The organism is Bacillus rugosus (genome assembly GCF_023238245.1).
GTDB classification, from domain to species: domain Bacteria; phylum Bacillota; class Bacilli; order Bacillales; family Bacillaceae; genus Bacillus; species Bacillus rugosus.
In genome coordinates this window covers 4,090,585-4,146,938 of record NZ_CP096590.1, presented here as the reverse complement: position 1 = coordinate 4,146,938, position 56,354 = coordinate 4,090,585, and the positions used below count along the sequence as shown (strand labels likewise).

At 41.2% G+C, this 56,354-nt stretch carries 61 protein-coding genes and 6 pseudogenes (1 of these 67 running past the window's edge); 38 read left to right on the top strand and 29 right to left on the bottom strand.

The features are described from left to right. The first annotated feature begins 625 nt into the window (after positions 1-625). The 8 genes from rpmH (at position 626) to noc (ending at position 8,119) form a co-directional block, all read left to right on the top strand. Complete coding sequence (rpmH, locus tag M0696_RS20995; protein WP_003178075.1) at positions 626-760, top strand: 50S ribosomal protein L34; 135 nt, start codon at positions 626-628, stop codon at positions 758-760. A gap of 151 nt (positions 761-911) precedes the next feature. Further along, complete coding sequence (gene rnpA, locus M0696_RS20990) at positions 912-1,262, top strand: ribonuclease P protein component (RefSeq protein ID WP_041521115.1); 351 nt, start codon at positions 912-914, stop codon at positions 1,260-1,262. A 144-nt stretch (positions 1,263-1,406) separates the two neighbouring features. Then, positions 1,407-2,192, top strand: a complete 786-nt coding sequence (spoIIIJ, locus tag M0696_RS20985; protein WP_044059167.1) for a YidC family membrane integrase SpoIIIJ — start codon at positions 1,407-1,409, stop codon at positions 2,190-2,192. Further along, entirely contained in the window at positions 2,189-2,815 is a 627-nt protein-coding gene (gene jag, locus M0696_RS20980; RefSeq protein WP_222142438.1) for an RNA-binding cell elongation regulator Jag/EloR, read from the top strand. The genes spoIIIJ and jag overlap by 4 nt, the downstream gene beginning before the upstream one ends. A gap of 311 nt (positions 2,816-3,126) precedes the next feature. After that, on the top strand, positions 3,127-4,506 hold the full coding sequence (gene mnmE, locus M0696_RS20975; RefSeq protein ID WP_014115897.1) for a tRNA uridine-5-carboxymethylaminomethyl(34) synthesis GTPase MnmE: 1,380 nt from the start codon (positions 3,127-3,129) through the stop codon (positions 4,504-4,506). Between the two features lie 20 nt (positions 4,507-4,526). After that, positions 4,527-6,413 (top strand): tRNA uridine-5-carboxymethylaminomethyl(34) synthesis enzyme MnmG, encoded by a 1,887-nt coding sequence (mnmG, locus tag M0696_RS20970; protein WP_222142437.1) that lies wholly within the window; start codon positions 4,527-4,529, stop codon positions 6,411-6,413. Between the two features lie 13 nt (positions 6,414-6,426). After that, the gene (rsmG, locus tag M0696_RS20965; protein ID WP_100275172.1) at positions 6,427-7,146 is read left to right on the top strand and encodes a 16S rRNA (guanine(527)-N(7))-methyltransferase RsmG; all 720 of its coding nucleotides are present in this window, start codon (positions 6,427-6,429) and stop codon (positions 7,144-7,146) included. A gap of 121 nt (positions 7,147-7,267) precedes the next feature. Then, positions 7,268-8,119 carry a nucleoid occlusion protein gene (gene noc, locus M0696_RS20960; RefSeq protein ID WP_003219249.1) on the top strand — a complete coding sequence of 284 codons (852 nt, stop codon included), beginning with the start codon at positions 7,268-7,270 and terminating at the stop codon, positions 8,117-8,119. Between the two features lie 49 nt (positions 8,120-8,168). Here the strand turns inward: noc and M0696_RS20955 are convergent, their stop codons facing one another. After that, positions 8,169-8,609, bottom strand: a complete 441-nt coding sequence (locus M0696_RS20955) for a PH domain-containing protein (RefSeq protein ID WP_248602361.1) — start codon at positions 8,607-8,609, stop codon at positions 8,169-8,171. A gap of 243 nt (positions 8,610-8,852) precedes the next feature. Here M0696_RS20955 and soj point away from each other — a divergent pair, with 243 nt between their 5' ends. Next, on the top strand, positions 8,853-9,614 hold the full coding sequence (soj, locus tag M0696_RS20950; protein ID WP_003219244.1) for a sporulation initiation inhibitor protein Soj: 762 nt from the start codon (positions 8,853-8,855) through the stop codon (positions 9,612-9,614). After that, entirely contained in the window at positions 9,607-10,452 is an 846-nt protein-coding gene (spo0J, locus tag M0696_RS20945) for a stage 0 sporulation protein Spo0J (protein WP_166846108.1), read from the top strand. The genes soj and spo0J overlap by 8 nt, the downstream gene beginning before the upstream one ends. Positions 10,453-10,489: 37 nt before the next feature. Here spo0J and yyaC read toward each other — a convergent pair whose 3' ends face one another. Continuing rightward, the gene (gene yyaC, locus M0696_RS20940; protein ID WP_166846111.1) at positions 10,490-11,107 is read right to left on the bottom strand and encodes a spore protease YyaC; all 618 of its coding nucleotides are present in this window, start codon (positions 11,105-11,107) and stop codon (positions 10,490-10,492) included. A gap of 561 nt (positions 11,108-11,668) precedes the next feature. On the opposite strand from yyaC, the gene M0696_RS20935 reads away from it, so the two are divergent. The 11 genes from M0696_RS20935 (at position 11,669) to M0696_RS20885 (ending at position 20,321) form a co-directional block, all read left to right on the top strand. Beyond that, complete coding sequence (locus M0696_RS20935; RefSeq protein WP_222142471.1) at positions 11,669-12,685, top strand: YkvI family membrane protein; 1,017 nt, start codon at positions 11,669-11,671, stop codon at positions 12,683-12,685. 93 nt (positions 12,686-12,778) lie between these two features. Continuing rightward, positions 12,779-12,985 carry a DUF951 domain-containing protein gene (locus M0696_RS20930; RefSeq protein WP_166846114.1) on the top strand — a complete coding sequence of 69 codons (207 nt, stop codon included), beginning with the start codon at positions 12,779-12,781 and terminating at the stop codon, positions 12,983-12,985. 49 nt (positions 12,986-13,034) lie between these two features. After that, complete coding sequence (locus tag M0696_RS20925) at positions 13,035-15,038, top strand: molybdopterin-dependent oxidoreductase (protein WP_222142436.1); 2,004 nt, start codon at positions 13,035-13,037, stop codon at positions 15,036-15,038. Positions 15,039-15,164: 126 nt separating this feature from the next. Beyond that, positions 15,165-16,265 (top strand): redox-regulated ATPase YchF, encoded by a 1,101-nt coding sequence (gene ychF / locus M0696_RS20920; RefSeq protein WP_166846122.1) that lies wholly within the window; start codon positions 15,165-15,167, stop codon positions 16,263-16,265. Between the two features lie 110 nt (positions 16,266-16,375). Beyond that, a complete protein-coding gene (rpsF, locus tag M0696_RS20915; protein WP_014115888.1) occupies positions 16,376-16,663 on the top strand; it encodes a 30S ribosomal protein S6 in 288 nt (95 codons plus the stop codon). A 40-nt stretch (positions 16,664-16,703) separates the two neighbouring features. Continuing rightward, entirely contained in the window at positions 16,704-17,222 is a 519-nt protein-coding gene (ssbA, locus tag M0696_RS20910; RefSeq protein WP_003219228.1) for a single-stranded DNA-binding protein SsbA, read from the top strand. A gap of 43 nt (positions 17,223-17,265) precedes the next feature. Further along, complete coding sequence (rpsR, locus tag M0696_RS20905; RefSeq protein ID WP_003219224.1) at positions 17,266-17,505, top strand: 30S ribosomal protein S18; 240 nt, start codon at positions 17,266-17,268, stop codon at positions 17,503-17,505. Between the two features lie 60 nt (positions 17,506-17,565). Further along, positions 17,566-18,324: an exodeoxyribonuclease III gene (xth, locus tag M0696_RS20900; protein ID WP_166846125.1), complete on the top strand. Its 759-nt coding sequence runs from the start codon at positions 17,566-17,568 to the stop codon at positions 18,322-18,324. 59 nt (positions 18,325-18,383) lie between these two features. Then, a complete protein-coding gene (gene ccpB, locus M0696_RS20895; protein WP_222142435.1) occupies positions 18,384-19,319 on the top strand; it encodes a transcriptional regulator CcpB in 936 nt (311 codons plus the stop codon). 55 nt (positions 19,320-19,374) lie between these two features. Next, on the top strand, positions 19,375-19,755 hold the full coding sequence (locus M0696_RS20890) for a VOC family protein (protein WP_166846131.1): 381 nt from the start codon (positions 19,375-19,377) through the stop codon (positions 19,753-19,755). 17 nt (positions 19,756-19,772) lie between these two features. Beyond that, complete coding sequence (locus M0696_RS20885; protein ID WP_222142434.1) at positions 19,773-20,321, top strand: sugar O-acetyltransferase; 549 nt, start codon at positions 19,773-19,775, stop codon at positions 20,319-20,321. Positions 20,322-20,355: 34 nt separating this feature from the next. On the opposite strand, the gene M0696_RS20880 is transcribed toward M0696_RS20885, so the two are convergent. Further along, positions 20,356-21,711 carry an MFS transporter gene (locus M0696_RS20880; protein ID WP_166846137.1) on the bottom strand — a complete coding sequence of 452 codons (1,356 nt, stop codon included), beginning with the start codon at positions 21,709-21,711 and terminating at the stop codon, positions 20,356-20,358. 216 nt (positions 21,712-21,927) lie between these two features. Here M0696_RS20880 and M0696_RS20875 point away from each other — a divergent pair, with 216 nt between their 5' ends. Beyond that, on the top strand, positions 21,928-22,827 hold the full coding sequence (locus M0696_RS20875; RefSeq protein WP_166846140.1) for a CPBP family intramembrane glutamic endopeptidase: 900 nt from the start codon (positions 21,928-21,930) through the stop codon (positions 22,825-22,827). Here the strand turns inward: M0696_RS20875 and M0696_RS20870 are convergent. The 5 genes and pseudogenes from M0696_RS20870 to M0696_RS20850 form a co-directional block, all read right to left on the bottom strand. After that, positions 22,824-24,740: pseudogene (locus tag M0696_RS20870) on the bottom strand (thioredoxin domain-containing protein); the annotation flags it as partial. The gene M0696_RS20875 and the pseudogene M0696_RS20870 sit on opposite strands and share 4 nt — an antisense overlap. 214 nt (positions 24,741-24,954) lie before the next feature. Continuing rightward, positions 24,955-26,088, bottom strand: a complete 1,134-nt coding sequence (locus tag M0696_RS20865; RefSeq protein ID WP_229148187.1) for an NADH-dependent flavin oxidoreductase — start codon at positions 26,086-26,088, stop codon at positions 24,955-24,957. A 419-nt stretch (positions 26,089-26,507) separates the two neighbouring features. Next, complete coding sequence (locus M0696_RS20860) at positions 26,508-27,080, bottom strand: TetR/AcrR family transcriptional regulator (RefSeq protein WP_161476532.1); 573 nt, start codon at positions 27,078-27,080, stop codon at positions 26,508-26,510. 329 nt (positions 27,081-27,409) lie between these two features. Continuing rightward, positions 27,410-28,348 carry an alpha/beta hydrolase gene (locus tag M0696_RS20855; protein WP_248602359.1) on the bottom strand — a complete coding sequence of 313 codons (939 nt, stop codon included), beginning with the start codon at positions 28,346-28,348 and terminating at the stop codon, positions 27,410-27,412. Between the two features lie 105 nt (positions 28,349-28,453). Next, a complete protein-coding gene (locus M0696_RS20850; RefSeq protein WP_229148189.1) occupies positions 28,454-28,789 on the bottom strand; it encodes a winged helix-turn-helix transcriptional regulator in 336 nt (111 codons plus the stop codon). A gap of 159 nt (positions 28,790-28,948) precedes the next feature. On the opposite strand from M0696_RS20850, the gene M0696_RS20845 reads away from it, so the two are divergent. Continuing rightward, positions 28,949-29,404, top strand: coding sequence for an ester cyclase (locus tag M0696_RS20845; protein ID WP_229148190.1), 456 nt, complete (start codon positions 28,949-28,951; stop codon positions 29,402-29,404). Between the two features lie 532 nt (positions 29,405-29,936). Next, positions 29,937-30,095, top strand: coding sequence for a hypothetical protein (locus tag M0696_RS20840; RefSeq protein WP_229148191.1), 159 nt, complete (start codon positions 29,937-29,939; stop codon positions 30,093-30,095). Positions 30,096-30,317: 222 nt separating this feature from the next. Here the strand turns inward: M0696_RS20840 and M0696_RS20835 are convergent. Continuing rightward, positions 30,318-30,497: pseudogene (locus M0696_RS20835) on the bottom strand (DUF255 domain-containing protein); the annotation flags it as partial. 453 nt (positions 30,498-30,950) lie between these two features. Here M0696_RS20835 and M0696_RS20830 point away from each other — a divergent pair. After that, positions 30,951-31,243: pseudogene (locus tag M0696_RS20830) on the top strand (hypothetical protein); the annotation flags it as partial. A gap of 22 nt (positions 31,244-31,265) precedes the next feature. On the opposite strand, the gene M0696_RS20825 reads toward M0696_RS20830, so the two are convergent. The 6 genes from M0696_RS20825 to M0696_RS20800 form a co-directional block, all read right to left on the bottom strand. Then, on the bottom strand, positions 31,266-31,772 hold the full coding sequence (locus M0696_RS20825; RefSeq protein WP_166846143.1) for a hypothetical protein: 507 nt from the start codon (positions 31,770-31,772) through the stop codon (positions 31,266-31,268). Next, the gene (locus tag M0696_RS20820; protein WP_166846145.1) at positions 31,765-32,436 is read right to left on the bottom strand and encodes an ATP-binding cassette domain-containing protein; all 672 of its coding nucleotides are present in this window, start codon (positions 32,434-32,436) and stop codon (positions 31,765-31,767) included. Before M0696_RS20820 ends, M0696_RS20825 begins: the two co-directional genes overlap by 8 nt. Before the next feature lie 14 nt (positions 32,437-32,450). Continuing rightward, entirely contained in the window at positions 32,451-33,263 is an 813-nt protein-coding gene (locus M0696_RS20815; protein WP_166846148.1) for a hypothetical protein, read from the bottom strand. Further along, on the bottom strand, positions 33,250-34,056 hold the full coding sequence (locus M0696_RS20810; protein ID WP_166846150.1) for a hypothetical protein: 807 nt from the start codon (positions 34,054-34,056) through the stop codon (positions 33,250-33,252). Before M0696_RS20810 ends, M0696_RS20815 begins: the two co-directional genes overlap by 14 nt. Positions 34,057-34,158: 102 nt before the next feature. Then, positions 34,159-34,596: a hypothetical protein gene (locus M0696_RS20805; protein WP_166846153.1), complete on the bottom strand. Its 438-nt coding sequence runs from the start codon at positions 34,594-34,596 to the stop codon at positions 34,159-34,161. 10 nt (positions 34,597-34,606) lie between these two features. Continuing rightward, positions 34,607-35,182, bottom strand: a complete 576-nt coding sequence (locus M0696_RS20800; protein WP_222142433.1) for a hypothetical protein — start codon at positions 35,180-35,182, stop codon at positions 34,607-34,609. Positions 35,183-35,328: 146 nt separating this feature from the next. On the opposite strand from M0696_RS20800, the gene M0696_RS20795 reads away from it, so the two are divergent. Next, complete coding sequence (locus M0696_RS20795; protein ID WP_166846159.1) at positions 35,329-36,162, top strand: hypothetical protein; 834 nt, start codon at positions 35,329-35,331, stop codon at positions 36,160-36,162. A 368-nt stretch (positions 36,163-36,530) separates the two neighbouring features. Here M0696_RS20795 and M0696_RS20790 read toward each other — a convergent pair whose 3' ends face one another. Further along, positions 36,531-36,887, bottom strand: a complete 357-nt coding sequence (locus M0696_RS20790) for an MmcQ/YjbR family DNA-binding protein (RefSeq protein WP_248602358.1) — start codon at positions 36,885-36,887, stop codon at positions 36,531-36,533. Between the two features lie 722 nt (positions 36,888-37,609). Here M0696_RS20790 and M0696_RS20785 point away from each other — a divergent pair. Then, positions 37,610-38,518, top strand: coding sequence for a Tat pathway signal protein (locus M0696_RS20785; protein WP_222142432.1), 909 nt, complete (start codon positions 37,610-37,612; stop codon positions 38,516-38,518). Positions 38,519-38,824: 306 nt separating this feature from the next. Here the strand turns inward: M0696_RS20785 and M0696_RS21190 are convergent. After that, a pseudogene (locus M0696_RS21190) lies at positions 38,825-38,959 on the bottom strand (DUF255 domain-containing protein); the annotation flags it as partial. A 56-nt stretch (positions 38,960-39,015) separates the two neighbouring features. Here M0696_RS21190 and M0696_RS20775 point away from each other — a divergent pair. After that, positions 39,016-39,324 carry a hypothetical protein gene (locus M0696_RS20775; RefSeq protein ID WP_222142431.1) on the top strand — a complete coding sequence of 103 codons (309 nt, stop codon included), beginning with the start codon at positions 39,016-39,018 and terminating at the stop codon, positions 39,322-39,324. 152 nt (positions 39,325-39,476) lie between these two features. On the opposite strand, the gene M0696_RS20770 is transcribed toward M0696_RS20775, so the two are convergent. Continuing rightward, the gene (locus M0696_RS20770) at positions 39,477-39,833 is read right to left on the bottom strand and encodes a winged helix-turn-helix transcriptional regulator (protein WP_248602357.1); all 357 of its coding nucleotides are present in this window, start codon (positions 39,831-39,833) and stop codon (positions 39,477-39,479) included. A gap of 108 nt (positions 39,834-39,941) precedes the next feature. On the opposite strand from M0696_RS20770, the gene M0696_RS20765 reads away from it, so the two are divergent. Further along, positions 39,942-40,604 carry an MBL fold metallo-hydrolase gene (locus M0696_RS20765; RefSeq protein ID WP_222142430.1) on the top strand — a complete coding sequence of 221 codons (663 nt, stop codon included), beginning with the start codon at positions 39,942-39,944 and terminating at the stop codon, positions 40,602-40,604. A 50-nt stretch (positions 40,605-40,654) separates the two neighbouring features. Here the strand turns inward: M0696_RS20765 and M0696_RS20760 are convergent, their stop codons facing one another. The 3 genes from M0696_RS20760 to M0696_RS20750 all read right to left on the bottom strand — a co-directional run bounded on the left by M0696_RS20760 (position 40,655) and on the right by M0696_RS20750 (position 43,053). Further along, on the bottom strand, positions 40,655-41,035 hold the full coding sequence (locus M0696_RS20760) for a VOC family protein (RefSeq protein WP_222142429.1): 381 nt from the start codon (positions 41,033-41,035) through the stop codon (positions 40,655-40,657). Between the two features lie 23 nt (positions 41,036-41,058). Then, entirely contained in the window at positions 41,059-42,312 is a 1,254-nt protein-coding gene (locus tag M0696_RS20755; protein ID WP_222142428.1) for a pyridoxal phosphate-dependent aminotransferase, read from the bottom strand. Positions 42,313-42,474: 162 nt separating this feature from the next. Continuing rightward, the gene (locus M0696_RS20750; RefSeq protein WP_222142427.1) at positions 42,475-43,053 is read right to left on the bottom strand and encodes a LysE family translocator; all 579 of its coding nucleotides are present in this window, start codon (positions 43,051-43,053) and stop codon (positions 42,475-42,477) included. A 128-nt stretch (positions 43,054-43,181) separates the two neighbouring features. Between M0696_RS20750 and M0696_RS20745 the strand changes: the two genes are divergently transcribed. Further along, positions 43,182-44,069, top strand: coding sequence for a LysR family transcriptional regulator (locus M0696_RS20745; protein WP_222142426.1), 888 nt, complete (start codon positions 43,182-43,184; stop codon positions 44,067-44,069). 46 nt (positions 44,070-44,115) lie between these two features. On the opposite strand, the gene M0696_RS20740 is transcribed toward M0696_RS20745, so the two are convergent. From M0696_RS20740 to M0696_RS20730, 3 genes are all read right to left on the bottom strand, one after another. Continuing rightward, on the bottom strand, positions 44,116-44,595 hold the full coding sequence (locus M0696_RS20740) for a DUF2798 domain-containing protein (RefSeq protein WP_166846189.1): 480 nt from the start codon (positions 44,593-44,595) through the stop codon (positions 44,116-44,118). 80 nt (positions 44,596-44,675) lie between these two features. Further along, positions 44,676-45,119: a GNAT family N-acetyltransferase gene (locus M0696_RS20735; protein WP_222142425.1), complete on the bottom strand. Its 444-nt coding sequence runs from the start codon at positions 45,117-45,119 to the stop codon at positions 44,676-44,678. A gap of 14 nt (positions 45,120-45,133) precedes the next feature. After that, positions 45,134-46,012, bottom strand: a complete 879-nt coding sequence (locus M0696_RS20730) for a LysR family transcriptional regulator (RefSeq protein WP_248602356.1) — start codon at positions 46,010-46,012, stop codon at positions 45,134-45,136. 187 nt (positions 46,013-46,199) lie between these two features. On the opposite strand from M0696_RS20730, the gene M0696_RS20725 reads away from it, so the two are divergent. Beyond that, positions 46,200-47,414 carry an MFS transporter gene (locus tag M0696_RS20725; RefSeq protein ID WP_248602355.1) on the top strand — a complete coding sequence of 405 codons (1,215 nt, stop codon included), beginning with the start codon at positions 46,200-46,202 and terminating at the stop codon, positions 47,412-47,414. Positions 47,415-47,448: 34 nt separating this feature from the next. Here M0696_RS20725 and M0696_RS21185 read toward each other — a convergent pair. Continuing rightward, positions 47,449-48,027, bottom strand: a pseudogene (locus M0696_RS21185) (pentapeptide repeat-containing protein); the annotation flags it as partial. Between M0696_RS21185 and M0696_RS20715 the strand changes: the two are divergent. Together M0696_RS20715 and M0696_RS20710 are read left to right on the top strand one after the other, a co-directional pair. Next, positions 48,005-48,124: pseudogene (locus M0696_RS20715) on the top strand (DUF4440 domain-containing protein); the annotation flags it as partial. The pseudogenes M0696_RS21185 and M0696_RS20715 overlap by 23 nt on opposite strands. 73 nt (positions 48,125-48,197) lie before the next feature. Further along, a complete protein-coding gene (locus M0696_RS20710) occupies positions 48,198-48,989 on the top strand; it encodes a hypothetical protein (protein WP_217501709.1) in 792 nt (263 codons plus the stop codon). A gap of 36 nt (positions 48,990-49,025) precedes the next feature. Here the strand turns inward: M0696_RS20710 and M0696_RS20705 are convergent, their stop codons facing one another. Together M0696_RS20705 and M0696_RS20700 are read right to left on the bottom strand one after the other, a co-directional pair. Further along, a complete protein-coding gene (locus M0696_RS20705; RefSeq protein ID WP_166854560.1) occupies positions 49,026-49,763 on the bottom strand; it encodes a MerR family transcriptional regulator in 738 nt (245 codons plus the stop codon). A gap of 205 nt (positions 49,764-49,968) precedes the next feature. Beyond that, positions 49,969-51,279, bottom strand: a complete 1,311-nt coding sequence (locus M0696_RS20700; protein ID WP_166846202.1) for an MFS transporter — start codon at positions 51,277-51,279, stop codon at positions 49,969-49,971. A 435-nt stretch (positions 51,280-51,714) separates the two neighbouring features. Between M0696_RS20700 and M0696_RS20695 the strand changes: the two genes are divergently transcribed. After that, positions 51,715-52,161 (top strand): DUF6376 family protein, encoded by a 447-nt coding sequence (locus M0696_RS20695; RefSeq protein WP_166846205.1) that lies wholly within the window; start codon positions 51,715-51,717, stop codon positions 52,159-52,161. Positions 52,162-52,193: 32 nt separating this feature from the next. Here the strand turns inward: M0696_RS20695 and M0696_RS20690 are convergent, their stop codons facing one another. After that, entirely contained in the window at positions 52,194-53,123 is a 930-nt protein-coding gene (locus tag M0696_RS20690) for a manganese-dependent inorganic pyrophosphatase (protein ID WP_222142423.1), read from the bottom strand. A gap of 206 nt (positions 53,124-53,329) precedes the next feature. Between M0696_RS20690 and hypR the strand changes: the two genes are divergently transcribed. Next, a complete protein-coding gene (gene hypR / locus M0696_RS20685; RefSeq protein WP_166846208.1) occupies positions 53,330-53,707 on the top strand; it encodes a transcriptional regulator HypR in 378 nt (125 codons plus the stop codon). A gap of 29 nt (positions 53,708-53,736) precedes the next feature. Here hypR and cotF read toward each other — a convergent pair whose 3' ends face one another. Then, positions 53,737-54,219 (bottom strand): spore coat protein CotF, encoded by a 483-nt coding sequence (gene cotF, locus M0696_RS20680; RefSeq protein WP_014115857.1) that lies wholly within the window; start codon positions 54,217-54,219, stop codon positions 53,737-53,739. A gap of 145 nt (positions 54,220-54,364) precedes the next feature. On the opposite strand from cotF, the gene M0696_RS20675 reads away from it, so the two are divergent. The 3 genes from M0696_RS20675 to gdpP all read left to right on the top strand — a co-directional run. Then, a complete protein-coding gene (locus M0696_RS20675) occupies positions 54,365-54,514 on the top strand; it encodes a hypothetical protein (RefSeq protein ID WP_014115856.1) in 150 nt (49 codons plus the stop codon). A 227-nt stretch (positions 54,515-54,741) separates the two neighbouring features. Next, positions 54,742-55,671 (top strand): YybS family protein, encoded by a 930-nt coding sequence (locus M0696_RS20670; protein ID WP_222142422.1) that lies wholly within the window; start codon positions 54,742-54,744, stop codon positions 55,669-55,671. 37 nt (positions 55,672-55,708) lie between these two features. Beyond that, a protein-coding gene (gene gdpP, locus M0696_RS20665; RefSeq protein WP_061187125.1) for a cyclic-di-AMP phosphodiesterase GdpP crosses the window boundary here: on the top strand, positions 55,709-56,354 show its start. Its footprint extends 1,334 nt past the window's final position; the window shows 646 of its 1,980 coding nt (coding positions 1-646); its start codon is at positions 55,709-55,711; the stop codon falls past the right edge of the window.

The window sequence follows — 56,354 nt, the reverse complement described above, 5'->3', positions numbered from 1 at the left end:
TTCCAGCACGTCCCTCCTTTTCATAGAAAATGGTGTCTTTCTCTGTTATAGAACACAAAAAAAGAGCAAATGGCGCTTGCCATTCGTACACATTAAATGTTGAAAACATATAATATAGTAGATAAATAGCTTTTCGACAAATTTCACAACTTGTGGACAACATTCTACACAAGCTGTGTGAAATCAATCCACAACTTATCCACACTTTGTGGATAAAAGGGAAAGGCAAGATTAGTAATCAAGAGTTAAAACACAAATATAATACCAAAATAAATGAGAGCTTGCAATGGTTGTCACAATCTTATCCACAAAGCGGACAACCTGTTGAAAAAATCTTGTCCACAGTGGTTGGTAATGTGAAAATGTTGTCGATAACCTCTGTGGATATTGAAAAAAGGCAAAAAAGATATCCACATACGTTATTTTAGAGGCAAATTGTTTGGATTTGTCTTTTTTTCGTTAAATTAAGGAATCTGAAAAATAAGGTTTCGAAAGTTGAAAAGGTATGGTATCCTATTATGGTTGCAAGAAATAAAAGCACTAGTGAAGTTGACAATGAATAGGTAACGCAAATATAATAATTAAGACTGTCTTTAGCAGCTATTCCTCGAGGGAGGTGTCATAAATGAAAAGAACATTCCAACCGAATAACCGTAAACGCAGTAAAGTTCATGGCTTCAGAAGCCGTATGAGTTCAAAAAACGGTCGTCTAGTTTTAGCACGCCGTCGCCGTAAAGGCAGAAAAGTATTATCAGCTTAGGCCACTGAATAATGTCAGTGGTCTTTTTTCACATTATGGGAAAAGATAGATGTGATGCGTGATGAACTGGGGGATGCCCCCTAGTTCTGATGCATCGCATTTTCATAATAAATTTTAAAAGTTTCTGCCAGCCAGTATCGGAGTGAGTCATTTGAAGAAGCGAAATCGTTTAAAGAAAAATGAAGATTTTCAAAAAGTGTTTAAGCATGGGACATCAATAGCGAACCGCCAGTTTGTCTTATATACGCTTGATCAGCCTGAAAACGATGAGCTGCGCGTCGGGCTTTCCGTCAGCAAAAAAATTGGCAACGCTGTGATGCGAAATCGGATCAAACGTTTGATTCGGCAGGCTTTTCTTGAAGAGAAAGAGAGACTGAAGGAAAAGGATTACATCATTATTGCCAGAAAACCGGCGAGCCAGCTGACATATGAGGAAACGAAAAAAAGCCTGCAGCATCTATTCAGGAAATCTTCATTATATAAGAAATCTTCGTCAAAGTAGGCATTGTCACTGCTTTCTTACAACTTTTAAAAGCGCTTCCTTTCTGGTTGATCAGAAAAAGACACCATTTAAAACTGAAAGATGCTAAAATACATACAAGTATGCTTTGCAATAAAAGAGTGTAAAGATTAATTATAGGAGGAAATGTTGTTGAAAAGGAGAATAGGGTTGCTATTAAGTATGGTTGGCGTATTCATGCTTTTGGCTGGGTGCTCGAGTGTGAAGGAGCCAATCACTGCAGATAGTCCGCATTTTTGGGACAAGTACGTAGTATATCCATTGTCTGAGCTCATTACGTATGTAGCGAAATTGACGGGAGATAACTATGGACTATCAATTATTCTTGTTACCATTTTAATTCGTTTATTAATTTTACCGCTGATGATTAAGCAGCTGAGAAGTTCGAAAGCGATGCAGGCTTTACAGCCGGAAATGCAAAAGCTTAAAGAAAAATACAGCTCAAAGGATCAAAAAACACAGCAAAAGCTTCAGCAGGAAACAATGGCTTTATTCCAAAAGCATGGTGTCAATCCGTTGGCGGGATGTTTCCCGATTTTAATCCAGATGCCGATTTTAATTGGATTCTATCATGCGATCATGAGAACACAGGCGATTTCAGAGCATAGTTTCTTATGGTTTGACTTAGGAGAAAAAGATCCTTTCTATATTCTTCCTATCGTTGCCGGTGTTGCTACATTTGTTCAGCAAAAACTGATGATGGCGGGAAATGCGCAGCAAAATCCGCAAATGGCGATGATGCTTTGGATTATGCCGATTATGATTATCGTATTTGCTATCAACTTCCCGGCGGCTCTTTCTCTTTATTGGGTAGTCGGTAACTTATTTATGATTGCACAAACTTTCCTCATTAAAGGACCAGATATTAAAAAAAATCCTGAGCCGGAAAAAGCCGGAGGAAAGAAAAAGTGAGGAGTGTGACTGCTGCAGGGCGAAATGTCGATGAAGCAGTACAGTCTGGATTGCAAGAGCTGGAATTAACGAAGGATAAGGTAGAAATTACCGTTATTGAAGAGGGAAACAAAGGGTTTCTCGGTATTTTCGGTAAAAAGCCGGTGGTCGTAAAGCTGGTTGAAAAGATTGATCCGATTCAGCAAGCGAAGTCTTATCTTCAAACAATTGCCGAAGCGATTGCCGGGAAGTCTGATGTGACTGTTCAAGAAAGCAAAAAGACAGTGAGTTTCCATATAACAGGTGAAAAAGCGGCCTTGTTGATTGGGAAAAGAGGACAAACCTTAAATGCCCTTGAAACTTTGACACAGCTTGTCCTTAATCGTTATCCAGGCCAATATAAAAATGTGACGGTGGATGCAGAAAACTATCGTTTGAAAAGAAAAGATACACTGAGTCAGCTGGCAATCAGGCTTGCAGACCAGGTCCTGAAAACGAAAAAAGCAGTTCATCTTGAACCTATGCCGTCCAGTGAAAGAAAAATCATTCATGATACTCTTTCTGGATATGCAAATCACCAGATCAAAACATATTCAATGGGTGAAGGCGAAAATCGCCATCTCGTTATTTCCCATAAAAGATAGCATAAAACCGAAGTCCGATAAAAAGCGGATTTCGGTTTTTTTGTATGAGAAAAATCTATTTTTCCTAGTCATATCAAGCTTTTGCCGTTTAAGTTTTTTCTTTTTAGGTGTATCCTGTTGATAAAAAGGAAGTTCAGGAAATAAAATTAATTGTTATTCACATGTGGATAAGTTAAAGTAATAGGAGGCGAATTCCTAATTCTGTGGATAACACATCTTCCACTTCGAACCAAACTATGTTATCTTTTAGTTTTGGCATAATAAAAATTTTTTTATATAGATGAAAGTATAAGTAAAGAGAGGTGAACAGCATGGATACAATTGCAGCAATTTCCACTCCGATGGGAGAAGGCGCGATTGCGATTGTACGGTTGAGCGGACCAGAAGCAATTCAAATCGCAGATAAAATTTATAAAGGGCCGAAGGGAAAAACACTCAGCTCGGTCGAATCACATACGATTCATTATGGTCATATCGTAGACAGACCTTCGGATCGTGTCGTAGAGGAAGTAATGGTATCAGTGTTAAAGGCACCGAGAACTTTTACACGTGAAGATGTCATCGAAATTAACTGTCACGGGGGAATTGTGACTGTGAACCAAGTGCTTCAGCTCGCATTGAGAGAGGGAGCGAGACTGGCAGAGCCTGGTGAATTTACGAAACGCGCGTTTTTAAACGGCCGAATTGATCTTTCACAGGCGGAAGCGGTTATGGACTTAATCAGAGCGAAAACGGACCGGGCAATGAACGTCGCCATGAATCAAATGGAAGGGCGTCTTTCTGCTTTGGTGCGCCGTTTACGCAGTGAGATTTTAGAAACGCTGGCTCACGTTGAGGTGAATATCGATTATCCGGAGTACGATGATGTAGAGGAAATGACGCATCAGCTTTTGGTTGAAAAGGCAACCGCCGTGAAAAAAGAAATTGAGGCGCTGCTGAGGACTTCTGAGCAAGGAAAAATCTTGCGGGAAGGTCTTTCTACTGTCATTATCGGCCGGCCGAATGTAGGAAAATCATCTCTTCTGAACAGCCTCGTTCATGAGGCAAAAGCCATTGTAACCGATATTCCAGGAACGACTCGGGATGTAATTGAGGAATACGTTAATGTAAGGGGCGTTCCACTTCGTCTGGTTGATACAGCAGGTATTCGTGAAACAGAGGATATTGTTGAACGAATCGGTGTTGAACGTTCTCGCCAGGTTCTAAAGGAAGCGGACCTGATTTTACTCGTGCTTAATTATAGTGAAGAGCTTTCTGAAGAAGACGTGAAGCTTTTTGAAGCCGTTGAGGGCATGGACGTTATCGTGATTATGAATAAGACTGACCTTGAGGCGAAGATTGACAGTGAGCGTGTCCGTGAGCTTGCCAATGGACGTCCTGTTGTCACGACATCTCTATTAAAAGAGGAAGGCGTCAATGATCTGGAAGAAGCGATTCAATCGCTGTTCTACACGGGTGCCATTGAAAGCGGAGATCTGACTTATGTCAGCAACACACGTCATATCTCTATTTTACAGCAAGCAAAACGTGCCATTGAAGATGCGCTTAGCGGCATCGAACAGGATGTCCCGATCGACATGGTGCAAATCGACCTTACAAGATGCTGGGAGCTTTTGGGCGAAATCATCGGAGATTCTGTCCACGAAAGCTTAATTGATCAGCTCTTTTCACAATTCTGTTTAGGAAAATAATAAAAGGAGGAACTAGAATCATGGGGTATGAAGCAGGCCAATACGATGTGATTGTGATTGGCGCCGGGCATGCCGGTGTTGAGGCTGCCCTCGCATCTGCACGCCAAGGCGCCAAAACGCTTGTCTTGACCATCAACTTAGATATGGTTGCATTTATGCCATGTAATCCGTCTGTCGGCGGCCCTGCAAAAGGGATTGTCGTCCGCGAAATTGACGCGCTCGGCGGAGAAATGGGCAGAAACATCGATAAAACGCACATTCAAATGAGAATGCTGAATACTGGAAAAGGTCCTGCGGTCCGTGCATTGCGTGCCCAAGCAGACAAATTCCAATATCAGCACGAAATGAAAAATACGCTTGAAAAAGAACCAAACTTAACATTGCTGCAAGGAATTGTGGAGCGGTTGATCGTTGAAGACGGCGAATGCCGCGGTGTTATTACACAAACCGGCGCGCATTATCGTGCGAAAGCAGTTGTCATGACGACAGGGACATATTTAAGAGGACGAATCATTCTTGGAGATCTGTCTTACTCAAGCGGTCCGAATAACCAGCAGCCTTCTATTAAGCTTTCTGAGCATTTGGAGGAACTGGGCTTTGACCTTGTTCGTTTTAAAACAGGTACGCCGCCTCGCGTCAAAAGCGACACGATTGATTACAGCAAAACGGAGATTCAGCCTGGTGACGATGTGCCTCGCGCTTTCTCATATGAAACAGTGGAATATATTACAGACCAGCTCCCTTGCTGGCTGACATATACAAGCCCTGAGACACATGAGATTATTGACAGCAACCTGCACCGTTCACCGATGTATTCCGGTATGATCAAAGGGACGGGTCCAAGATACTGCCCGTCTATTGAAGATAAAGTTGTCCGTTTTAATGATAAACCGCGTCACCAGATCTTCCTTGAGCCTGAAGGCAGAAATACGCAGGAAGTCTATGTCCAAGGGTTATCTACAAGTCTTCCAGAAGATGTACAGCAAAGAATGCTTGCGACGATTCCTGGTCTTGAAAACGTGCAAATGATGAGAGCCGGCTATGCGATCGAGTACGATGCGATCGTACCGACACAGCTATGGCCGACACTTGAAACGAAAAAAATCACAAACCTTTACACTGCAGGCCAAATTAACGGAACTTCCGGTTATGAAGAAGCTGCGGGACAAGGAATTATGGCGGGAATCAATGCAGGACGAAAAGCGCTTGGAAAAGAAGAAGTGATTCTGAGCCGTTCTGACGCCTACATTGGTGTTCTGATTGATGACCTTGTGACAAAAGGAACCAATGAACCATACCGTCTTTTGACATCACGTGCTGAATACAGATTGCTTCTTCGCCATGACAATGCTGATTTGCGTCTGACAGAAATCGGACACCGCATTGGATTGATTTCTGATGAGCGATATGCAGCTTTTGAGAAGAAAAAAGCGGCGATCGAAGCGGAGAAAAAACGTCTGCACTCTGTGATTATCAAGCCTTCTCCGGAGAATCAAGAATATATCCGTTCTCTTGGCGGAAGCGAACTGAAAGATGGAGTTCGCGGCACAGACTTGATGAAACGTCCTGAAATGAACTATGAAACAGTCACAAAACTGGCGCCGCCAGAAGTGCCGGTTTCGCAAGACGTGGCAGAACAAGTAGAAATCCAAGTAAAATATGAAGGATATATTGAAAAATCCCTTCAGCAAGTGGAAAAACTGAAGAAGATGGAAAACAAAAAAATTCCGGATCGAATTGATTATGATGCAATTAAAGGGATCGCGACTGAGGCGCGTCAAAAACTGAAACATGTGCGTCCTTTGTCTGTTGCCCAAGCTTCCCGCATTTCCGGTGTAAACCCGGCGGACATTTCAATTCTATTGGTGTATTTAGAGCAGGGACGCATTGCGAAGATAGCCGAATAGAAAGGATGACGGCATGAATATTGAAGAATTCACTTCTAGTTTGGCGGAAAAAGGGATCTCCCTTTCTCCCCGTCAGCTGGAGCAATTTGAGCTGTATTACGACATGCTGGTTGAATGGAACGAAAAAATCAATCTGACTTCAATTACAGAGAAAAAAGAAGTGTATCTTAAGCATTTTTATGATTCCATTACAGCTGCTTTTTATGTCGACTTCAATCAAGTGAACACGATTTGTGATGTTGGAGCGGGAGCGGGTTTTCCGAGTCTTCCGATTAAAATATGCTTTCCGCACCTCCATGTCACAATCGTGGATTCACTAAATAAACGGATTACGTTTTTAGAAAAGTTGTCTGAAGCATTGCAATTGGAGAATACGACATTCTGCCATGACAGAGCTGAAACATTCGGACAGCGGAAAGACGTACGGGAAAGCTATGATATTGTGACAGCGCGAGCAGTTGCAAGACTATCTGTTTTGAGCGAACTTTGCCTGCCTCTAGTGAAGAAAAACGGGTTATTTGTTGCTTTAAAAGCTGCATCAGCTGAAGAAGAACTGAATGCCGGCAAAAAAGCGATCACGACGCTTGGAGGAGAACTTGAGAATATCCATTCCTTTAAGCTGCCTATTGAAGAAAGCGATCGTAATATTATGGTGATACGCAAGAAAAAAAATACACCTAAGAAGTATCCAAGAAAACCGGGAACTCCTAATAAATCGCCAATCGAAGGGTAATTTAGACAGCCTGATATGACAATACCATCATATTTTCATCAAAATTGGTGGATGTACAGCAGGAAAAACCATGAGAAAATAGAATTATAAAAATGGCAGTTTTTAAAGGTGGTGTAGGTACATGAAGCATTCATTCTCTCGTTTCTTCGGGCTTGGTGAGAAGGAACAGGAACCGGAGATTGCTGAACATGAGACAAACAAAGAAGAGATTCTTGAAATACCGGTAAATGCTATCGTTCCCAACCGTTTTCAGCCACGCACCATTTTCTCAGATGAAAAAATCAAAGAGTTAGCAATGACCATTCATACACACGGCATTATTCAGCCGATTGTTGTCAGGCATACAGAAGAAGAAGGCCAATACGAACTCATTGCAGGTGAAAGACGCTGGAGAGCGGTACAATCGCTCGAGTGGGAAAAGATTCCGGCTATTATTAAGGATTTTTCCGACACGGAAACCGCTTCTGTGGCGTTAATTGAAAACTTGCAGCGGGAAGAACTGTCTTCTATTGAGGAAGCGCATGCCTATGCTCGGCTTCTTGAACTGCATGACTTAACACAGGAAGCACTCGCACAGCGTTTAGGAAAAGGGCAATCTACAATTGCGAATAAGCTGCGGTTATTAAAGCTGCCTCAGCCGGTTCAGGACGCGATTATGGAGAAGAAAATCACTGAGCGTCACGCCAGAGCGCTGATTCCGCTAAAGCAGCCTGAGCTCCAAGTCACACTGCTCACAGAGATTATTGAGAAAAGTTTAAATGTAAAGCAGACGGAAGACCGCGTGGTGAAAATGCTGGAGCAAGGCCAGAGAAAACCAAAGCCTAGACGCAAAGCGTTCAGCAGAGATACAAGAATTGCAATGAACACGATTCGCCAGTCACTATCAATGGTTGAAGACAGCGGTGTAAAATTGAATACGGAAGAAGAAGAATTTGAAGAATATATTCAATTAACGATTCGCATACCAAAATAAAAGCTCTCCTGAAAAGCAGGAGAGCTTTTATTTTTATGGTAAAAGGAAATCAATTACTTTTAGTGAATAATGTTATATTAGAATTTTTTTCTTCAAGCTTGTGGATAAATTCTTCAGTATCTTGCGGAGAAATCACCGCATGTCCCCAGCCTCCCTGATAATATATCGTGATGGCATGACGAGAGCCAATCAGACGAAAACCTGACCACAGCTTCTTTTTTTGAACCACTTTGTCAATTTTTTCGTAAGGAATTTGGTGTTTGATCAGTCCTGCTTTAATGATTAGATGATGTTCTCTCAATACATATTTCAGATCAATAAAGCTCCAAATGATAAGCACATTTAAAAGAGTCAGCAGAGTAAAAATGATCCAGCCTGAAATCCTTGCATTTCCCAGTACAAAAGGAACAATGGCATCTGCTTGTATCAGTAATATGAGGAACACAATCATCAGTGTAACGGGTATATCTCTCTTTGTTTTAAAAACCATATTCTCACCATCCTGTACGTTCTGCACTGTAACTTCTTCTTTTTTTCTTTAAGAAATCCCTTTTTTAAGTCAAAAAAACATAGAAGTTGCAGAATTTATAAGAGAAAGCATATGGCATGCTTGAATCTTCAATTATTTCCCTTCTGATTCGGAACAAAATGATGAAAAAAATGAAACGCTTTAATCTTTTTTTGATAGAATAGAATCAAGATAGTACATGTTCATGTGAAAGTAGGTGACATCGTGGGAAAAATCATAGCAATTACGAACCAAAAAGGCGGAGTGGGCAAAACAACGACGTCTGTCAACCTTGGGGCATGCTTAGCTTACATAGGGAAAAGGGTTCTGCTGGTAGATATTGATCCGCAGGGAAATGCGACAAGCGGATTAGGGATTGAAAAAGCCGATGTAGAGCAGTGTGTGTACGACATTTTAGTAGATGATGCAGATGTAATAGATATTATTAAGGCAACGACAGTAGAGAACTTGGACGTGATTCCTGCGACGATTCAGCTTGCCGGAGCTGAAATCGAGCTGGTTCCGACGATTTCAAGAGAAGTAAGACTGAAGAGGGCGCTTGAAGCTGTAAAGCAGAACTATGATTATATTATTATTGATTGTCCGCCGTCATTAGGGCTGCTGACGATTAATGCGCTTACTGCCTCAGATTCCGTTGTGATTCCTGTACAGTGCGAATATTATGCTTTAGAGGGACTCAGCCAGTTATTAAATACAGTACGACTTGTGCAGAAGCATTTGAATACTGATTTAATGATTGAAGGTGTATTGCTGACAATGCTTGATGCCCGGACGAATCTCGGCATTCAAGTCATTGAAGAGGTTAAAAAATATTTTAGGGATAAAGTATATAAGACGGTTATTCCGCGTAACGTCCGTCTGAGCGAGGCACCGAGTCACGGAAAACCCATCATTTTATACGACCCGCGATCAAGAGGTGCGGAAGTATATTTAGATTTAGCAAAGGAAGTGGCTGCGAATGGCTAAAGGCCTTGGAAAAGGGATTAATGCGTTGTTTAATCAGGTCGATTTGTCTGAAGAGACAGTTGAAGAAATTAAAGTTGCCGATTTACGCCCTAATCCTTATCAGCCAAGAAAACACTTTGATGACGAGGCATTAGCTGAACTAAAAGAATCTGTGCTGCAGCATGGCATTCTCCAGCCGCTGATCGTCAGAAAATCATTAAAAGGCTATGATATTGTTGCGGGAGAACGGCGTTTTCGAGCGGCAAAACTGGCGGGTTTAGACACAGTTCCGGCAATTGTCCGTGAATTATCAGAGGCATTAATGAGAGAAATTGCTTTATTGGAAAACCTTCAGCGTGAAGATTTGTCACCGCTTGAAGAGGCTCAGGCCTATGACTCCTTGCTGAAACACTTAGATCTCACGCAAGAACAACTTGCCAAACGTCTTGGGAAAAGCAGACCGCATATTGCGAATCATTTACGATTGCTGACACTGCCAGAAAACATTCAGCAACTTATTGCTGAAGGTACGCTTTCTATGGGACATGGACGCACGCTTCTTGGCCTGAAAAACAAAAATAAGCTTGAGCCACTTGTACAAAAAGTGGTTGCCGAACAGCTCAATGTTCGCCAGCTTGAGCAGCTGATTCAACAGTTAAATCAGAATGTTTCACGTGAAACAAAGAAAAAAGAACCTGTGAAAGACGCGGTTATAAAAGAACGGGAATCCTATCTTCAAAATTATTTTGGAACAACGGTTAATATTAAAAGACAAAAGAAAAAAGGCAAAATCGAAATTGAGTTTTTCTCTAATGAAGATCTTGACCGGATTTTAGAGCTTTTGTCTGAACGAGAATAATAAAGAAACCATCTTTCATGAGAAGATGGTTTTTGTTTTATATTCGCCCAGTGAGCCTATGCAGCGGGTTAAGGCGTTCCTGCCTCCACTCGGTTCGATCTGTTAAACTCAATCCTTCAGCTAGAACATTTGCCATATTCATGACCAAGTGCAGCCTTGTATTTTGCAATACAAAGTATTCCATAAAACCACTCACATTCACAATTCCGTTAATATGAAGATCTCCCACTTCAGGAAGGTCTTTTTGCACACCGGCTCCAGGCTTTAATGGTCCTGCTCCGATTTGAAACGATCCTACACTTTTGACGCGTCCTAAGCATGCATCAACCGCTATAATAAATGGGTTTTTATGTAATTTTTGAATGTCATTGATTTTATCCTTCATGTTCACAGCGTGGACGGGATCAGATAAGGTGCCATAGACATGGAATCTAGTGAGTGGCATTTGTTTGAGTTTCATGCCTACGAGCGGACCTAATGAATCACCGGTTGAACGGTCTGTTCCGATACAAACCACGACAATTGGTTTGCCGGCAGCTTTACGTAAGGATGAAGAAAGGATGGTTTGGATTTGTTTTGCTGCAGCTGCATCTGTATGTGAAACATATTGCTTTACTCGTTCCTGAGAGGAAAAAAGCCCGCCTTTTCGATTCATAGGTTTCACTTCCTTGTTATAGTAGGTAACAGAATTGCTATGGTATGTGTTTAGTTATGTAAGGTTGTTTACAGTATATCCAGCAGTATGATTTTTTATGCTTTGTGTATGACACCGGATATTTTCAAAAATAGAGGATTGTTATGAGTGGTTAGAGGGTTGATTATAAGTATTGTGTCTCAATGCCTTTATTATGATCAAGCTGTGGTCTGCTTATAAAACAGTTGAAAATACATAGATGTCTACATTGGTAGGGCAATACCGACGAAGTTAACGATTCTGGTTTTCAATCCGTCTGTTATTCCGATCTTGTCATGCACAACATTATCTATTTTCGTCAGTATAGGATATCTGGGTGAAGATGCATACAGAGGTACTTTCTTTAATTCCGCGGGCAAACTACTATTCCGTTTTAGACTGCCTTTACCAGATTTTTATGTGTATTTCGTATGATAATTTCACCTTGTGGTCATTGTCTATGAAAATATGGCATGTTTGCTTTCAGTTATTTATATAGTAACAATAACGGGAACAAGCTGAACTCTGTGCTATGAGGTGATGATGTTGTGGAGAGCCGGAATGAAGTGGATGCTGCTCATATTAGGGAGCCTGATCGGGGCCGGATATGCGAGCGGTCAGGAGATATGGCAGTTTTTTGGGGTGGAAAGCGGACTTGCTATTGTGCTGTTTACAATCATGTTCATTTTCTCGTCTTATATAGTGATGAAAATCAGTTTTAAGGTTCAATCCACTCATTTTCTGCCGGTTCTGGAACACTTGATGGGACCATGGCTGGCGAAAATTTATGATGTCCTCATCATTTTTTATTTATTTTCGACGACTATGGTGATGATTGCCGGAGGCGGTGTGACTCTGCAAATGTACAAGCTTCCTTTCTGGTGGGGAATTGCACTGATTTGCATCGTGACAGTGTGTTTGTTTTTCTGGGATGTGAAAGGAATATTATCAGTAAATGGTTTTTTAATACCCGTTTTAGTAGCGGGACTGTTGTATGCGCTGATCTCCTTTCAGAGCACTCATCACCATACGTGGACGATTGATTTGACTCGGCAGTATAACTGGCCTGCAAGCATTACGTTTACCTCTTTAAACATCCTTTCAGTTGTCGCGATTTTATCCTCCGTTGGGAAAGAAATGAAAGGACTCGGAGAAGCGAAAATCGCCAGTGTGGCAAGCGGTCTTATTTTTGGCGTAATCTCCTTTGTTTATAATGAAACGTTAGTGGAGCTGGCGGGCTCCCTTTCTCAATTTGAAATACCGTTGTTTGCCGTTTTGGAGGGTGCGCCTTATCTCCTTTTTTTATGTATGACGGCGGTGCTGTGCCTTGCAATTTACACGACGACGGTAGCTGGTTTGCTGGGGCTGTCCAGCCGGCTGATGGCCTTTATTCATATGCCGAGATGGGTGATTGTGTTGATTCTGTTAGTGTTAATGGTGCCTTTTACTTCTTTCGGGTTTTCTGATTTGATCGCGTTCTTGTACCCAATATACGGGATGCTGAATTTATATTTGTTAGTTTGTCTGCTGTTATATCCTATTTTGAGTAAATGGAAATAAGAGGATGTCTTTCTTTTCGGATATCTTGATTGCTCTTATGATCAGTTTTTTTGTACAATAGATACAGCAGTTTATGAAAAGAGGTGAAGGGTCTTGGCGGATAAAGACTTTGGCCTGAATGATGTTGTAGAAATGAAAAAACCGCATCCATGCGGAGCGAACAGCTGGAAAATTATACGCATGGGAATGGATATTCGAATTAAGTGTGAGGGATGCTCTCACAGTGTTATGATTCCGAGAAAAGAATTTGAAAGAAAACTAAAAAAAGTACTAATTAAGCATGAGGAGCCTACTTCGTAAAAGGCTGGCACTCATGCTTTTTCATATAGAAGGTAAGGAGAAGACGGCGATGAGCAAAGTGCATCAGTCAGCTTGTCCGCTGAATTGCTGGGACAGCTGCGGCTTTTTGGTGACTGTTGATGACGGAAAGGTAACAAAAGTGGACGGAGATCCGAACCATCCGATTACGGAAGGCAAAATCTGCGGCCGCGGCAGAATGCTTGAGACAAAAACAAACTCGCCTGAGCGGCTTCGCTATCCGATGAAAAAACAAAATGGCGAGTTTGTTCGGATTTCTTGGGAGCAGGCGCTTGATGAAATTGCCGGCAAGCTTAGGGAGATCAAGGAAACGTCAGAGACGACTGCTGTTTTGCACAGCCATGATTATGCGAATAACGGTTTGTTAAAAGCGCTAGATCAGCGTTTTTTTAATGGATATGGCGGCGTGACTGAAATCGTCGGAAGCATATGCTGGGGCTCCGGTATCGAGGCGCAAAGCTGGGATTTTGGCCGTTCGTACGGGCACGGTCCGCTTGATATTTACAACAGCAAACATGTTGTTGTGTGGGGAAGAAATGTATCCAGAACAAACATGCACTTATACCATCACTTGCAGCAGGTAAAGAAAAAGGGCGCCACGATTACGGTGATTGATCCGATCTTCAACCCGACTGCCAAGCTTGCAGACCGCTATATCTCTGTAAAGCCGGGAATGGATGGCTGGCTTGCGGCAGCTGTTTTGAAGGTTCTGATTGAGACAGGAAGAACGGATGAGACGTTTATTTCTAAGCACTCTGTCGGTTTTGATGATGTGAAAGAGCTTTTGAACACTGTTTCCTTAGAAGAGTTTATTGTGAAAACAGAAACTTCTATGGAGGAGCTGGAGTATCTGGCCGGTTTGTATGCTGATGGACCGGTGTCTACTTTTATGGGTCTCGGCATGCAGCGCTATAAAAACGGCGGCGAAACGATTCGCTGGATTGATGCACTCGTTGCGGCGAGCGGAAATGTCGGAATTAAAGGCGGCGGTGCGAATTTTGGGAATGTCCAGATCGGTGAGAGCTTTGCAAAAACGAAGCTGACGCTGCCGGAATTAAAAACAGCATCACGTTCGTTTTCAATGATGACACAGGCTGAAGAGGTGCTGACGGCTGCTGATCCAGCTATTGAGATGATTATCGTGACGTGCGGAAACCCGCTGACCCAGGTGCCGAATACCAATAAAGTAAGACAAGCGTTTGAAAAAGTGCCGATGACGGTAGCGATTGATTCTATCATGACGGATACGGCAAAGCTTTGTGACTATGTTTTGCCGACAGCCACTGTTTTTGAAGAAGAGGATATCTACTATTCCAGCATGTATCATCATTACGTTCAGTACGGAAAGAAGCTTGTGGAGCCGCAGGGTGAAGCGAAGTCGGACAGCTGGATCTGGTCAGAGCTTGCAAAACGCCTCGGATTTGGCGAGCTATTTGAACACAGCACTGAAGAATTTTTGGAGATGGGGCTTTCTTCATTGGAAGCAGAGGATATGACACTTGAGCAATTGAAAGAAAAAGGCCACCTCCCTCTTCCAGTCAAGCAAGTGCCGTGGGATGATTATCAGTTTTTGACGCCGAGCGGAAAATTTGAATTTACTTCGTCATTAGCTGAGGAAAAAGGATTTAGCGGCTTGCTTCAATTAAACGTGCCCGAAGAATCAGTTTTCCATAATGAGGAGTTAGCTGGAAAGTATCCTTATACGCTGTTGTCCATTCACCCGCAGCGTTCTAATCATTCTCAGCATGTACCGTTTATTGAAAAACTTCAGCACATTCAAGTCGATATTTCTCAGGATATAGCAGCTGGGCAGAATCTTCAGGACGGAGATGAGGTTGTCATTTTTAATGACCGCGGGCGCTTGAAGGGCAAGGTGAAGGTGATGAAGCAGGCTCATCCGAAGACGATTAATATAGACGAAGGCATGTGGGCGGCTTTTGGAGGTTCAGTCAATGCACTGACAAATGATACAAATTCTGATAATGGAATGGGAAGCACGCTTTTTGACTGTTTAGTAGGCTTGAAAAAAGCATAATCAAAGGGATTGGCAGGCTGAAAATGCTTTTTTGTCAGCTTGTCTTTTCCAGTGAACCTCCTTATAATTGCTCTAGGTTCAAAATACGTTCATACAATGACGGTTTTATATAGAGGAGATGAAAGAATGGCTTTAACAGCTGGAATTGTTGGTTTGCCAAACGTCGGGAAATCAACACTATTTAACGCAATTACACAGGCAGGTGCCGAATCAGCCAACTACCCGTTCTGTACGATTGATCCGAACGTGGGAATTGTAGAAGTACCTGATGATCGACTGCAAAAGCTGACTGAGCTGGTCAAACCGAAGAAGACTGTGCCGACTGCTTTTGAATTCACTGATATTGCAGGGATCGTAAAAGGCGCGTCTAAAGGTGAAGGACTCGGTAACAAATTCCTTTCTCACATTCGCCAGGTTGATGCAATTTGCCACGTTGTCCGTGCTTTTTCTGATGACAACATTACACACGTTTCCGGAAAAGTTGATCCGATTGATGACATTGAAACGATCAACCTTGAGCTGATCCTCGCTGATATGGAAACAGTTGAAAAGCGGATTACACGCGTCAGCAAACTTGCGAAGCAAAAAGATAAAGACGCTGTATTTGAGTTTGAGATTCTGTCTAAACTGAAAGAAGCGTTTGAGAGTGAAAAGCCTGCTCGTTCTGTAGAGTTCACTGAAGAGCAGCAAAAACTTGTGAAGCAGCTTCATTTACTGACTTCGAAGCCTATTTTGTACGTGGCCAATGTAAGTGAAGAAGAAGTCGCTGATCCGTCTGGCAATGAAAATGTAGCGAAGATTCGCGAGTACGCTGCCGGCGAAAACGCGGAAGTTATCGTTGTTTGTGCGAAAATCGAATCTGAAATCGCTGAGCTTGAAGGAGATGAAAAGCAAATGTTCCTTGAAGAGCTTGGCATTGAAGAATCAGGACTTGATCAGCTGATCAAAGCGTCTTATTCCCTTCTTGGCCTTGCAACGTATTTCACTGCTGGAGAACAGGAAGTCAGAGCTTGGACATTCAAAAAAGGCATGAAAGCCCCTGAATGTGCAGGAATTATTCATAGTGACTTTGAGCGCGGCTTCATTCGTGCTGAAACTGTTGCTTATGAGGATCTACTTGCTGGCGGCGGTATGGCAGGAGCGAAAGAAGCTGGAAAAGTCCGTCTTGAAGGGAAAGAGTACGTAGTTCAAGACGGAGATGTTATTCATTTCCGATTTAATGTATAGGATGCAGTTGTAAAGGGACAAGAGCTTTGGTATAATATAAAATTGTGAGTAATAGAATTATTGCTCCTTGCCCATTACGGGCCGCTTAGTCCAAAAGGAGGTGCAAACAGATGAGAAAGTACGAAGTTATGTACATTATCCGCCCAAACATTGACGATGAGTCTAAAAAAGCAGTTATCGAGCGTTTCAACAACGTTCTAACTTCTAACGGTGCGGAGATCACTGGAACAAAGGATTGGGGTAAACGTCGTCTTGCTTACGAAATCAACGATTTCCGTGACGGTTTCTACCAAATCTTAAACGTTCAAGCTGACGCTGCGGCAGTTCAAGAATTTGACCGTTTAGCTAAGATCAGTGACGATATCATTCGCCACATTGTTGTTAAAGAAGAAGAATAAGCAATTTTGAAATATATAATGGTAAAAGGTGGTCTTTCTTATGCTTAACCGAGTTGTATTAGTCGGAAGACTGACAAAAGACCCAGAGCTTCGTTATACGCCAAACGGTGCGGCTGTTGCTACGTTTACTCTTGCTGTGAATCGTACATTTACGAACCAGTCCGGAGAACGTGAGGCCGATTTCATTAATTGTGTCACTTGGAGAAGACAAGCCGAAAACGTTGCAAATTTCCTGAAAAAAGGAAGCCTTGCAGGCGTAGATGGCCGTTTACAAACAAGAAACTATGAAAACCAGCAAGGACAGCGTGTCTTCGTGACTGAGGTCCAAGCTGAAAGTGTTCAATTTCTTGAGCCGAAAAACGGCGGCGGTTCTGGTTCAGGTGGATACAACGAAGGAAACAGCGGCGGAGGCCAGTACTTTGGCGGAGGCCAAAATGATAATCCATTTGGGGGAAATCAAAACAACCAGAGACGCAATCAGGGGAACAGCTTTAATGATGACCCATTTGCCAACGACGGCAAACCGATTGACATCTCGGATGATGATCTTCCATTCTAATGTGATTATCGCCTAAAATGAAAAAGAAAGGAGGGAAATGACAATGGCAGGAGGACGCAGAGGCGGTCGTGCGAAACGCCGTAAAGTGTGTTATTTCACTTCTAACGGTATCACGCACATCGACTACAAAGATGTAGATCTTCTTAAAAAGTTTGTTTCTGAACGCGGTAAAATTTTACCACGTCGTGTAACTGGAACAAACGCTAAATACCAACGTAAATTGACTGCAGCGATTAAACGCGCTCGTCAAATGGCTTTACTTCCGTACGTAAGCGGTGAGTAAGCTGATACGTAAAGAGCAAGGACCTTTGGGTTCTTGCTCTTTTTTATAGGGGGATGAAACATGAAACTGATTTCTTGGAATGTAAACGGCCTGCGGGCTGTCATGAGAAAGATGGATTTCCTTTCTTATCTGAAGGAAGAGGATGCAGATATTATATGTCTTCAGGAAACGAAGATACAGGACGGCCAGGTTGATCTTCAGCCCGAAGGCTATCATGTGTATTGGAATTATGCAGTGAAAAAAGGATATTCCGGCACGGCTGTTTTCTCAAAACAAGAGCCGCTGCGTGTCATGTACGGTATTGGGATAGAAGAACATGACCAAGAAGGCAGAGTGATTACGCTGGAATTTGAAAACATGTTTGTGATGACTGTTTACACGCCCAATTCCAAAAGAGGATTGGAGCGGATCGATTACCGGATGCAATGGGAAGAAGCTTTATTATCTTATATTCTTGAATTGGATAAGAAAAAACCGGTCATTTTATGCGGCGATTTGAATGTAGCTCATCAGGAGATCGATTTGAAAAATCCAAAGGCGAACCGAAATAACGCTGGATTTTCTGATCAAGAGAGAAGGGCATTCACTCGTTTCTTAGAAGCTGGCTTTATTGACTCATTCCGTCACGTCTATCCTGATCTTGAAGGCGCTTATTCCTGGTGGTCGTATCGTGCCGGGGCCCGGGACAGAAATATCGGATGGCGCATCGATTATTTTATTGTTTCCGACAGGCTTAAGGAACAGATTGAGGATGCCAGCATATCTTCGGATGTCATGGGTTCCGACCATTGTCCTGTTGAACTTATGATCAATATATGATGAGATAGCAGTAAGGAATTTACACTTACTGCTTTTTTTATATGAAAAAGGAGAAAGAGATGGCAAACATAAAAGAGATTGCAAGACTGGCAAATGTATCTGTTTCGACTGTTTCGCGTGTATTAAATCATCATCCATATGTGTCTGAAGAAAAGAGAAAGCTTGTTCATCAAGTGATGAAGGAATTAGATTACACACCAAATCGAACCGCAATCGATCTCATTCGCGGGAAAACCCATACAGTCGGTGTGATTCTGCCTTATAGCGATCATCCCTGCTTTGATAAAATCATAAACGGGATCACCAAGGCGGCTTTTCAGCATGAGTATGCAACGACCCTCCTCCCCACCAATTATAACCCCGCTATTGAAATCAAATATCTAGAGCTGTTAAGAACGAAGAAAATAGACGGTCTCATTATTACATCCCGGGCAAATGACTGGGACAGCATTATCGCTTATCAGGAGTATGGGCCGATCATCGCATGTGAGGATACCGGAGACATTGATGTTCCATGTGCGTACAATGACAGAAAAGCTGCTTATGCAGATAGTTTCCGCTATCTAAAGAACCGCGGACATGAGAATATCGCTTTTACGTGCGTCAGAGAAGCCGACAGGAGTCCGAGCACGGCTGATAAGGCAGCGGCCTATAAAGCCGTCTGTGGGAGGCTGGAAGACCGTCATATGCTGTCTGGTTGCAATGATATGAATGACGGTGAGCGGGCAGCTGAGCACTTTTATATGAGCGGGCAGGTTCCGACTGCTATTTATGCAAATAGTGATGAAGTGGCAGCTGGAATTCATGTATTTGCCCAAAAGAATAAGTGGGATGTTGAAATCATTGGCGAGGGGAATTCTTCTATCAGCCGTGTTCTCGGTTTTCCATCGCTTGATTTGAATCTTGAGCAGCTCGGCATCGCAGCATTTTCTCTATTTTTGCAGGATGAACCCATTGATATCAAAATTCAGCATCAATTCGAGAAAAAAGCTTGAACTGAAATGCATTTCATACTTTATAACTTCATTGAAGGTGAAGGAGGAGGAAGAAATGCGGATTGAACATACAGCGATCTGGGTCAAAGATTTAGAGCGAATGAAGGCTTTTTATGAAACGTATTTTAATGGCAATGCGAATGATTTGTATCATAATGAGAAAAAAGATTTTAAGTCTTATTTTATTACGTTTGATTCCGGAGCAAGGCTGGAAATTATGAAAAAAGGAAATGTGACTGATCCGCCTTCACAAACGATGACAGGCTGGGCCCATATTGCCTTTTCCGTTGGAAGCCGGGAGAAGGTAGATGAACTGACTGCTCGATTGAAAAAGGATGGTTACGCAGTAGTAAACGGCCCTCGGACAACAGGGGACGGCTACTATGAAAGTGTGATTGAAGATGATGAAGGAAATTTGATTGAGATTACAATCTGACATCTGGAGTGACTTGAATGACAGAAAAAGAAAAAATGGCAGCCGGAGAATTATATAATCCGGAAGATCAACAACTACTCCTAGAACGCAAACATGCGAGACAGCTGATTAGACAATATAACGAAACACCAGAAGATGATGCAGTGCGGACGGGGCTTTTGACGGAGCTGCTCGGTTCTGTTGGTGACCAAGTCACGATTTTGCCGACTTTTCGCTGTGATTATGGCTGTCACATTCATATTGGAGACCATACATTTGTTAATTTTGATTGTGTCATTTTAGACGTGTGTGAGGTGCGTGTCGGACGTCACTGTTTGATTGCGCCAGGGGTACATATCTACACGGCCGGTCATCCTCTTGATCCGATTGATAGAAAGTCCGGGCTGGAGTTCGGTAAGCCTGTGACAATTGGAGATCATGTTTGGATCGGAGGCCGGGCAGTGATTAACCCAGGAGTGACGATCGGCGATAACGCGGTGATTGCATCGGGGTCTGTTGTGACTAAGGATGTGCCTGCTAATACTGTTGTAGGCGGAAACCCGGCGAGGATGTTGAAGGAATTGTAATGAGATCAGTGCGGCAGATCCGCACTGACTTTTTTTAAATCTGTTTCGCATTAGTGTTAGGGCCGAAGCAGATTAATAGCACGGAGCATGCGAGCCAGCAGCCGCCGATAAATAAAAAGACGCTGACATAGCCGAGCTGAACGGCGATAAATCCGACGAGCAATGAGCCGAAAATGTTTGAAAAGCGGCCGAGGCCATATGCTAAACCACTGCCTGACGAGCGGTATTCAGTCGGATAAGGTTCAGACGTATAAGCGTATAAGTTCGAGGTGAATACTCTTTCTGTGATATTCACGATAAAACCAAACACAATGATCATGATCGGAATAAAAGTCATGCCATATAAGAGTCCGGCAATAGCCGTCAGAAACGCGCTGGCAGCTAGGATCCATTTTCTCTGGAATGTTTCAGAAATCATTGAACCGAGTAATGCGCCAAGCGGAGCGCCGACGGAGTGTAATACGTTATACCACAATGTATTTTCCATGGAGACTCCATTGCTTTTTAACAGGCTGGGAACCCATGAGGCAAATCCGTAAAATCCAAACGTTTCAAAAATCCATACAGCAGATAACACGATGGTGATTTTGAGGTTTCTTCCTTTCAATAGCCCTGCGTAACCTGCATGCTGCTGAACAGTTCCGCTTGTTTTGGGCTGAGCTGGTGCCGGAAGCGGGCCTTTCTCTTGTTCAACCTGCGCCTCAATTCTGTTAAGGATCGCATCTGCTTTCGCGTATTCACCGCGATTTTCGTGCCAGCGGGGTGACTCTTCGAGACGGCGGATAAAGAAAAAATAAATAAGGCCGACGGCACCCCATACAAATACAAGCCTCCATCCCCATGAACCGAGCGGAATGACAAAGGCAGACACAATATTGGTGATCGGAACGCCGATCAATCCAATCATGGCACAGAAAGAAATATATTTCCCGCGGACACTGGAAGGGAAAAATTCCGCCAAATAGCTATTGGTAATGACCATGGCTGCTGCGACACCAAATCCGGTAAGAAAACGGAATGCCATTAAAGACGGGATGTCCCATGCCGTGGCATTGCATAGCGATGCGATTGAGAAAACAAAAACAAATAGATTTAAGGCTTTTTTTCGGCCAATTCGATCGGACAGCCTTCCACCCAGTGATGCGCCTAAAAACATGCCTAAAAACGAAGCTGCCGTTACATTGGCAATGGTTGAAAGCGGGATGCCCCAATGCTCGATCAGTGCCGGCGCTACATTGCTGAGGGTAAATAAATCTGCAAGATCGAAGAAATAAACAATGCCGAGAGCGGTTAATACTTGGAAGTGAACGCGAGAAATCGGAAGGCGGTCTAAACGATTCGCTGCGTTTGAGAAAGGATGTGTGTTCTTCTGTTTGAAGATCGTATTCATAAAAAACCCCCTTTTGAGTAGTAAGAAAAGACTGAAAACTCCCCTCTTGGGAATATTATAAGTATCTTGATTCATTGGCGACAGAGTTCAAATCACTAGATGGAAGAACTAAATTCACACTTTTTTTCTTAAAAGATTTCCAAAACAGTAGATTCGCAGACCAATTTATGCAAATATATAGTAATATTCTCATTGAAAGGAAGAGACATAGAAGGAATGAATTCATTTATCCGTCCTATAGAAGGAAACAATACGTTGTGGAGATATTTTTTCGCCTTTTTGGTGATGGTAGGTTTATATGTATTTGGGAATATTGCTTACCTTTTTGCTATACTGTTCACGGTTATTGTGAATCCCGATATCACGTTTGATTTAGATGAAGCTGTGCTGAGTGATCCTCTCGTAGATCTTTATTTGTCTCATGTCATTTATTTATTTGCGATTCCAGGAGTATGGCTGGCTGTCCGCTTTATTCTGAAACGGCCATTTCGAACGGTCATTACGCCAAATGCAAAGATCAATTGGCGGAGAATTTTCTTTGGCTTTATTGCTTATTTCCTGCTGATGATCGCCGTACAATTGATTGATTTTGCGATTCATCCTGGCAGCTATTCAATGCAAGACGTTGATGCTTCACGGTTTATATGGCTGCTAGCGGCGGCCCTCATTTTGGTTCCGTTTCAAACATCAGCGGAAGAACTATTTTTCAGGGGATTTTTGCTTCAAGCTTTCGGGAGAATAACGAAAAATCCACTTATCTTGACATTGATTGTCGGAGGCTTGTTTGGCGTATTACATTTTGCGAATCCAGAAATGAACAATGGCGCTGTCTGGGCAGGAATTGAGTACTTAACATTTGGTTTTGTGTGGACCTATTACACGATTAAAACGGGCAGTATTGAAATATCACTTGGCGCCCACGCCGCGAATAATATGTTTTTGTGTATGTTTATCACAGAAAAAAACAGTGTGTATGGAGGAATTCCGTCCTTATTTACAGTTACGCGGGGGAACCCGATGTGGGAGGCTTTATTTACGATAGCGGTCAATCTTGTTTTTGCGGGAATTGCTTTATGGTACCATAAGAAATCACAAAGTAAGCAGCAAGGGTCTTAATCCCTGCTGCTTATTAACGTTTGGATGGCTTCATCGATATTTGTTGTCGGCTGCTGGCAGGCGAAGTTTTCGCAAATATACACGGTTGTTTTGCCTTCTATGATGCGGTAATCCGCTGCGAATGGTGCTATGTCTTTGCATTGATCAGGATGCTCTGCTACCAGAATGGAGTCATTGGGCTTAAAGGCTTTTTGAAGCGCAGTTATCAAATGTTTTCTGTCTGGATCGTCTGGGCTGCCAAAAATAACGATTTCTTTTTTAGGCGTTACATGCTTTAACACACTTTGCATAAAGAAAGCATGGCCGCTCGGATACGCATCAATATCCGGCTTGAATACAGAAAACATCGTTTCTGCTTTTTCAATCAGTGATAAGTCCCCTGTGACTTGTCCGAGGCGCAGCAGCTGAACGGCTGCCACGCTGTTTCCGGAAGGCACGGCGCCGTCGTACACTTCTTTTTCCCGGACGATTAAGGCTTCTGCATCGTGACCGGTGAAATAGAATCCGCCATGCTCCTCATCCCAAAATAAGCCGACCATATCGTCTGTCAGATTCTTCGCTTTTTCTAAATAAGCAAGATCAAACGAAGCTTCATAGAGATCCAAATAAGCCCATAGGAGAAAAGCGTAATCGTCGATGAAGCCTTTGTTTTTCACTTCGCCGTCACGATATCGGACCATCACACGGCCGTCGATGATTAATTTGTTTTCAATAAATGTGATGGCATCTTCCGCTAAGCTGAGATATTTCGGTTCCTGGTATACCTTTGCCGCTTTGGCGAGACCCGCGATCATCAACGCGTTCCATGAGGTCAGCACTTTATCATCGACGTGCGGATAGGTTCTTTCTTCGCGTGTTTTCAAGAGCTGTTGTCTTGCGTCCTCGAGCTTGAGGCTGAGCTCTTCCTCGGTTAACCCGGCATCCGCTTTGATTTGTTCACGCTTTGTGTGAATGAGATTCGGAATATTTTTGCCTTCAAAATTCCCTTTTTCGGTGATGTCATACACTTGGCAATACAGCGTTCCGAGATCGTCTCCGAGCGTTTTCAGGATCTCTTCCTTTGACCACACGTAGTATTTTCCTTCTTCTCCTTCAGTGTCCGCGTCTAAAGCGGAGAAAAAGCTTCCGTCTTCATGGGTCATTTCCCGCTGAATGAACGTAATGATCTGCTCGCAAATCTCTTGATACCGGCTGTTTTGTGTAACCTGATAGGCTTCTGCATAAGCGGTCAGCAGCAGCGCATTGTCGTACAGCATTTTTTCAAAGTGGGGAACGAGCCACTCGTCATCGGTCGAGTAACGGGCGAATCCATAGCCGATATGATCGTAAATGCCGCCATTCGCCATGCTGTCCAGCGTTTTCGTGACGTTGTATAGAGCATTCTCCTGCCCCGTATTGTGGTGATAACGAAGCAAATACATCAGCATATGGGGCATCGGAAATTTTGGAGCCTGTCCGAAGCCGCCGTAGATTGTATCAAACCCGTTGGCAAGCTGCTGGAATGTCCGGTGAATTGCTGACTCGCTAAGGCCTTCGCCTGATTTTGCAGCTGTTTTGGTCTGCAAATGTTTAGCGGCGTTCTCGGCAATATCCTCGACATGCTCGCGGTCGTTTGCAAACGTCTCAGACAGATGCTCAAGGACATCAACGAAACCGGGACGATTGAATTTACTCGTCTTTGGAAAATATGTACCCGCATAAAACGGCTTCTGATCAGGCGTGATAAACACATTCAAAGGCCAGCCGCCCTGCCCGGTCATCAGCTGGCAGATTCTCATATAAACAGAATCCACATCCGGCCGCTCTTCCCGGTCAACTTTAATCGCCACAAACCGTTCATTGAGAAGGCGTGCAATTTCTTCGTCCTCAAAGCTTTCGTGGGCCATGACATGGCACCACATACAAGTCATAAAAAAACAAGATGAATGCGTACTTCCATTTCGGCCCAGTACCAGCGCGTATAACTAGGGGCAGAGTCGTAAAGTCCTAGATCTGAGGGCTTTTTTTATATGGCAAATTTTCGATAAGATTTATTGATGGTATGAAAAGGAAGAACAAAAGACGTTGCTCACTAAAACATCTGCCCAGTCAACATCTTTTGTTCTTCATCATTAATTGTGGGTAAAATTATTCTTCAATCTTAAACCATGAACCTGAAGCTTGAATGGCAGTCCAAAGTTTTTCCGGAAGCTCAAGCTCGCTTACTTTTGACTTCCTAATTGCTGTCTTAATTTCAGCTTCGTTTCCATTCTGAACTTTTTCTATCCAGTCTGGATTCATAATTAACGCGTGCCCAATCGCTGCTAAGGTTAGCCCCTTATCTAATGCAGTTTTAACATCATCCGGAGTTACCATAGAACCAGCAGCCAGTACAGGAACTCGGCCGTTTACATGGTCAACAATTAACTCAAGATATGTTTTGTCATCTTGACTGTCGATTGGCTTTGAAGAAAGAGCATCCTTCAATGAAGCATGTATATAATCAATATCCTCTTCAATCAGACGTTCAATCAGTGCATAGGTATCCTTCATTCTCAAACCGCCTTCTTGAGGTTCGTCAGGAGAGATTCTGTATCCTAAAATAAACGGTTTAGTTGCATGCTTATCTATCACCTTTTTCACTTCTTGAACAATGGCCAGTGGGAATTTCATGCGGTTTTCTAATGATCCTCCCCATTGGTCTTCTCGTCTATTGAAGAAAGGTGAGAAGAAGTTTTGCATTAAAAATCCATGAGCCCCATGAAGCTCAACACCGTTGAAACCTGCTTCAATGGCTCTTCTTGTTGTTTCTCCAAAGGCATGAATCACTTCAAGTATTTCATCATGTGAAAGCTCTCTAGGTAATACCGAAGGAGCAAAGTCAGAAGCTTCAGTTGCCAAGGCACTGGAACTAACCACTTCTCCATCTGGGGTTAAATCCGGTAGTGCTTTGTTCCCTCCATGGAAAATTTGAAGAATCGCCGGAGCTCCACCACTTTTCGCAGCTTCAGCTAATTTTCGTAAACTTGGAATAAATTTATCGTCATAAGCTGCAAATTCATTCGTAAAACCAATTCCGTTTGGCTGAACATGAGTACAACCAGTTATAACGAGTCCTACTCCGTTGACTCTTTTTTGGTAATAAGTTAATTCTTCATCTGAAACTGTGTAATCATCATTACTTGACCAAGTTGTCATCGGTGCCATAACGACTCTATTTTTAAGAGTAACTCCATTTTTAAATGTGAATGTTTCAAATAAATTGTTATATTTTTCGTTCATGTTTTAACCTCTTTCTTAAGTAATTATTTATCTTATGTTGTAGTTTGTTTTATTTTATAAAAGCATAGCCAGTTTTTCTTTTTTCTTCATCACCCCTTTCAAATTAATCGATCGTTCGTTCATTTATTCTGCAAAAAAAATGATTCCTTGCCTGTCTTAACCTTCTTTAAACTAAAGATTCATTACACCTAAAGTTCCTCTTCCTTAGATATTCGTTATAATTTATTAATTTTAAAATAAAAGAACGTTCGTTCATTTATGTTTTAAAAAAACAATCTTGAACATCTGACTAAACTTGATAACCCCTATAATAAACGATCGTTCGATTATCGTCAACTCATTCATATTCAGAGGGAGTATTTTTTTAATAACCTTTGTTATTACTGCTTTCTCCCTCTATTTAAAAGTCGGATTGGCTCTTAAGCTTTTATTGCATCCCAACTCATTTGAATAACTTTGTTTAAATTAGCCTCATTTATAGTACATGTCCCATTAAAATGTTCCTTAACAAATTGCATCACTGGTTGGAGAGTAAAAATACTCAACAGGTTTGTATCAACTTGTTTGAACACACATTGTTTTTTTCCTTTCTCAAATAAACTATAGAGAGGCTCACACATGTCCGTGATTTCATCACGAGATATTTTGTTGAGCAGTGGTGAATTTTGAAACTGCTCTATAAATAAAAAGTAATCCTTATTAGCCAAAGTAAAATCAACAAATTTTCTTAAAGAGTCTTCAAATGCCTCTTGTAGTGGTAGCGAAGCATCAAAAGTATTAAAAATTGCCTCAGTCATCATATTCTTAACATGTAAATATAATTTGTTAAGTAGATCCTCCTTATTTTCGAAATAAACATAAATTGTTGAAGCAGACACTTTAGCCTTCTTGGCAATCTTCGACATAGAAGTCTCAGCAAGACCAATTTCATTTATAAGTTGGATAGTCGCATTAAAAATATTCTCGTTTTTGTTTTCGTCTTTATATCTCATGCGCCAATAATAAACGTTCGTTCGATTAAAGTCAACTCGAAGAGTGCATGGAAAAAATTGTTAAGTTTGTTCTACTACTTCCTTCACTATTTAGGATTGTTCTGCACATGCTGACTCTAAATTTGTTCTACATAATCATAAGCTTTGCTCTCGCTGCCACAAGCCGGACAAGCGAAAGTAGAGCCACGCTCGAAATTGACAAATCGATGCCAGGTATCTCCTTGGTCGTCGAACTCAACATGCATTAATTCCAAGGTTCTACCAGTTGGAGCTACTTTGAACAACTCATAAATCATGTTATCTTTACTACAAAATCTTGGCGGGCCCAATTATTTATTAAAATATTCCACTAACCATTCTCCTGATTTCACCAATGCTTCTTTACCTTTGTCAATCATTTTGGACATTGATACAAAGCCGTGAATTGTTCCGTCATAACGGATACACTCTACCTCTACACCAACTTCAGCTAATTTCTTAGCATAGGCCTCCCCTTCATCACGTAGCGGATCGAATTCAGCAGTGATGACCAGGGTGGGAGGCAAACCTTTGAAATCTTCATAAAACATTGGTGAAACTAAAGGGCTTTGTTTTTCTTCTTCGTTATTTAAGTAATGCCCCAAAAACCAGTTTATAAGCGCTGAGGTGAGTAAATAACCTTCAGCATTTTCGTGCATTGATTTAAACGGAGGTGTGACGCCGGCTCCAGTGCTTGGATACATTAACAATTGACAACAAATTTCAATTGTACCTCTTTCTTTTGCAAGGTTTGATACAACAGCTGCGAGATTCCCACCTGCGCTATCGCCCCCAACTGCAATGCGGGAAGGATCAACTTGAAATTCTTTAGCATGTTCATAAACATATTGTGCAGATGCGTATGCATTTTCAACTCCTGCTGGAAACTTATTTTCTGGAGCAAGCCTGTAATCAACAGATATGGTTACGCAGTTGGAAAGATTAGTAAGAGACCGGCATACATCATCATGGGAATCAATATTGCCCGTTACCCAGCCGCCTCCGTGAAAAAAAACAAGTCCAGAATAACTAGTTTGGCTTTCTTTGGGATAATAAACTCGTACAGGAATTTCTTCACCGGGACCTGGAATAGTACGATTTTCAATTTTTCCAACTGCCTCTTGCTCACCAGAATTTGATGTTAGTATAGCCATTCTTATTTGTTCAGGTGTCAAAGTCTCAAGTGGGGGCGGCATTTTCATTGCTGCTAATTGGTCTAATATTAATTTTGTTTGAAGATCAAGTGCCATTGTTATCTCCACCTATCTATAAAAATGTTTTTTAAAAGAACTGCTATTTTCGGACATAGCTCATTAGCCTTTAAGACACCTACTCCTACTTGTTACTGCCTATCATTACTTTGGGTTATTTGTGATATGCTTCAAACCCCAATTCTCTATTTGAAGAAGTATAGAATTAAGGCTCTTCCCGGTCTCTGATAGCGAATACTCTACCTTGGGTGGAATTTCAGGATACACTTGTCGATTAATTAGCCCATCGCTTTCGAGTTCACGTAGCTGGCGAGTAAGTGTACGCGGTGTAATATTGGGTAATTCCCTTCTTAATTCATTGAATCGCCTAACCTCATGAATCGCAAGCTGGTACAAAATGACTAGCTTATATTTGCCTCCAATCATATTGACCGTAAGTTCAACCGGGCATGGTGAGCATTGGGAGTGTTGTTTATCCACTATATTTCCCTCCTTTTTAAGGTATCTTTTAGGATAGTATATATCTCCAATGTGCGTACTTACAAATCTGGTATTATACATCTACAATGTAACTATAATCGTTACATTAATCTTAGTAAACGATTAAATTACTTTTAGTAAACGAAAGGATGATGAACAATGGAAACAACAGCAAAAACCGTGAGCGAGTTGGTCCGCTCGACACCTCCCTCACCGTTACAGGTCGCTTTCCGCGAAATAGAGTTGTTCGACGTCGGCGACGTTGCAAAGGTGGAGGAAGTGTTTTCTCCTGATTTTATCGACCATACCCCCTCTAACCCCGAAGAACCGGGTATCGATGGCATGCGAGCATTGGTTGAGAATGTGCGCGCCGGATTCACGGATATTGTGCACAGGATCCTTTTTTACCATGAGCTTCCCGACGGCACGGTGTTCGTTCATTGGGAGATGACCGCAACCCACACAGGAGAATTCTTGGGTATCCCCGCTACCGGTAAGCCGGTAGCTCTGAAGGGTATGGACATCTTCCGCATCGTTGACGGCAAGGTCGCCGAGTTGTATCACGTCGAAGAAAATCTCAAGCTGGTCCAGCAACTCGGCGCACAGATTGGCTAAGACCGTGATCTACAAGAATTAAGCAAGATGCAGGGTCCTAATCGTCAAGCGTCGCTTGCATCGACGCTTGACGACAGATGTCAAAGATATGAATTTGCTTATTTCCGATTACTTAATGGCCGTGCGTATTGATAAGGCGAAGTGTCGCTGGCTTTGAGATTAAGAGAGAATTGATTGCTTATGTGACGCAAAGTGGCATTCCGTCTATCAGCCTTCAACCTACATTTTATATGGGAAATTTCCTTATTCCTGGTGTTGTAGGCAATCAAACACTGGCTTATCCTGTACCAGCTGATTCTGCAATCGCTTGGGATTAGCATGGAAGATGCGGCTGCTTATGGAGTATATACGCTTAATCATCCAGAGTTGGCAGGACAGACATTGCCTATCGTAGGACCTGATGCACTGACAGGAAATCAACTGGCTGAGCAATTAAGTACTGCATTGAAAGGAGATACAGTTTTACTCTCTCCCAGTGGAAGCGTTCGAAGAATCATTAGCTCTAGTATTAGGAAAGGAAACAGCAGGAGGCTTGGCCGACTCGTACAAATGGGTGGGATTAAATACTGAATTACTGCCCAAACCTGATCAAGTCATTAACGAAATGCGAGCTGCTGTACCCGGCACCCCATTCGCAGAGTGGGTGAAACAAGCTATTCAGCAAAGATTTTTCGCACCCGTCACTGAGTAAACGGTAATAGCTAATTCACGAAAAGAACCTTCAAAGTAGAACTTGACCTAATTATTCACATTAAACCGAAATAAAAGTAGGAAGAAAAAATCTAGAGGATGCCTACTACCATTGAAATTATTGAACGAAACACTTCCTGTTTTTTTAAAACTAATAGGAAGTGGCAAAGTTATTTCTCGTCTTGAGAAATAACTTTTTTCTTGTACAATGTGTAGCTATACGAACTTGACACCAATGGCAAGTCGAATAACCGATGCTGACCAGAACCGGTTTGTTTTCGCGTTTTGCTTTTTCGAAGGCTTCTTCTCCCCAAGGGAACCAATCTACTGGGTTGTGGGCGTGTTGGAGTAAATATGGGGACTTCTCATTGATTAGTCTATTAGATTTGTTGTTAGTGGGCATGGGATCACCTTTTTCCTTTAATGAGTTCATATATATACCTTACCACTTCAATAAAAATAAATACCCTGTCATCTCTATTTGTATTCATGTGATTATGGGTTAAGATTCAGGTTAAAATTTCCTTTATAAGCACAAAGAATAGAATAAACACATACCTGTAATGTTTAATAATGTAATGTGAAGGGTCGAGTAATTTAATGTAAATTAAATGAATCCTTGTAAGCATCATTATAAAAGGTAACTTTATCCGCATGGAACTTATGCTTGTATTGATGGTATGTTTCAGCAATACAATAATGGACAATGGATACCTACACTTATTTCGTGCCATGAACAAATACAGAAGATATTATGTTGTCAATATTGGGATGGTAGGGGTTATAGGCATAGATGTGCTGGGTGAACTGAGGGCGCAAAAAGGGCAAAAATTGTGATATATGACCAATATAATACATGAAAGAAAAAATCGAACCGGTCAAAGAGATCGTTGACATTGTCTATCGAGCTTATCGTCAAACCAGTTCGCGGCGGAACGGACGACTCCCAGCTGTCATACATGGGGGCCCCTTGCCTGAATATCTTTATCGGAGGGGAAAACTACCACAGCGCAAATACGAATATATTCTGCCGACAATATGGTTAAAGTTGTGAATGTTGTCGTGGAAATTGAGGAGTTGTTTAAAAAAGAGCATAGCATACTAAAGGTAACGGCAGCAAAGATAGAGCTGTCGTTATCTTTAGCCTAATAACAGTATACCACTAATGAAGCTAAAAAACTTTTACAATAAACTTTTGCACTGACACTCCATCACTTCCAATAATATGAAGATCTACAGGTTCATATTTATTCTCACCATTATTTAAAAATGTAAAAGTTACCGTTCCATTTAATAATTGATGCGGTTCTAAATCCAAAATTCTTTTTCCTGTCTGATTATCAATAAAATCTATTGTCTCAGTTTCTTCCTCACCTCTCATCATTCTGTAAAATTCAGGGTGGAGTGTAAGCTTATCTTTTGTCGTATTTTTTAATTCGATTGGGATACGATACTCTGTTACTTTATTTCTCATTTCATCAATTTTATTAATTTTCTCTGCTTTTCTAAACGTATGAGATATTTTTAGAAACTCAAACGTTTCATTCGCGTTAACATTTTTTTCCGTTACTTTATAGTTGGAGTACTCCCCATTCACTTGTTGGTAGCGAAATGAGCTGATCAAAATGAAAAAGATAAAAAATACGGCCGTTATTAAAATAATTTTTTTTCTAGTCATTTTTCTTTTCCTTATCGATCATAGTTTCTTTAACAATTTTCCCAGACTCAATATCATAAATAACATCAGAAATCTTTTGAAGCGTTTCTCTATCATGGCTTGCAACCAGAATTGTTTTTCCTTCATTTTTTAATGATGATAGCAATTGGTGTACTGTTTTAACTGCTTCTTCATCCAAAGCATTAGTCGGTTCATCCAAAATAAGCAACTCCGGATTTTCCATGATCGCTTGAGCTATCCCCAAGCGCTGTTTCATTCCGAGTGAATACTTTTTGTACTTTCGCTTGTCATTTGGATCAAGACCTACACGAGAGATTACAGCAGAAACTTCATGATCATTGATTTTATTTTGAATCATAGATAGCAATTTCAAGTTTGCAAAACCAGTGTATTCCGGGATAAACCCAGGGTACTCAATTAGTATTCCGACACTTTCAGGAAAAGAAATATTTTTGTGTAATTCCTTTCCACCAATAATTACTTTGCCTTCACTTGGTTTCACTAATCCCGCTAACACACGAAACAACATTGTTTTTCCAGATCCATTCGGTCCACGAAATCCATATATCATTCCCTTTTTCAAAGATAAATTTATATTTTTAAGAACAATGTTCTTTTTTATAATTTTGTTTACACTTTCAACTTTAATATATTCTTCTGACACGAGCTTCACCTCAATCAAAGTTCTTTTTCATTATCGATGCTGTATTCATTAAAATAATCTTGATTGATTAAACATATATAGAGAACTACAGCAAATATTATCCCGAAACCGCCAATTAAATAGATCATTTCTAGAAATAATCCGGGTATCAGCCAAGATGTCATTTCTAATGAAAGCGGGTCATTAATTAAAGAAAAGTCAAAGTAAGTATGGAGCATCTTATCAAGAATGACCACAGATGTGACAATGATAAAGCTGTATATATACTTCTTAATAAAGACATAGCAAACGACTGCAAATAGTCCAATCATATGAAACAATAATAAGCTTGTTATGATATATCTAATCATCATCACATTCGATGAATAGTATTGATCCAAAGGTAATTTATTGCCAAATAAAAAATAAGGAGCTCCTTCTGGCGATAGCCACACATTATCCCATCTTCCAGACAGAAAACCGCCGAGAAGAACTCCGCCAACGAGATACAGAATGGTAAACATTAAACAAACCCAAAAAACACGAGATAATAATGATAAAAATACTCTCTCCCGTTTTTGATAACGAATAAAACGGACTGAATCAAAAAAAGGCAGTATCCCGAAAGAAAAGAACATTAAAAACAGGGGCAACACCGGAAAAGCAAAAGTATAGGAAGAGAAAAATAAATTAAGCGCCTGAGGCAGCCCCATTATACCTTCTTTTGGTATACCTTCTTTTACCAGATATACTATACAAAGCAAAAAACACAAGAACCAAAGGCATAATCTCCATTTATGACGACGCATATCTACTAAAACCAAACGAAGCTCCTTAACGAACAACATTTTTCTTAACTCCTAGAATGTATAGTAAAAGACTTAAGATGAACCCAACGATTAAGTGTAAAATAAGGCTCATCAAACTAACACCATCTGTAGCCTGTTCCTGCAAAAAGCTGGTTGAAATCATTTCATGATGGCCAATCGTTGAAAGCAGCATGTTAATTATGTATAAACCTGCAAAGGGTATAAGTAAAACTATAAATGATCTTTTGATAAACATTCCCGCTCCTAAAGCTACACTTGCAAACATGCCGGAAAAAATACCAATGATAATTACGTATAACATCATATGAACAAAGGGATGTGTATAATATAAATCCGGAAAGAAGGTATTATCAGATGCCAAGGGCATCTCATTGTTAATTACTCTATCAGGCTTTATATTTGGAAGTTTCATAAACGACAAATAGATATTTAACAATAGAGGAAAAATGGCTGTCACGACTCCAGCTAAGAAATTAATGAAAAATAAACTGAAAAAGTATTGTGTCTGCTTTCCTCGAATCATTAAAAAACGAATAAACCCAGTTGATCGATCTCTCGCGTAAAGATCCGACAATGGAAGTGTTGCCAGAATTGGGAGCAAGAACAGGTAAAGTGCCGGATAATCGGAGATCCCACCTATCCCCATCCATTTTGTATAGGGTGTAAAAGAAACCCCTCCAGTTAGTTCCAAATGTTCTTTTAATGGCATTTCCTCTGTCCCAAAATAGGCCACGGCCAAAACTGCTCCAATTGCCAATGAGACATAAAAAGACGGTCGTTTTAGTAATCGCAATAGCAGCAAATAAAACATAAATTTCCTTCTTTCACTTTTATTAAATATAGAAGCGACTCAGAAAAACCTGAGTCGCCGACTTTCATATGATTTTTTCATAAATTTAGTCTTTTAATCTCATCAAGGACTGTTTGGATCATAATCAGGACTCCATACACCATTTGCATGACCAGCCGCATTTTTCTTAGCACCTATTGTAACAGAAGGTGTTCCCAAGCCCCACAATGACTTTTCAACAGCCAAGTTGTATAAAAGTTTTTTTCCATAGTAGTTTTTCTTAATTGTATAATAGTGCCCGCCTGAAACATCTTTTCCGTGAGATCTTGCCCAAGCTTCATAAGATGTATTATTTTCTGTATTAAACATATAATAATAAGATTTATTAAATTTTGTTCTGGATTTTGTTTCGTCATAAGGATTTCCTTTTAGAAACCGAAAATTATACTTAGAATCCGCGTAGTTTCCGGTCGGTTCTCCTGCATAGGCATGCATAATTCCTATAGCAGAAAGAGATAATCCTAATATTAATGTTAGTGTAGTTATTAGCTTCTTTATCATTTGTGTCTCCTTACTGTTTTTCTAAAATAAAAAATTTATCTGCAACGCCGATGCAATCGCCATTTTTATTTAACCAAATCATTCTTAGCGCTACTTTAGCTTTTTTGCCTTTAAACTTAGGCAAATTGATTAAATAATCATGGTCTGCATCTTCTCTTTCGTAAGACTGCTTCCAATTATATGTATGTCCTTTATCATCTTTTACCTTTCCTAATATGTTTGACGGAAACGGTTCTTTCTGACTAAAGGTCATAGCCAGTTCATAACTTTTAGGAAGCGGTCCGACTTCAATTTTATTGCCTTTAAAAACTGTATCAATTTTCACATCATTATTTTTTATTTGACCTTGATAATAATGATCCTCTTTCAGCTCGTCCCAAAATATAACATCAAACAAACTTCGCCCTTGTTCAGTATCAAAATAGAATATATTCGGTCTTTCTTTATTACTGTTACCCAAATCTTCAATACTTATAGAAGGATCGGGCGCTTTATCTTTGATTACGTTATTGTATTTGTTTGTTTGACATGCACTAAGCGTAGTTATAACGATTAAACTAAAACAAACCAAAAAAAATTTTTTCACTTTTTTCTCCAAAAAAACCTTAATTTGTACCGGTACTAAATAATTATAACACATGCAAAAAGAAAATAATACCTTTTTATAGTTTATTTATTCCATATGCTGTGTTATGCTAAAGCCTAGTTATTTATAAGAGAGGAATTTATTTTATGAATAGTTTATTCTTACTTTTTAAAAGGGACTTGGCCCTTGGATTTAATAAAATCACCAAGGTTTTCACTGTATTATTTATGATTGGACTATTTAATTTTCTTTATCCTCTGTATTTTCTTCACGCTAACATACCTGACAGTTCTATTGCCTTTTGGGATATCATTGGTAAAACCTTTTTAGGCGTCCCCTTTGAACTTGTCCAACAGCATACATTTGAGTTTCCTTTTGGGTGGTTACTATTTCAGCTAAGCGGAGCAATATTGATCAACACATACATAAAGGATGATCTATTTGCTCACAGTGCTTTTGTTAGGATTAGAGCAAAATCAATATTCAAATTGTGGGTAAGCAAGCTGTTATTTTCTTGTACTGCTATTATTGTATTTTACATATCATTATTGTCCTTAACTTGGGTTGTTTGGAAATTAAGTGGGGGCACAGCAAGGGAGTTGACAGCTTACGGTGAAAGTATTCTGAGATACTCATCATTTCGATTATCATATAGCCAAATATTAACTTATTCTATTGTTTTAAATATAAGCGGGACATTTCTCATTACTTTTATTTTTGCGTTTTTTTCGTTGATTTTTAAAACAATTTATAGCTTTGTGATTTGCAACTGTATTTTATTTCTCTCAATTTTTTCAGATAATCCAATATTAATTGGAAATGAAAGCATGTTGATTAGACATCCTATATTTGGTTCCTCCCCTGTTTTATCTATTAGCATTTCATTAGTCATCGTACTTACTTTTTGTCTAACCCTCTTGATTGGAGGAGGTTTATATCTATCAAAGTGTGAGTTAATATCTGATAAGGAAATGGAGTAATATATCTTTAACATAGTAATTCAGAGCCTTAAAATTTAAATAGAGCTCTTGAATTTATTATTTCACTGGTTTAAAACTTGATCTCGACTTGCGGAAATAAAATTCAGCACATGCTTTTTACCTGGAGCCTTGTATATCCCGCCTTTTTGTGGAGGCGCCTTTAGTTGTCTCTCTCTCTGCTTCAAATACCTTAATGCATGCCGATCGATTATAGTATATATATGAGAATCTGTAGTTAAGGTGGTATTTTTAGTATTCGTCACACCAGACAGTTTAAGTAGTGTTTGTAGCACAGAGAGAAGGGCAATATCCTAAAAGGAAAGTGCCCACTAATCTTGTAGCTTGATTAGCAGGAACACTCTTTATCTTTACTTGGTTAAATTAAAGCTCTGCTCGATTAAGTAATAAATTTCTCCTTCTGGATCTGTACGTTCCAAAACAAGTGAAATCCAATGCTCTTTATCCATATGATATCCAGGAAGGATATTTTCCCCATTTCTTAAACTATCACTTATTTCAGGTGGACATTTTAGATTCAGAATATCTATTTCGTTACTTCCATCTAATCCTAATTTCTCAGGGAGAACATTCATTATAAGACCGTACCATTTTTTGTTTGACTCATGTCTCAAAGCAGCATAGTGTGGGTATTTCTTCCACGGGTAATCAGGCGATGTACCGTATTTTTCTTTGACGTGTTTAAAGATATCTTCTCTTGTTAACATACTTCAATCATCCCTCCAACTACTTACGGTTAATTTCTTCTCTCTAATTCCATCTTTGAAAAAATCACAGGGATTTGTACTCAATGATCCTTGGCTATCTATTTTGGTTACTTTAATAGACGTGGCACCAACGGCATATTGAATAACCGATCTACACCTTCTACAATCACTGACGTAATCCCACACCCGTCTGTTGTTATCTAAGGAAAGCGAATGTAATTAAAAAAAGTGAATAGTACTCAGTATATAGTATATAGCTACTCATTTGGAATGAATATGTTTATGTTGTATGGAATATATTGGAATATAAAGGGGATTTACAGGAGCTTTCATTACTGATGCAGTAAACAATGATCCGCAAAAGGCACTTGCTTTAATATTCGGCGAGGGTTTATTAACCTTTGAATCACAGACTCAATATTAAGTTTTGGGGGAAGGCATGGATAAGGATTTAGCAGGGGTTATAGCTGATAAAGGGGTGGGTTGGTGGACCGCTACTACATGAAACTGTAGTTGGACGTGACAATACCGACGGAGTATGAATATCGAGGAGTATACCGAACTGGCCAGCTGGTATAAATGAAATTCCTACAATTGTTGGTAGTGTAAAACGTACAATACGCCATGGTGAAGGAGAAGTCGGAAAATTTTCAACCTTTCTTGCTGTTAAAAAAGAAGAAAGAGATTAAACATGAAATTTAACTTGGAGGAGGTTTAGACGATTGGGACAATCACCATTACCAAACTCAGTTATTATAGCTATGGCCTCAAAAAAACATCGTTTATGGCATTATCTTTGGCATGGATTTCGAAACTCTTGGGAGGGACTTGATTGTAAAGATCGCAAAAAATTATGTAAGACTCATCCAAATTGGGTGCCGCCACGCCCAGCACTCGATGTCGATGGAAACCCTAAACGGGATAATGATTCTGGTGAAGACTTCCTTTATATGCATAGAACGATGATTATGATCGTCAATAAAATTTTGGCGGATGAAGGTGATATTAACTATCCATGGGTTCAAGGGTGGAGATACCTTCCAAAGCCTTTAGATCAAAGTTATCCTGTTTTACCGGCTTATGATAGTCATCGTATTCCAAGAGAAAGACTTGAGTTGGAAAAATCTGAAGATAGATATTGGGGTTATTTTTCAGGGCTTGAAAAGAAATTTACTGATCCAGACTACTTAAGTAGTGTAACCCTTGGTCAGCTTGGTTCTGATATTGAGTTTACAATTCACAACAGTATGCACATACGATGGTCAGAAGAATCGAAAGTTGGATATATGACTGAGCCTAAATTAGGAAAGCCTATAGATGATATTTGGAATCAACCTGAGTATAACTGGCTAGGTGATGAGTACTCTGCTCATGTAAATCCGATTTTCTGGAAATTGCATGGTTGGGTTGACGATCGAATCAATGATTGGATGAGAATAAATCAAAAAGAGGACTATAAATGGAAGGGAACATGGATTGGAGATACAAGTATCCTACATCTACATGATGATCATGGTCAAACCCCTACCCACGAAGACCATGAACTAATTGCAAATTTAGAGTACTTGGCGGGTTTCTTAGGAAGTACAGGGAGACGGCGAAGCTCTTTTGACCTTCCAGAAATATGTTAGTTAAATAATAACAATGGAAAATGCAAATTCCTCCCCTTTCGAATATCATAATCAAATTCGAAGTGTACGCAATACCTTGTTCATGATAGGAATAACTATAATTAGAAACGATTGTTCTGTCTTCCCTATAAGTTGATGGCAAGTATCAGAAATTGAAATTGAGTCATTTCCAATATTAAAAGTCCATTTTCTCAATGCTGAAAAGGGCTTTTTTGTTTGAAATTGACTCTTGTTGTTAAGATTGATTCGGAAATGTTAACAATATATTGATTTTGCTAATATCATTTGTGTATTTATACGAACTTAACACCTATGACATGTTGAATAGATGTTGCTGACAAGAACCGGCTTGTTTTCGCGTTTTGCTTTCTTGAAGGCTTCTTCTCCCCAAGGGAACTAATTTACAGGGATACGACAATGTTGAATAAATAAATGAAACATTTGAATAACCAAGACGTAATGTATATATCTGTTTTTCGGGAGGTAGATACTTAAGAATGATTAAAAATATGATTGGAACGACGCTTATACTCATTAGCTTTGTAGTATTTGGAATCAATTGGTTATACTTGGAGCCAAGGGGATTAGAAGAGATTCCATATTGGATTGTATTTGTAGGTGCTTTATGTGGAGGTTTTATTAAATACTACAATCCAAATCAGAAAAACATGAACGGAAATATGAGTAATGGGAATGGAAAGACTAGAAACATCGGCAAGACCATTGATCATTTTATTGATGCCGTTTCAGGTGACATTGATAGTGAGGATAGAGATCAAACAATGAATAACAAAACAAAAAAATAGTCGAATTTTAAAAGCTCGTCTATTTTGCTTTTAATATAAACCGCCAATGCAGCCGGCTTGTTCTTGTGTGTGGGAACATTTTCAAGATAATGAACTGCCTTGAACATGTTCCTTTCACTCAAAAGGAAACCCTTCTGTTTTCTGTAAAATCGTTAACACTTATTTATCTTCATATACTCATTTCCCCATATTCTCATGGATGAAATAATAGGATAAAGCTTTTCACCGAGTTCGGTTAGAGAATACTCGACCTTCTTGGGGACAGTATTCTCTACTTTTCTTTTCACAACGCAATCTGCTTCCAATTCTCTCAGCTGCAGCGTCAGCATTCTTTGTGTAATGCCTGGAATTAATCGTTTCAGCTCATTAAAACGGGCTGATTTGTGAGACAGGATATCGATGATGATTCCTTTCCATTTCCCGCTGATAATATGCAGCGTCATTTCAACGGGACAAGCCTTTTTCACCTCTGCACTGCAAGCGCCAAATCCATTTAACCGGTTCCCCATATTGATCACCTCAAAATGTAAGTAGGTTACAAAAATGTGCGTCATTACATATCTAACTAAGATGTATTACAGTAATAGTATCAAAAATTTCCAAAAGGAGTGGTTTGCATGAACTTGAGACAACTGTCAGAACATGTCTTTCAATGTGAATTTGAGCTTGATGTGCCTCTCCGTATCCCGGTTCATACTTGGTTTATGAAAGATGATGATGATGTGTATATCATTGATACGGGAATAGAACGTTTTGCAGATGCTCAGATTAGGGCAGCATTAGCGATCGGCAATCCAAAAGCTATTTTGCTTACCCACGGCCACAGTGATCATATTCAAGGTGCATCAAAATGGTTAGAGAGATTTGATATTCCGATTTATGCCCATCAGAAAGAACTAATATATATCAATGGGGAAGCGCCTTATCCGAACAAAAATGAAGTGGAGAACACAGGAGTAGCCCATATTGTCCAGCCGCTGACGGAGCAAACGCTTGCTCACTTGCCTCTGCAATACGATCTAACACCAGGACATTCCCCGGGGCATGTCGTGTACTATCATAAAAACGATCGTACCCTATTAACAGGAGATCTCTTTATCACAAGTAAGGAAGACTTACACCCCCCTATCAGAAGATTCAGTGTTGATATAAATGAAAACATCGACAGCGGTGCGATAATCGATGAAATCAAACCAAAGCTCATTTGCTCTTCACATGGAGAAGAGATTCTTTATAACGAAGAATTGTATAAAAGCTATGTGATCAGGTATAGGGACTAAAGGAAGTCAGAAAAAACATACCAAACGAATTGGTATGTTTTAAGAGGAATTTAAATATACTCCGATATCTCAATAAGGTTCTGATCGGGGTCTCTTATATAAACAGACAGAATCGGGCCGAGTGCACCGGTTCTTTTTATTGGGCCTTCCTCCACATTGACGTTCGTTTTCTTGAGATGTTTCAGTACTTTATTGATTGGTGCATCTGTGATCAAACATAAATTGGCAGATTCCGGGAGCGGGTGGTTTGCTTTAGGTTCGAACTCATGGCCGGCCTCATGCAAGTTGATTTTTTGATTGCCGAAACGCAAGGCTTTTCTGCCTGCGCCAAACGTTTCTTCTTCTTCCATTCCCAAAACAGATGTATAAAAGTTGATTGTCTCTTGAAGGTTTTGTACCGTTAACACCAAATGGTCAAGTCGTTTGATCACGAGTATTCCCTCCTGCGGAAATTTTACTTTACGGCTTCTGTTCCTGTGATTGCATGTTTGATTTTAGCTGCAAGGCCATGCATTTGCGCGAGCGGAACAGAACATGCCGCAATTCGTATACCCTTTGAAAGCGGGGCTGTAAAGATGTTTTGGGCAGCTAACATCTTGCTGGCTTCATCAGGATGGCTGCAAGGAATTGTAATGAAAAAGCCGGCATGGTAAGGCAATATGCTGAGTCCAATTTGCTGGGCTTCATTGATAAACACTTCAGCCCGTTTCGCAATTAATGTTTGATATGCTTCACGTTCAGCATTCACCTTGTTTAGCAGCATTTTATCGTTATAAATCGCAGAAAGCAAAGTCATACAGCCTCGATTTACATTTGACCATCTGGAGCGGCTGGTGACCAATATAGCATTTTCAAATTCTTCAGCCACGCTCTTGCTGGAGGATACTCCAACTACAGCTCCGGTCCGCTGGCCGTATACTGTAAAGCCTTTCGACATGCTGAAGGCAAAGGCGACAATGATGTTGGAAGGGAGATTGCTAAACTTTTTCATGAACGTGCGTGCTTTTGCGGGGTCCTTTGTAAAGTCGATATAAGCAATATCAATGAGCAGTGTGATTGTTTTGCTGCTTTTTTTAGCTGATTCTAAGACCAAATGTTTTATGATCTCATCCCATTCATGATCTGACATACTGTATCCCGTTGGGTTGTGATTGGGCGAATTTAGGATGATCATGACATGGTCCTGTTTGACTAGCAGATGGCTGACCATAAGTGAGAATGATGTCAGATTAAACGTCATATCAGCATCTAAGAAAGAGAAGGTCATCAAATGACGCCCAGTCTCTTTGCAGATGGTTTCATAGGGTGTCCAGTACCAATCATGAGTTAATATGGTATCGCCAGCATTCGAATAGTTCCAAATCACATTAGAAATGGCACCGGCGCCGCCTGCGCTTGCAACCGCCCGTATATAGGCATCGGGTCTGGACTCTGCGAAAGTATGTGTCACTGCTGCTTTCAAAAAGCCTGGCAATCCGGCTACCGGGCTGTAGCTGATCATGTCTTGAATGGGCATACTGCGAAATAGTTCTTCTACAGCAGGCAGACAAACGGTGTTTCCGTCGTCATCTGCAATGGTTCCCATTGAAGCATCGATCACATTTTCTTTTCCATATTGAATGATGGCTTGTTTAGCAGCCATTCCTGTACCAAATAATTGATCCACATACACTTTTCCTTTTGCATGGGCTGCTACCCTTGATTCCATGGTTCTCACCGTCTCCTTTTTTTATTTATCTGCCATTCTAGAACTTGCATGAAAAATCTATGAATCTAACATGTCACACCTTTATCGTATTGTTTAATCAATCCATCCATTCTCTATCCCATATTCCGCATTTTTGCTGTACGTCTATTCCTTTTTGAACGTCTACAAATAAATACTGATGGCAGAATAAACAAGCAGCAAGCACATGATGATGCGAAAAGCCTTGTCGTGTTTTTCAAAGAGTTTTTTGAACACAGAGCCGAATCCTGACCATAGCAGCAGCGCCAGCCAGCCGAGAATAATGGCTAATGTGAGATAAACAATAATTGCTGTCATTGAATGCTGAAACGGAAGAATAAAAGCACTCATCAATGTTAAGAAGAACAGAATGCTTTTGAAATTGATCATTTGAAAAATAAAACCTGATAGAAAAGAAGAATGCACATCTTCAGAGTCCTTCTTTGCTTTTTTGGACATACTGACCTGCCATGCCAAATAAAGCAGATAGACCGCACCTGCTATTTTGAAGTATGGTTCTGCAACCGGAATCCATTTGTATAATCCTATCGTAAATACACCGCTGAGAATCCCAAGGACTGTAAAGCCTGCCAAAATGCCGCTATTGAAACGCCATGACCCTATAAAGCCAAACCGCCGCGCTTCATTCATCATTAAGATGTTGCTGGGGCCAGGCGTAATGGATGTCAAAATCACATACGAAAGAAACGCTATTACACTCATAAAATCACCTTCATTTACTAATGTCGTACGGGGCAGTTTTTATTGTATGATAATGATATCTATAAATAAAATTGAAATATAAAAAAGCATTATCATTTTTTTCGATAGATCATAAAAGGAGAAATCGTATGGAGATCAGACATCTTATCACATTTCAGGCCATTGTAGAGCAGGGGAGTTATACTGGAGCCGCGTCAAAGCTAGGCTATACGCAATCCACGATCACCACTCATGTCCAGGCGCTTGAGCAGGAGATCGGCGGGGCATTATTCACGTATGAGAAACGGAGTTTAAGGCTGACTGCGTTAGGCAGAGAATTGCTTCCTTTAGCCGAAGATTTACTAGCAACCCACGAGCAGATCAAGAATATGCAAAACGTTCACGAAGTTAAGGGCGTGTTGAAAGTAGCTGCACCTGAGTCTTTAACCATTTCCAGACTCGGGCCTATTATAAGGGAATTTTCGCTGAAATATCCTCATGTCAAAATCATTTTAAGCAATGGCACATGCGGGCAAAATCAGGTGGATTTGTTAAGCGGACGGGTCGATATCGCGTTAATGGTCTATCCGAAAATTCATATCGAAAAATGCGTTCATTACACGTTAACCGAGGAGAAAATGGTCCTTGTGGGCAGTATGGATGGACCGGATCATTTTGATGACTATAAACAAGAAAACAGCACCCATTTCTTTATCACAAATGAAGAGGGCTGCAGTTATCGGACCATGTTTGAAACGTATCTTGTGAAGCATGACATCAGCAGCTTCCAAACGATGGAGCTGTGGAGTATTGAAGCGATCAAACAAACGGTCATGAGCGGGCTTGGATTTTCTGTTTTGCCTTATATCACAGTGAAAGAAGAAGTGGAGGCGGGGAAGCTGAAAATCCTTCATCATGCTGAAACCTTTGATCCGCTTTACTCTCATATGTTAATCAAAAAGAAAAAATGGCAGCTGCCTGCCGCGGAGGCTTTTGCGGAGCTTGTTTTACATTCGATTCGTGAGGCGGTATGCTGAAAATCATTGTGAAAAGGAGTGGGTGTAACGCCCACTCTTTTTCTATTTAAACAGCGGCTGTGAGCTTTGGTTTTACAAATTTCATAAAAACCCCTCTGACTAATGGGCCCATAATCAGTAATTGCAAGGGATAAGCTAAGATGAAATTTTTTAATACAATCATTAGGTAAGCGCTGAAAAGGCTGCCCCCGTTAATTCCATTTGATAAAGCTGCTGTCACTAAACCGAACACAGACATACAAAGCACCATTCCGATCACCATACACGTCGACATGGCAAGGATGACAAATAATTTCTTAGACTTGTCGAACGGCATGCTGAATGCAACCTTTTTGGCAAGGGGGCCCACTAACAGTAAATCTAACAGCAGCGCTACAATAAAACCGATGACCATTTCAAAAACAGTCACCAATGAAAAATCATGTATTGCTCCGTTGATGATGGCATTGTAAATCGACATGACGCAGACCATTCCAAAACACATCATCACGCCAAATATAAGACCTTCTTTTTTATTCGCTGGCATACAATCAGTCCTTCTCTCAATAATCGGTGATTAGTATACCAACGAACCGCTCATGCTCATAAGTGACAAATTTGTGAACTTTATTGGCCAGAGCCGTCTTTTTTGATCATCAGCACATGCGGAATGCCGTCCAGCATAAATTCTTCTGATGCTGTTTGATAGCCGAGCTTTTCATAAAAGCCTGCCGCCTGTGTCTGGCCGTACAGTTTGAATGAAGAAATGCCTTGTTCTTTCACAATACGTTCTAACGCATCGACGATCACTTTGCCCAGTCCGCATTTGCGATAAGGCTTCAGAATGCAGATTCTTTCCAGTTTGCCCACGTGATCAACGATACGGACACGTGCAGTGCCAACAGGTTCATTCTCATGATAAACGAGTATGTGCCGGCAATCTTCGCGGAGTGTATCGAACTCATCGAATTCATCGGAAACGGGGCATCCTTGTTCCTCTACAAATACTGTCTTTCGGATTTCGAACGCTGTATGTAAATCATGTTCTGACGTTATTCTCTCAACTTTCATGATGTAATCCTCCCTTACTCAGAAAAATGGCTGATGACATATTGTTTAAAGGTCTCAGCGACCGGTGATAAAAACCTGCCTTTAATCCAGGCGATTCCTATGACACGCTGACATTCCGGCCAGCTGACACGGACTTTTGTGATTTTACTTTGGTCTAAGCCTTTCAGGTCTGGCAGAATGGATATGCCAAGCCCGGCAGCCACAAAACCTGCGGCAGTGGCTGCTTCTTCCCCTTCAAACATAATGTTCGGCTGTATGTTGGCTTTCTCAAACAGCTCATCGACTGTCATCCGAAGGGCGTAGCCTTTTTTCAATAAAATAAAACGCTCCCCGGCAATCTCACTCAGGGTAATGCTTTCACGATTGGCTAATGGATGATCGTTTGGCACAAATACAAATAGTTCTTCACTCCACAGCTTGATCCATTGGATCGGCTTTTCAGGCTTGATCGAAGCGAGGAGACAGAGGTCCAGGTCTCCGGATTTTAATCGTTCAAGCAGCCAATAAGAATGGTTTTGCTTCAGCTGGAAGGCAATGTTGGGATTTTCCTGCTGGAAGGAGCCGATGAGATCAGGCACGAGCGTTGTCCCTAAAGTATGCAAAAAACCGAGAGACACTTCACCTTGGTCTGGCTTTAATAAAGCTTGAATTTCCTCTTTTCCCTCGGTGTACTCCTTCATCATCGCTTGAACCCGCCGTAAAAAGATGTGTCCGTATTGATTTAAGGTAATAGATCGTCCTTGCCTGTCGAATAGCGGCACGCCTAAATGGTTTTCCAGTCTGGCGATTGAGCGTGAAAGCGCAGGCTGTGTGATAGAGAGGCTTTTTGCCGCTTTCGTCACGTGCTGCATCCGGGCCAGTGTTTGAAAATATTCAAGTTGTTCCCATTCCAATCATTATCCCTCCTATATTACATATAAGCATGGAAATCATATTTTATATGCATTATACAACATATATTAACGGTGCTAAGATGAATGTATAAACAGACTCGAGGATGTTTGAATTCATAAGACATAAAGGATGGTTGTTTATGAATTGCTGTGCTCAACAACATGCTGAGGGACCGGTAAAGTCCCGATGACATACATTCAAAAAGGCACACCGATTTTTCGGAAAATTACGTTTGCTTTCTTTGCTGCGGGTTTCAATACATTTGCAATTCTTTATTGCGTACAGCCGCTTATGGAGGAATTCACACGGGAATTTCATGTAACGCCTTCGGCGGCAAGTCTTTCATTATCTGTTACCACAATGCTGTTAGCTGTGAGTATGCTTGTCTTTGGTTCGTTGTCAGAGGTGTGGGGGCGCAAGCCGATTATGGCTGTATCCATGCTAGCCGCATCCGTGCTCTGTCTGGCGTCGGCCTTCAGCCCGAATTTTCATACGCTGCTCGTATTGAGAACCATTCAAGGGATTGCGCTTGCCGGGCTTCCGTCGATTGCGATGGCTTATCTGGGAGAAGAGATTGAACCCGGAAGCCTTGGGTCGGCGATGGGGCTGTATATCAGCGGAAATGCGATCGGCGGTGTCTTTGGAAGGATCGTGTCAGGGCTCCTGAGCGAGTACTTTACTTGGCATATGGCGATGGGGTCAATTGGTGTGATTAGTTTGATTGCAAGTATTATATTTTTTATGAATTTGCCTCCATCCAGGCATTTCACTCCGAGAAAATGGGAACTCGGGCAATTGGGAATGTCACTCATCAGCCACTTGAAGGATGGGAAACTATTAAGCTTGTTCTTCATTGGTTTTTTGCTGCTGGGAAGCAATGTTGCATTGTTTAACTACATTGCGTATGTGCTCTTGGGAGAGCCGTATTCGATTAATAAAGCGATTGTCAGCTGGATTTTTATTGTGATGATTGTAGGGATTTTCAGCTCGTCTTTCATCGGAAGAATGGTTGATCAATACGGCTATCCGAAAATACTGGTGATGAATATTTTCATTGTCATCACGGGTGCCTTATTAACGATAAATAGTGTGTTAGCAGTGAAAATTCTGGGGATTGCCCTCTTTACATTCGGCTTCTTCGGCGGGCACTCAGTCGCCAGCAGCTGGGTGGGTAGGAGAGCTCTGCACAACAAAGCGCAGGCGTCATCGCTGTATTTGTTCTTTTATTACGCCGGTTCAAGTATTGGCGGAACAGTCGGCGGGCTATTCTGGTCTGCTTTTCAATGGATGGGGGTAGTCGGCATGATCACCATCATGCTGCTGGTTGCGCTATGGCTGTCGGGATATTTGGCTAGAAGTGTGAAAATGCCGGTTAAAAGTAACGAAAAAGGATTGGATTGATGGCAGCAAAAAAGGACCGCAGGCGGGTCCTTTTTTATTTCCAATGGGCGGGGATTTGTAGAGACGGCGGCAGATTTGTGTTTGCATCGCCTTTTGCGGCATTCACCTGTGCCCGCGTCAGAAAGATGCTCCCGGTCAGGTCGGCGCCACTGAGATCAGCATCTCTTACATCTGCACCGATAAAGTTTGACATTCTGTCCGCATTTCTCAGAACAGCAGCTATGAGCAGTGGCCCTGTTAGGTTTGCTCCTCTTAGATCAAGCCCTTTCAGTTTCGCACCGATCAGGACACTTCCTCGGGCGATTTTTTTCGGAAGTTTTGGATTGTGTGGTTGGGCCCGCACCAGCTTACTCGTATTTAACAGCTATTCATTGACCTCAGCTCGATGCTCGTGAACTGCAGTGTCAGCAGGTTTTTCTTGCTGAGTCTAGTGAGTTTGTATCTTTTCGAAACAGGTTCGCAGCTCGTGATGAATCGGTTCGACCATCTCTATAGAAAGTGCTTCATGTAAATGCCAGAGCATTTCGTGCAGCTGCTGCATAATAGGAAAAATGTCAAACACCTCGTTGGCCGTTTCGGGGTGGTTTCGCCAATCCGACTCCGAGTATGCGATGGAAAGAAGGGCGACCTATGTGTTTAAGAAGAATGCACAAGGCGAGTGGCTTTGTGCAATCGATAATTCATATGGTGCGGATTTAATTGGTGTTTAGCGTTCAGATATGTCTTCGTTGTGCCTTTCCTGCATATAATAATTCATTCAACTGATGAGGGAAGGTGACTCCAATGAATCTCAGAATGGCTCCTTATTGGTTTTATGCAGGCGGGCACAGAGGACTTGTTCCACATCCATACGTACGTCGGCAGCCCATATCCTCTCGTGCAATCATTACATCAGCCCGCGGGGATGTAACGGGAGACGGCATAATTGACGAAGTCTTTCTCACTGGCAGCCAAATGACTGGCGGCCCTTTATGGAGAAATATCACATTGGTGATCCGTGATGGCAGAACCCATCAGGAACAGCAAATCCAGCTCCAAAACAATTTAGGATACAATCCGTCTCTTCTTTTGGGGGATATGACAGGCGACAAGATTGATGATGTGGCAGTGGTGATAGATACTGGTGGAAGCGGCGGTGCTATCTATTCATATGTGTTTGCCTATATAAACCGGCAGTTCAGACAGATTTTCAATTCGGATGTGTTGAATGCTGAATTGAAGTACAGTGTGAGGTATCAAAATCAATATAAAGCGAGCGTTATCAGTCATCAGCAAAACGAAATATATATCCTCGACCTTACTTACAAGGGCAGGGAATATTTGAATGAGATTTATACCCAGCAGGGAGTATTGAAAATGCCGATAGAAGGCTGGGTCAATCCTTTATCCGGCTTGTATCCAATTGATTTCAACAGAGACGGCGTATACGAACTGCTGGCGTATCAGCGGATAGCGGGAAGGTATAACGCCGACTCATTGGGATATGTTCAAACCGTATTGAAATGGAACGGACGGAGTTTTGCCGTTGACCGGCAGAATGTATCAATTGTTGGCGGTGCTGTCTCATCTTCATGAAGAATGTCTCCCTATATAGAGTGACAAAGACTCACGCTACAGGTGTTCTGCAACGACGGTCAAATAATAAGATAAACCGGTTTGCTGCTCTTCCAACATTCCTCTATGGAAATCATCTTGCATAAAAAATCGCGTTTGTTTTACGTAATCTTCTTTACTTGTCGGATGCCCGTTCTGATTTAGGAACTTAAGATGTTTCATGACATGCTCTTGTACGACAGGGTCATGATACGTCACGCCGCTTCTTAAAAAATCAGCCATTCCATCAAGAAAGTGTTTTGCCTCTATCGCCATTTTGTTCATTTCATTTACATTGATTGCAGTGGTATCTAATTCAAAATTGTAATGATCTTTTAAATAGCCATTTTGTTCTGCTAAAGATTGCTTCCATTCTTCAGCGCTTTCAAATCCTTTAAACATGACCTGATGATCCATATTCTCACCTTTTCTTGTGTATTCTAAAGACGTGTTGACTGTTTGAATGAGGCGCTGATACTTTTCAATTTTCTTTTCAAACAGCTTTTTTTGTTTTTCTAATGTACTAGTTCTTTCAGCATCTTCATCTAATAATGTTTTTATTTCTGACAAAGGAATATCTAATTCTTTGTAAAAAAGGATTTCCTGCAGTCTTTTTAGTTCGTCAGCACCATAGTACCGATATCCGGCTTCGCTTATTTCTTTTGGAGCCAGTAAGCCGATTTTGTGGTAATGATAAAGCGTTTTGATTGTCACGTTTGCAATGTGAGATAGTTCTTTTACCGTTAATTTCACAATCCAATTCCTCCTTTCTTCTTTCACTATGAGACCTTACCTTTGGTTGGAGTCAAGGATAAAATGAAGGTATTTTCGTCCGGAGAGAATAGAATATGGCCGGTGAATGAGAGAGAAGTCCAAACAGGTAATGGGTCCTTAAAGCCGTTCGACAAACTGATGGCTCCTTTTTATGATCAAAGAAAAGAGCGCTCTCAACGAGCACTCTTTATTCCAGATTAATTCGTTTTACATCTCCTAGTACAAACACATAAAAAATCAACCCGAGCAGCAGCACAAAACCGGCTACCAGAAAGCTGAGCGTAAAAGATCCTGTCACATCAACCAAATATCCCGTCAGTGAAGCAGCAATAATGCCTCCGAACAGGTTGTTTGCCAGGTTCACCATGGAGCTCAGCATGGACACGGAACCGATTGGCGCCAGCTCTGCGGAGATGGACCAGCCGACAGGTGCGGTTGCAGAAATACCGGCAAGGCCGATTGAAATACAGATAATCGCGATGGTGATATTGTTCGTCAGAATGGAGCCTAAAAAGAAAAAGCCGAAGCTCATTCCGACAATGATCACAGTTCGGTACACCTTGGTGTTAGGATAGCCTTTCTTAATAAAGTAATCGACGAGCCAGCCCCCGACTACAATTCCGGAAATGGTTGAGATCAGCCAGGGCACAGCTGTAAATAAACCGGATGACATGAGATCCATTCCGTATGTATGTTTAAAGAAAGTCGGAAGCCAGGTGAGCAGCAGGTTGAATGTGTAGCCGTACCCCGTAAATCCAATCATTAAGCCCCATACTTTCCGGTTGGAGAAAAGCTTTTTTAAAAGCGGGCCTGTTTTGTAAGGGATTTGCTCTGTTGTAATTGAATTGTGTCTTTGAATATAGTTTAGCTCACTTTTGGAAATGCGTTTGTGCCGTTCAGGCTGCTCATAATACTGCCAGAAAAAGATCGTAAACAACACATTGATGCATCCAATCGTCAAAAAAGCGACACGCCAGTCAAAAGTTGTGACAAGAAAGGCGACCAATGGCGCGCCGATCACGTTTGAAAACTTGGCGGCCGAGTCGAACAGCGAGTTTGCCAATCCCCGCTCACTTGGAGGAAACCATAGAGCGGTTGCCTTGGAGGCAGCAGGGAACGCAGAGGCGCTCGTCAGCCCGATGAGAAAACGGAACAGATATAACAGCAATTTTCCTTGCAAAAAAGCAAGAAGGATCGTTAATAAGCTCCATATTGTCATTCCGATCCTCGTGACCCACGCCACACCAAACCGGTCCAGCAAACTTCCGACAGGCAGCTGCATCAGTGTATAGGAATAAGTGTAAATAGAAAACACGATGCCAAGTTCGGTTGCAGTAAGGTGAAACGAATCTTGTATCGCAGGGGCGGCCACAGAGATGGCTACTCGGTCAAAATAATTAAGAATGATAATGCCGCTGAGTAACGAAGATATGTACCATCTGGTATGTCCAGGCCGTTTCACGCGCTCTTGACTCATGATGAAAACCTCCTCTGTCATAGCATGATCTCCTGATGGAAATACCATTCAAATTTTAAATACCACAGCGTACTTTTGAGTAAACGGATAACAGGAATTTGACTGGAAAAGCCCAGTGCTTTAGAATGAAAGTAATAAAAATGAACACTCCAAAGGGGAGTAGCTTTCACAGTAAAGTCGTCATTACGGGGCAAGATGCCCTCGGCTTTGCTGGCAATCTAATTGTTAGCGAGACCTTTGCCAAATTTGATTTGGTGAAGGTCTTTTTGTTTCGGAACTTCACCAAATCGGTGGAGTTTTTTCATTTTTATCAAAAAGGGAGAGGAGCGTCAGTATGTCGAAGCTAAAAAAGTGGCTGAAGCGTGAATTGGTGAGGAAAGGGCTGCCGTTAGCGAAAGAGAAATTGATCCCGATCTTAAAAGAAAAAGTGAAGAAGAAGCGATGAGGAGGCTGACGATGAAAATCATTTTGACTGTTCTTGCCGGTGTGGGGCTTTTGAGTGCAGGCGGATGCGGCTTGCTGGATCAGGTGAATGACGGATTGAATTATACAAATGAAGCCGCGGGCTATGTGGAGAAGGTGAAAACATTTGCAGAGGATGCGCCTGAATTGGCTGAGCAAGCTGTAAATGACACGGAGGCGAAAGACAAACTTGAAGCACAGCTTGAGTCAATTCAGCAGGCTGCCGCTGATTTTAACGAATTAACACCGCCTGATGCTGCGGCAGAGATTCATCAAACCATTCAAGAGCATAACGAGACCTTGCAGAAAAGTGCTGAAGATGTGTTGAAGCAAGTGGAGGAAGGCAAGGTATCGCTTGAAGAATTGGAGCAGTCTGATCTTGTTCAAAACGCAAAGCAGGTGACTGACGTGATGGGCCAGATTGAAAAGCTGGGCGAATAAGAAAAGCATCCCGACGTCGGGATGCTTTTTTATTATTCAGCCATTGCGTCAGTTAAGACAGGAACGACTTGTTTTTTACGTGAAACAACACCTTTTAAGAGGGCTGTGTTGTTTTCTAATGTAACGTTAAACGCTTTTTCCACTTTCGCTGCTTCATTACCAATCGCAAGGGCAAGTGAATCATTTTCTAAGATGTCTGTGATGACAAGAAGGAACAGGTCAAGGTTCTTCTCAGCAACAACGTTAGAAATCACAGCTTCTAACTCAGCTTGGCGTTTTTTCACATCTTCAATGTCCACTGTGTTTACTTGTGCGATTTCGACTTTTTTGCTGCCGAGTGTAAATTCTTTCGCATCAAGAGAAATCAGCTCTTCTACTGTTTTTTTGCTTAAATCAGCGCCAGCTTTCAGCATGTTCAAGCCGTATTCTTCAGCATCTACGCCAGCGATTTCTGCAAGCTCTTTTGCTGCCGCTACGTCTTGGTCTGTGCAAGTTGGAGATTTGAATAACAGTGAGTCAGAAATGATCGCAGACAGCATAAGGCCGGCAATTTCTTTCTCGATTTTCACGTTATTTTCTTTGTATATTTTGTTTAAGATTGTAGCCGTACAGCCTACAGGCTCAGCACGATAGTACAGCGGCTCAGCTGTTTCGAAGTTAGCGATGCGGTGGTGGTCGATCACTTCTAGAACCTGAACATCTTCAATGTCCTTGATGCTTTGCTGGCGTTCGTTATGGTCAACCAGGATAACGCCGTTTACTTCGTTTGCAGCTGTTTCAACAAGACGCGGGCTTTCTTGTTTGAAATAGTCAAGCGCGTATTGTGTTTCGCCGTTGACTTGTCCAAGACGGACTGGCTCAGCATTGAAGCCGAGTTTGTTTTTTAAATCAGCATAAGCAATCGCAGAACAAATCGTATCTGTGTCTGGGTTTTGGTGTCCGAAAATAAGTATCTTTTCCATGATAGCTCCTTATCCTTTTTTTAAGTAGTGTAATCTTTATATAGTTTAACACGTCTTGCTGCAGGTGTAATCATACAAACCCGTAAAAATTGATATGAATAAGAAGCATTTTCTTTGAGCTGAAAAGGAAAGGTGTGTAAAATACTGGGTAGCTTAGTTGCAAAATGTGATGTAGTATCAAAAAAGGTACTATTGGAGGGGCAAGAATGAGTGAAAAAAAGAATATATACCCGAACAAAGAAGGCTGTCCTGTTGAATTTACGCTAGATGTGATTGGCGGAAAGTGGAAAGGAATTCTTTTTTATCACATGATAGATGGCAAGAAACGGTTTAATGAGTTTCGCAGAATATGCCCGAATATCACCCAAAGAATGCTTACTCTTCAGCTTCGGGAGCTGGAAGCGGACGGCATCGTGCATCGTGAGGTTTACCATCAGGTGCCGCCCAAGGTTGAATACTCTCTGACGGAATTTGGTCGAACACTTGAACCGATTGTTTTGCAAATGAAAGAATGGGGAGAATCCAACAGAGATGTGCTGGAATCTTATCGTTCGAACGGTTTGCTGAAGGATCAGCAGAAATAGCAGCAAAGGGAACTCCTTTGCTGCTTGTTTTATTTCATTGAAAGGGCTCTGTTGGCATTTCTGACATCGTTTTTCAACAGTTCAGAAAGGTTGTAGGACGGATAGTATCCATGTTGATACATGTATCGATAAACTTGGGCATGCAACTGGATGGCAGCATTCAGCTGTTTGACCAATACGTTTCTTAATTGAGGTGTTGCTGTTTCTGTAATCGCGATGGCATAGCTGCGGACAGACGTTTTGGCAAATCCAAGCAGATCACCGCTGTAAAATGGGTTATCCGCACGTTCTTCTTCCTCATCCTCTCTGTGCGGCGCCTGTGGAAAGAACGGAAGAAGCTCTCTTAGATTTTGCTCAACGGCCTGAATGGACACACTATAAAGTTGTCTGAGCTGAGGGTCTTTTACTTCTCTTATCATTTTCTTCAGTCTAATGAGTCCGTTTGATTGAAAAGCAACCAGCTCGTGCATTTCTAAAGTTTCATGCCAAGCCAATGTTCTGCGTTCATCCATGTAACAATTCTCCTTTATCAATCAGATTCCATATCAGCATATGCCCAGCGCTTAATGTTGTTCATGATGTTTTGAAGTTTTTAAAAAGGGAAATTCACTTTATATAGGATACGGGTTGAGAACATGCAAAAAGAGGTGAGACACGATGTGGGAGATGATAAAGAACTTTTTCTTGTTTAGCAGCGGCGTTCTGCAAGCAACAACCCTTTTACTGGTGATCTTAATTTTTATGTATGTCAGAAAAACGAAAAAGAAAAACAAGGAATCTTCTGGCTTTATGGATGATAAACATTAACCGTGATGGGCATTCTTTTCAAAGAATGTCTTTTCATTTGCAATGTTTCACATGAAACATTGGCGTCATTTTACTTGCGATTTGGACTTATGTTAAAATATAAAAGAAAAATGTAAAGATGATATAAAAAAACATTCGGTGCAAAGCATGTTGCAGCGATGAAAAAAGAGCAGTCGTTTATGCTGCTCTTTTCTATTCGTATGTTCGGGATGATACGAGGTGACTAAGTGAAACAAACGAGAGCATTAATGGAAGGTGCTATTTTAATCAGTCTGTTTGCGATCATCACGCTTTTGGTCGTTTATGTTCCTGTGATTGGAACAATTCTGTTATTTGCACTGCCGCTGCCCATGATCCTGTATACGATTAGGCATGGATTGAAGTTAGGGATATGGATGGGTGTTGTCAGTCTTCCGGTTGTTTTTATTGTCGGGTCCTTTACAGGGCTTATTGTAGCTTTTATGTCAGCTTGCGCCGGCATTGCCATGGGGCACTATTTCAAAAAGAAAGAACCCGGGCACGCCATTATTTCGGGCGCTCTTATTTATATGCTTTGTATTGTCTTCTATTTTGTGATAAGCATTCAGTTTTTGGGTATCAATATCATTGATGAAGCGATGACACAATACCGGCAATCTCTAGATATTGTCGAAACTGTATTGAAGCAGTCGGGCAATGCTGAACAGCTTGAGAAGCAATTGAAACTGATGGAAGAACAATTGGGTATCGTTCAATATCTTTTTCCAACAGCTATTGTGATGGTAGGAGCTATTTTTTCTTTCCTCAGTTACCTTATCGCTAAGCCGCTCTTAAGGCGATTCTCCCCCGATATTCCTAATCTAAAGCCTTTTAGAGAGTTGAAGTTTCCGCAAAGTGTTGTAGTGCTGTATTTAATGATCGTCATACTTTCATTTTTGCCTTTAGAAAAAGGCCAAATGCTGTACTCTATCGCTTTAAATGGGGAGTTTATACTCGGGTTTCTGATTTTTATCCAAGGTTTATCATTTATCTTTTTCTATTGCCATAAGAAACAATATCCGAAGGCTGCGGCTGTAATTGCAGTGATTCTTGGGTTTATACATCCGATCTTTATGGCAGCCATTCGCATTTTAGGCGTTATAGATATGGGCTTTAATATAAGGAATAAGGTGAAGTGAACATGAAGTTTTACTCACATGGTGGGGAGTGATAGAAATGCCAAGCTTTTATGAAAAACCGCTGTTTCGGTATCCCATCTATGCATTGATTGCTCTGTCAATCATTACAATCCTCATCAGCTTTTATTTTAACTGGATATTAGGAACCGTCGAAGTACTGCTGCTCGCAGTTATTTTGTTTTTTATTAAACGTGCTGATTCTCTTATTCGAAAAGAGATTGATGCTTATATTTCTACGTTATCCTACAGGTTGAAAAAAGTCGGTGAAGAGGCATTGATGGAAATGCCGATCGGCATCATGCTTTTTAATGACCAATATTATATAGAATGGGCAAATCCGTTTCTTTCTTCTTGCTTTAATGAAAGCACATTAGTGGGGAGATCCCTTTACGATACTTGTGAGTCGGTTGTGCCGCTCATCAAACAAGAGGTGGAATCGGAAACGGTTACATTGAACGACCGCAAATTTAAGGTTGTCATCAAACGGGATGAGCGCCTGCTGTATTTCTTTGATGTAACGGAACAAATCCAGATTGAAAAGCTATATGAAAACGAAAGAACCGTGCTGGCGTATATTTTTCTTGATAACTATGATGATGTGACCCAAGGATTGGATGACCAGACGAGAAGCACGATGAACAGCCAGGTAACATCTTTGCTAAACGCTTGGGCTCAGGAGTACG

Coding starts and splice junctions, on each gene's coding strand:
- rpmH (WP_003178075.1), top strand. CDS start 626: ATGAAAAGAACATTCCAACCGAATAACCGTAAACGCAGTAAAGTTCAT.
- spoIIIJ (WP_044059167.1), top strand. CDS start 1,407: ATGTTGTTGAAAAGGAGAATAGGGTTGCTATTAAGTATGGTTGGCGTA.
- mnmE (WP_014115897.1), top strand. CDS start 3,127: ATGGATACAATTGCAGCAATTTCCACTCCGATGGGAGAAGGCGCGATT.
- mnmG (WP_222142437.1), top strand. CDS start 4,527: ATGGGGTATGAAGCAGGCCAATACGATGTGATTGTGATTGGCGCCGGG.
- rsmG (WP_100275172.1), top strand. CDS start 6,427: ATGAATATTGAAGAATTCACTTCTAGTTTGGCGGAAAAAGGGATCTCC.
- noc (WP_003219249.1), top strand. CDS start 7,268: ATGAAGCATTCATTCTCTCGTTTCTTCGGGCTTGGTGAGAAGGAACAG.
- M0696_RS20955 (WP_248602361.1), bottom strand. CDS start 8,609: ATGGTTTTTAAAACAAAGAGAGATATACCCGTTACACTGATGATTGTG.
- spo0J (WP_166846108.1), top strand. CDS start 9,607: ATGGCTAAAGGCCTTGGAAAAGGGATTAATGCGTTGTTTAATCAGGTC.
- yyaC (WP_166846111.1), bottom strand. CDS start 11,107: ATGAATCGAAAAGGCGGGCTTTTTTCCTCTCAGGAACGAGTAAAGCAA.
- M0696_RS20935 (WP_222142471.1), top strand. CDS start 11,669: ATGTTGTGGAGAGCCGGAATGAAGTGGATGCTGCTCATATTAGGGAGC.
- M0696_RS20925 (WP_222142436.1), top strand. CDS start 13,035: ATGAGCAAAGTGCATCAGTCAGCTTGTCCGCTGAATTGCTGGGACAGC.
- ychF (WP_166846122.1), top strand. CDS start 15,165: ATGGCTTTAACAGCTGGAATTGTTGGTTTGCCAAACGTCGGGAAATCA.
- rpsF (WP_014115888.1), top strand. CDS start 16,376: ATGAGAAAGTACGAAGTTATGTACATTATCCGCCCAAACATTGACGAT.
- ssbA (WP_003219228.1), top strand. CDS start 16,704: ATGCTTAACCGAGTTGTATTAGTCGGAAGACTGACAAAAGACCCAGAG.
- rpsR (WP_003219224.1), top strand. CDS start 17,266: ATGGCAGGAGGACGCAGAGGCGGTCGTGCGAAACGCCGTAAAGTGTGT.
- xth (WP_166846125.1), top strand. CDS start 17,566: ATGAAACTGATTTCTTGGAATGTAAACGGCCTGCGGGCTGTCATGAGA.
- ccpB (WP_222142435.1), top strand. CDS start 18,384: ATGGCAAACATAAAAGAGATTGCAAGACTGGCAAATGTATCTGTTTCG.
- M0696_RS20890 (WP_166846131.1), top strand. CDS start 19,375: ATGCGGATTGAACATACAGCGATCTGGGTCAAAGATTTAGAGCGAATG.
- M0696_RS20885 (WP_222142434.1), top strand. CDS start 19,773: ATGACAGAAAAAGAAAAAATGGCAGCCGGAGAATTATATAATCCGGAA.
- M0696_RS20880 (WP_166846137.1), bottom strand. CDS start 21,711: ATGAATACGATCTTCAAACAGAAGAACACACATCCTTTCTCAAACGCA.
- M0696_RS20875 (WP_166846140.1), top strand. CDS start 21,928: ATGAATTCATTTATCCGTCCTATAGAAGGAAACAATACGTTGTGGAGA.
- M0696_RS20865 (WP_229148187.1), bottom strand. CDS start 26,088: ATGAACGAAAAATATAACAATTTATTTGAAACATTCACATTTAAAAAT.
- M0696_RS20860 (WP_161476532.1), bottom strand. CDS start 27,080: ATGAGATATAAAGACGAAAACAAAAACGAGAATATTTTTAATGCGACT.
- M0696_RS20855 (WP_248602359.1), bottom strand. CDS start 28,348: ATGGCACTTGATCTTCAAACAAAATTAATATTAGACCAATTAGCAGCA.
- M0696_RS20845 (WP_229148190.1), top strand. CDS start 28,949: ATGGAAACAACAGCAAAAACCGTGAGCGAGTTGGTCCGCTCGACACCT.
- M0696_RS20825 (WP_166846143.1), bottom strand. CDS start 31,772: ATGACTAGAAAAAAAATTATTTTAATAACGGCCGTATTTTTTATCTTT.
- M0696_RS20815 (WP_166846148.1), bottom strand. CDS start 33,263: ATGTTGTTCGTTAAGGAGCTTCGTTTGGTTTTAGTAGATATGCGTCGT.
- M0696_RS20810 (WP_166846150.1), bottom strand. CDS start 34,056: ATGTTTTATTTGCTGCTATTGCGATTACTAAAACGACCGTCTTTTTAT.
- M0696_RS20805 (WP_166846153.1), bottom strand. CDS start 34,596: ATGATAAAGAAGCTAATAACTACACTAACATTAATATTAGGATTATCT.
- M0696_RS20795 (WP_166846159.1), top strand. CDS start 35,329: ATGAATAGTTTATTCTTACTTTTTAAAAGGGACTTGGCCCTTGGATTT.
- M0696_RS20790 (WP_248602358.1), bottom strand. CDS start 36,887: ATGTTAACAAGAGAAGATATCTTTAAACACGTCAAAGAAAAATACGGT.
- M0696_RS20775 (WP_222142431.1), top strand. CDS start 39,016: ATGATTAAAAATATGATTGGAACGACGCTTATACTCATTAGCTTTGTA.
- M0696_RS20770 (WP_248602357.1), bottom strand. CDS start 39,833: ATGGGGAACCGGTTAAATGGATTTGGCGCTTGCAGTGCAGAGGTGAAA.
- M0696_RS20765 (WP_222142430.1), top strand. CDS start 39,942: ATGAACTTGAGACAACTGTCAGAACATGTCTTTCAATGTGAATTTGAG.
- M0696_RS20755 (WP_222142428.1), bottom strand. CDS start 42,312: ATGGAATCAAGGGTAGCAGCCCATGCAAAAGGAAAAGTGTATGTGGAT.
- M0696_RS20750 (WP_222142427.1), bottom strand. CDS start 43,053: ATGAGTGTAATAGCGTTTCTTTCGTATGTGATTTTGACATCCATTACG.
- M0696_RS20745 (WP_222142426.1), top strand. CDS start 43,182: ATGGAGATCAGACATCTTATCACATTTCAGGCCATTGTAGAGCAGGGG.
- M0696_RS20740 (WP_166846189.1), bottom strand. CDS start 44,595: ATGCCAGCGAATAAAAAAGAAGGTCTTATATTTGGCGTGATGATGTGT.
- M0696_RS20735 (WP_222142425.1), bottom strand. CDS start 45,119: ATGAAAGTTGAGAGAATAACGTCAGAACATGATTTACATACAGCGTTC.
- M0696_RS20725 (WP_248602355.1), top strand. CDS start 46,200: ATGACATACATTCAAAAAGGCACACCGATTTTTCGGAAAATTACGTTT.
- M0696_RS20710 (WP_217501709.1), top strand. CDS start 48,198: ATGAATCTCAGAATGGCTCCTTATTGGTTTTATGCAGGCGGGCACAGA.
- M0696_RS20700 (WP_166846202.1), bottom strand. CDS start 51,279: ATGACAGAGGAGGTTTTCATCATGAGTCAAGAGCGCGTGAAACGGCCT.
- M0696_RS20695 (WP_166846205.1), top strand. CDS start 51,715: ATGAAAATCATTTTGACTGTTCTTGCCGGTGTGGGGCTTTTGAGTGCA.
- M0696_RS20690 (WP_222142423.1), bottom strand. CDS start 53,123: ATGGAAAAGATACTTATTTTCGGACACCAAAACCCAGACACAGATACG.
- hypR (WP_166846208.1), top strand. CDS start 53,330: ATGAGTGAAAAAAAGAATATATACCCGAACAAAGAAGGCTGTCCTGTT.
- cotF (WP_014115857.1), bottom strand. CDS start 54,219: ATGGATGAACGCAGAACATTGGCTTGGCATGAAACTTTAGAAATGCAC.
- M0696_RS20675 (WP_014115856.1), top strand. CDS start 54,365: ATGTGGGAGATGATAAAGAACTTTTTCTTGTTTAGCAGCGGCGTTCTG.